This is a genomic window from Acinetobacter portensis (assembly GCF_009372215.1).
GTDB classification, from domain to species: Bacteria; Pseudomonadota; Gammaproteobacteria; order Pseudomonadales; family Moraxellaceae; genus Acinetobacter; species Acinetobacter portensis.
This window is the reverse complement of the sequence record NZ_LWRV01000049.1, coordinates 1-57,671: the sequence shown is the minus strand read 5'-3', so window position 1 is coordinate 57,671 and position 57,671 is coordinate 1. Positions and strand designations below refer to the sequence as shown.

Here is a 57,671-nt window from a genome sequence, read left to right as displayed (position 1 = left end):
GCGAGTGCAACGTGCCATTGAACTGCAAAATCAAAAACAATCTTAATCTCCCAAATTTTAGGTCTTTTTATGCTGAATAAAGTGATGTTCTTTTTACCAACGCTTGGTGGTGGTGGGGCAGAGCGTACGGTCATTCAACTTGCCAACAGTTTTGTTGAACAAGGCTTAAACATTGATTTAGCTGTCTGTAATATTCATGGTGAAAAGGGTAAGTTACTGCCTGAAGTGAACTCTAAAATTCAGCTGATCAATTTTGATTGTGGACGTGTTGCAAATGCCATATTTCCATTAATAAATCAGCTAAAAAAACAGCAATATGATTGTGTCGTTGCGACTCAAACCCATACCAATATTATTTGCGCCTTTGCTAAAAAATTAGCAGGTGTAAAAACCAAGATGATTTTTCGTGAAGTATCTACACCTTCAAAAAATATGAAAAATGAAGGATTGTCGAAATTCATCTTAAAAAGCTTAGTCAATTTTACGTATCCAATGGCAGATCAAATTGTTTGTGTGTCGAACGGTGTGCAAGAAGATTTTCGTGAATATTACAGCTATAAAAAACAAAATCTCATCACTATTTATAACCCTGTTATTGATGATGCTTATTTTGAAAAATTAAAAGCACCGACATCACATCGCTTTTTCGAAGCAGACAATCAAGCAAACACGAAAGTGGTGATGGCAGTTGGTCGTTTAACTGAAGCGAAAAACTTTAGTTTTCTTATTCAATCATTTGCAAAACTACATCAAGCACATTCTGAAACTCGATTGCTTATTTTAGGTGAGGGTGAGTTACGAGCTGAACTTGAACAATTAATTCAAGATTTAAACTTGGTAGATATGGTTGATTTAGCAGGATTCGATCCAAATCCTTATGCTTATTTTAAGTATGCAGATCTTTTTGTTTTAAGCTCAAATTGGGAAGGTTTGCCGGGTGTTTTAATTCAAGCATTGGCATCAAAAATTAAAGTGGTGAGTACAAATTGCCCAAGTGGTCCAATGGAAATTTTAGTGAACTCTAAGTTTGGCTTATTGGTCGAATGTAATGATGAAACTGCGATGACATCTGCTATGAAAAAGGCTTTATTTGAAGATTATGTGGATTATAGTGATGCTGAGTTTGAACAACATTGCAGTCAATTTCACAAGAAAAATGTGCTTAAAAGCTATTTGAAGATGATGGAGCGTTCATCTTGAACAAGCAAAAATTTGTTCATGTGATTACCAATTTTGCAGGCGTGGGCGGTGCAGAAATGATGTTGTCACGCCTTATTCAGCAAACACAGCAAGAATGTGAACATATCATTATCTCTTTAATGAAAACATCTGAAGTTTATGCAGATGCTTTGGCAATGTGTTCATCTCACTATGCTTTGGGTTGGAATGGTTTAAATAGCTTTTCGGTACTGCGTAAATTGCGAGAATTACTAGAAACATTAGCACCTCAAACCGTGCAATGTTGGATGTATCACGGCAATGTGTTGACTTCTCTTGCGACATTAAAGATGAAGAATAAACCTCAAATATTTTGGGGAATTCATCATTCATTAGCATCTCCAAAAGATGAATCGATCAGCACTAAAGTGGCTTTGGCATTCAGTAAGTTTTTGTCGAAAAAGCCCGAAGGTATTATTTATTGTGCGCATTCGTCTTTAGAACAGCATCAAAAATTTGGTTTTAAAAATAACAATTCAACTGTGATTGCCAATGGTGTGGTACTAGAAAAATATCAGCCTAATCTAAAAATTCATGAGCCTATTGTGATTGGTTTTGCAGGGCGTTATCACCCTGCGAAAGGCTATTTATATTTATTTGAAACGATTGCAAAACTAAAAGATCAGCCGATTATTTTTAAAATTGCAGGTGCAGGGGCAAATTTAGAAAACCCCGAAATCAAACAGTATTTTGAACAGTACAACTTAGATGAAAAGCAAGTTCAATTGCTCGATCAAGTACCAGATATGCCTGAGTTTTATCGGTCAATTGATGCCTTTTTAATGACATCAATTACAGAAGGTTTTCCGAATGTTTTAGTTGAAGCAATGGCTTCAGGTTTGCCTTGTATCAGTACAGATGTTGGTGATGCAAAATATATTGTGAATGAATATGGTTGGATTGTTCCACCGCGCAATGCTGAGGCTTTGGCACAGGCGATTTTGGCTTATGTAAATTCATCTATTGAAGATAAGCAACAATTAAAACACTCGACACGTTTACGCGTAGAACAAAATTTTGGTATTGAACGTGTGAGCCAACAATATTTGGCAATGTGGAGACAACACAGATGAAGTTTTTAATGATCAGCAGTTTTCTGCCATCTGTATTGAATTTCCGTGGCAAATTATTGGAAGCTATTCATACTAAGGGCTTTGAAATTCATATTTGCGCACCAGATTTAAATGAATTTTCAGATGAATTAAATCAATTACAAAATTTGGGCTATCACGTTCATTCTGTACCTATGCAACGTACAGGAACAAACCCTATTCAGGACTTGAAAACCTTATTGGCTTTGGTTGCATTGATGCGTCAAATTCAGCCTGATTACGTGTTGTCTTATACGATTAAGCCTGTCATTTATGGCACTTTAGCCGCTTGGATTGCAGGTGTTCCGAACAAATTCGCGCTTATTACAGGTTTGGGTTATGCCTTTCAAAATGTAGAATCGGGCAAACGAAGCATCTTCCAGAAATTAGTACACGGTTTGTATGCGCAAGCTTTAAAACATGCCAATAAAGTATTTTTCCAAAATCCTGACGATTTGAAACTATTTCGAGATATGCATTTACTCGATGCGAAAAAACCTGCGGTTGTGGTGAATGGCTCAGGTGTAAATGTTCAAGATTTTGATGTCATGCCATTACCTGAAAATAACGAAGGTGAAGCAAAGGCATCATTTTTACTGATTGCACGTTTGTTGGGTGATAAAGGCGTACGTGAATATGCACAAGCTGCAGGTATCGTGAAAGAAAAAAATCCTGAAGCTGAATTCCACTTGGTGGGTTGGATTGACGACAATCCATCTGCGATTTCTCAGGCAGAATTAGATGCTTGGGTGGCAGATAAAACCGTGAATTATTGGGGTAAACTCAGTGATGTACGTCCTGCAATTCAAGCAAGTTCGATTTATGTTTTGCCATCTTACAGAGAAGGTACGCCACGTACTGTATTGGAAGCAATGGCAATGGGACGTGCCATTATTACAACAGATGCACCGGGTTGTCGTGAAACGGTCATCAATGGACAAAATGGTTATTTGGTTGCGGTAAAATCGGTAGATGACTTGGTTCAAACCATGCAGTATTTCATTGAAGACCCTAAACTCATTCGCTATATGGGACAGCGTTCACGTGAAATTGCATTAAACAAATATGATGTACATCAAGTGAATAAACATATGATGACAGAGATGGGAATGTTGCCATGATCAAACGATTATTCGATATTTTGATTGCATCAAGCGCATTGATTTTATTGTCACCTGTGTATTTTATTGTTGCTCGCAAGGTGAAAAAGAACTTAGGTTCGCCTGTACTATTTCGTCAAGTGCGTCCGGGTTTGCATGGTAAACCTTTCGAAATGATTAAGTTTAGAACCATGAAAGATGCCGTTGACGCATCGGGTAATCCATTGCCTGATAGCGAAAGATTAACGCCATTTGGGAAAATGCTTCGTGCAACAAGTTTGGATGAAATGCCTGAACTTTGGAACGTGATTAAAGGCGACATGAGTATAGTTGGGCCACGTCCTTTACTCGTGGAATATTTGCCTTTATATAATGAAGAGCAAGCCAAACGTCATAACGTGCGTCCCGGCATTACAGGCTATGCGCAAGTAAATGGACGCAATACTATTTCTTGGGAAAAGAAATTTGAGCTAGATACATGGTATGTTGAACATCAGTCACTTTGGCTTGATTTTAAAATTATGCTAAAAACAGTCAAAAAAGTACTCGCAAAAGATGATATTAGTGCCGAAGGTGAAGTCACCATGACAAAATTCACGGGCACTGTGGAACATAAAAATGACTAAGCTATATGCGGTTTATGGTGTCTCAGGATGCGGGCGTAGCTTGATGCCCGTAGCACGTCAACAACTGTCACGTGAACAAGATGTTTCAGAAAATCAGACATCAGAAATTGTATTTATTGATGATGCACTGACTGAAATTGCAATGGTGAATGGCCATCGAGCAATGAACTATACACAATTTTTACAAGAAGATGTATCACAAAAATCCGTACTCATTGCCATTGCCAATAGTCAAGTTCGTGAAAAATTGGCAAATCAATTAGTGCAAGATCATATTTCACTATGGTCAGTATATGCAGATAATGTTGTTCTAATGGATGATGCTCAAATAGCAGAAGGTTGTGCCATTAGTCCCTTTGTGAGCATTACCTCAAATATTAAAATTGGAAAATGTTTCCATGCCAATTTATACAGTTATGTTGAACATGATTGTGTTATTGGTGATTTCGTTACGTTTGCACCAGACGTAAAATGTAACGGCAATATTCATATTGAAGATCATGCTTATATAGGTGCAGGCGCCGTGATTAAACAAGGCACTCCAGATCGCCCTTTAGTGATTGGCAAAGGTGCTATTGTGGGTATGGGTGCTGTTGTGACTAAAAGCGTACCTGCAGGTGTGACTGTTGTGGGTAATCCAGCTCGAATTATCGAGCCGAAATAAATTTCAAACTAGGAAAAATCCATGTTAAATACTGCATTTGAGCCGTGGCCAAGCTTTACGCAAGCTGAAGCAGACGCGGTATCAAAAGTTCTATTGTCGAATAAAGTGAATTATTGGACAGGTCAAGAATGTCGTGAATTTGAAAAAGAATTTGCACAATTTGCAGGGACAAAATACGCAGTAGCCGTAGCGAATGGTACGGTGTCATTGGATGTTGCACTAAAAGCTCTAAACATTGGTGCAGGTGATGATGTGATCGTCACATCACGTACATTCTTAGCATCGGCAAGTTCAATTGTGACAGCAGGGGCAAATCCAGTTTTTGCCGATGTTGAACTTGATTCACAAAATATTTCACGTCGTACTATTGAAGAGGTTCTTACACCAAATACAAAGGCTATTATTTGTGTGCATTTGGCAGGTTGGATGTGTGATATGGATCCAATCATGCAATTGGCTGAAAAAAAAGGCATATATGTAATTGAAGATTGTGCCCAAGCGCATGGTGCGATGTACAAAGGTAAACCAGCAGGTTCAATTGGTCATATTGGTGCGTGGTCTTTCTGCCAAGATAAGATTATGACCACAGGTGGTGAAGGCGGTATGGTCACCACCAATGATGAGAATCTTTGGAAAAAAATGTGGTCGTATAAAGACCATGGTAAAAACTACGACAGCATTTATAACAAACAACATCCACCAGGTTTCCGTTGGTTGCATGATAACTTTGGTACCAACTGGCGCATGATGGAAATGCAAGCGGTGATAGGTCGTTTACAGCTGATCGAGATGCCTGATTGGACTGAAAAACGTAATGCCAATATGGCACGTATTCAATCTGTATTTGAAAATAGTCCGTATTTTACAGTTGCAAAACCATCTTCAGATTATGTACACGCAGCCTATAAATGTTATGTTCAAGTGAATATAGGTGCTTTGCCTGAAGCTTGGTCGCGTGATCGCATTATGGCGGAAATTAATGCTTTAGGCGTGCCTTGTTTTAGTGGTTCTTGTTCTGAAGTGTATTTAGAAAAAGCATTTGATGGTACACATTGGCGTCCTGAAAAAGCTTTAGAAAATGCAAAAGCATTAGGTGGAACAAGCTTAATGTTCTTGGTACATCCAACTTTGTCGGAACAAAGCATTCAAAAAACGCTAGATGCGATTCAGCAGGTACTTGCTCAACTCTAAATCAACTCGCCAAATGATGAACTCAGGTATAATCATTTGGCGTATAACATTTAAAATATTGTTTTCATTCGAATGAACATTTTAATGAGAACAACACATGCTTGGATCGAATCTTACTCTGTGAAATCAATCATTTTGTCATTATCTACAGCGCCTCGTATTGTGAAGCAAAGCTTCTTGGTGTTGATGGATTTTCTAATTTTCCCCGTACTTATTTGGCTGTGTTATGCCATTCGTTTGGTGAATTTAGGCGTAGAAGCTGTACCAAATATTCCATTTGGTCCACTTTGGGTGGCTGCGATTGCAAGTTTAATTTTGGTCGCATGTGGCGTTTATAAATTTATTGTTCGTACTTTTAACGAAGCATTAATTGTAAAACTAGCGCTTGCAACATCAGTGACTGTTTTTGCTTTGTATTTGCTAGCATATTTAACGCCTGCATTTATTCCAATGTCTATTCCACTCATGTTTGGTTTCATGATGTTTGCATGGATTTGGTTTAGTCGTGGGGTGATTCGTTTTGTCGTACGTTCACAATTTTTGTCGGATGTACTGCGTAAACGTGTTGCGATTTATGGTGCAGGTTTTGCAGGTCAGCAAATAGCGGCACTGTTAAATAAATCGGATGAACATTTACCTGTATTTTTTATTGATGATAATGCATCTTTATCGGGGCAAATGATTGGGCGTTTAAAAGTACATAATGCCAAACACGCTTTAAAAATATTAAAAAAAGATACGGTTGATGAAATCTTAATTGCATTACCTTCAGTTGGACGTGAACGTAAAAGCGAAATTATTAAATTCTTAGAACCTACACATTTAAAAATTACAGAATTACCAAGTTTAACTCGCCTTGTAGATGGTGAAGTTCGCATCTCAGATATCCAAGAAGTTGATATTATCGATTTACTTGGGCGCGATCCAATTCCACCCATTCCTGAATTACTCGCCAAGAATATCCATAATAAAGTGGTGATGGTGACGGGTGCAGGTGGTTCAATTGGTTCTGAATTGTGTCGTCAAATCATTAAAAATCAACCGAAATTGTTGATTGTGTATGAAATGACAGAGTTTGCTTTATATCAAATAGATAAAGAATTACGTTTAATTTCACAAGATAAAGTCGTTCCAATTTTAGGAACCGTATTAGACCAAATGAAACTTGAGCGTGTGATTCAGCAATATCAAGTTCAAACGGTGTATCACGCAGCAGCTTATAAACATGTACCGCTTGTTGAATGTAACCCCATTGCAGGCTTGAAAAATAATGCAGTGGGTACAGCATATAGCTTAAATGCCGCAGTTAAACAAAGTGTTGAAACATTTGTTTTAATTTCGACAGATAAAGCCGTTCGCCCGACCAATGTGATGGGAGCTTCAAAGCGTTTAGCTGAGTTGTATTGTCAGGCAATGGCAGAAGCGCAAAATCAAACGCAAATTAGCATTGTACGTTTTGGTAATGTTTTAGGTTCATCAGGTTCAGTTGTACCATTATTTAGACAGCAAATTGCCAAAGGTGGTCCTATTACGGTGACACATCCTGAAGTGACACGCTATTTTATGACCATTCCTGAAGCATCTCAGTTGGTGATTCAAGCGGGTGCAATGGGCAAGGGCGGTGATGTATTCTTGCTTGATATGGGACAACCTGTTCGCATTCAAGATTTAGCTCGTCAAATGATTTCACTCAGTGGTTTAAAAGTAAAAGATCAAGCATCGGAAGATGGGGATATTGAAATTAAGTATACCGGTTTGCGTCCAGGCGAAAAGTTATATGAAGAGCTATTGATTGACCAAGAAAACACGGAAACAACAGAGCATAGCCGTATTTTAAGATCTTATGAAAAGCATTATCCTTTAGAAGATATTCTTAAAACGTTCGATCACATCAACGAATTAACAGCAGTTGAAGAAGATGTGAATTGGGTACTCAGCCAATTAGAACATTATGTAGATGGCTATCAACGTGGCGATCGGATTCAGGTAAACTAATTACAGCACTAAATTTGAGTTAAATTATGAGTATTAAAAAAGCAATTCTTCCAGTTGCAGGTTTAGGGACACGTTTTTTACCTGCAAGTAAATCAATTCCAAAAGAGATGGTTACAGTTGTTGACCGTCCTGCAATTGAATATGTTGTTCGTGAGGCTGTTGCTGCGGGTATTGAACAAATTATTCTAGTAACTCATTCTTCAAAAGCATCAATTGAAAATTATTTTGACCGTAATTTTGAACTTGAAACGACATTAGAAAATAAAAAGAAATTTGATCTTCTGAAAGAAATTACTGAAATTTTACCGCCACATGTCAGCGTGATTAGCGTACGTCAGCCACAACCTTTAGGTTTAGGACATGCTGTTTTATGTGCAAAAGCAGTTGTTGGTGATGAAGATTTTGCAGTATTACTTCCAGATGTATTGGTGAAAGATCCATCAGAAACTAACGATTTAAGTTTGATGATTCAACGCTTTAACAACACTCAATCTGCACAGATTATGGTTGAAGCTGTGCCAGATCATCTTGTAGATCAATACGGTATTGTTGATGTTGCATCGACGCCTGCAGAGGGTCATAGTATTCAAATGCAAGGCATTGTAGAAAAGCCAGCTATTGATGCTGCACCATCGAATCTTTCTGTAGTTGGTCGTTATATTTTACCTGCAAAAATTATGCAGTTATTAGAAAACACCCCTAAAGGTGCGGGCAACGAAATTCAATTGACTGATGCTATTGCCATGCTTCAGGACACAGATACCGTTGAAGCTTATCGTATGAAAGGTCAAACATTTGACTGTGGTAGTAAGCTGGGTTACTTAAAAGCGGTATTGCATTATGGTCTAGATCATCCAAAATTGGGTGATGCATTTAAAGATTTGATTAAAGAACTCGAATTATAAAATTAGGAATTTATATGAAAGTTGCAGTATTTGGACAAACCTTATATTCAGGTGTATTGGCAGCTTTGTTGGCAGAATGTGGACATCAAGTTTTTTGGTGCGAACTTCTTAAAAAACCAACATTAGAACAAGCCTATACTCAAGATGAAGCTGTGAAGCAACTGTTAGATAAACAGCAAAAAAATGGTTTTTTAACATACTGCAACTTTAAAGATATTCCTTTAGACACAGATGCTTATTTCTTTAGTTTTAATCCGACTGAAGAAGCACAAGGCATTGAGATTTTAAAAGAATTAAAACAACGAACCATTATTCATCCAAAATTGATGATCAATGCATCGACCTTAGGTTTACACGGTACAGAAAAATTTGAAAATATTTTATCTGAAGATGATTGGGTGTATTTACCTGACATCATTCAGGAAGGAAATGCATTACAAAGTTTAGTTCAAACCAAGCAACTTATTGTCGGAAGCTCGTCCGAATCTAGTCAAATTAAAATTAAAGAATTACTTCGCCCACTGTTTCCACGTGAACAGCAATATTTGTTTATGCCTGTATTGGATGCTGAATTCACGAAACTGAGTGTTTCAGGAATGTTGGCAACGCGCATTAGTTATATCAACGATTTAGCTGTTGTTGCGGAAAAGTTAGGGATTGATATTGAACATGTGCGTCAGGGTATGGCGGCTGATAGTAGAATTGGCGCATCATATTTATATCCAGGGGCAGGTTTTGGTGGTGAAAACTTCTCTCACGATATTTTAACGCTTTCCAATACGGTTTCTGATACAGGAACAAAAAGCCAATTGCTCTCGCAAGTTTGGGATATTAACGAACAGCAGAAAGAGATTTTATTTCGCAAACTGTGGAATTATTACCATGGTAATTTAGCAGGTAAAACTGTGGCAATTTGGGGTGCTGCGTTTAAAGAAAATACCGCACGTATTCAACAGTCACCTATTCATGCCATGTTGAAAGCACTCTGGGCGCAAGGTGTAACGGTTAAATTGCATGATCCTCAAGCGCTTGCTGAAATAGAAAAAGAATATGGACACCGAGCAGATTTGATTTACTGCACAGACCAATATGAAGCTGTCAAAGATGCACACGCCTTATGTTTATTGACAGCGTGGAAGCAATATTGGAGCCCAAATTATGTTGAACTATTAAAAACAATGAACCATCCGCTTATTTTAGATGGTCGCAATATTTATGACCCGAGTTATGTCAAAGCTCAAGGGTTTGCTTATATGGGGGTAGGGCGATAATGGTTGCAAAGGTTCATCCTTATCCTATAGAGGATTTAGGTTCAGTGATCGTGCAGTTAAATTCGTTGAAAGATGAATTTGAAAATAAGCATCTGACTGAATTATTCGCAGAAGATCAGCAAAGATTTCAAAATTTCTCAGTGGCTCTCGATCCTATCGTCTATGATTTTAGTAAGCATCGTGTTGATCAAAAGGTGATTAAAAATTTAGTTCAATGGGCGCATGCACAAGAACTTTCACCATGGATCAAACGCTTATTTTCATGTGAAGAAATTAATTACACAGAACAACGTGCAGCGATGCATTGGGCTTTGCGTTTACCTAAAAATGATCAACAACATCCAAAAGTTGCAGAACATGTACATGCACAATTAGAACGTATGTTTAGCCTCGTGAATAAAATTCATGATGGTCAATATCGTGGTGCAACAGGTGAAGTCATTCAAGATGTGGTGAATATTGGTGTTGGTGGTTCAGACTTAGGTCCTTTAATGGTGAGTCATGCTTTATCGGACTTTAAAAAGAGTACGCAAAAGCCTTTAAATACACACTTTGTTTCAACCATTGATGGTAGTCAACTTTCAGATTTATTGCACAAATTACGTCCTGAAACGACACTTTTTATTATTTCATCGAAGTCGTTTGGCACAATTGATACTTTATCTAATGCGCAAACCGTTCGCCTTTGGCTAGAAAAAGCGCTTGGGCAAGATCAGCATATTCTAAAACATCATTTTATTGGTGTTTCGACCAAACCTGAGAAAATGACCGCTTGGGGAATTGCACCCGAAAATCAATTTCTACTTTGGGATTGGGTAGGTGGTCGTTATTCATTATGGTCATGTATTGGTTTGCCTGTTGCTTTAACCATTGGTGTAGATGGCTTTAAACAATTTTTAGCTGGCGCACATGCAATAGATCAACACTTTCAAACTGCACCATTTGAGAAAAATATTCCTGTGCTTATGGGCTTATTGGGTGCTTGGAATAATAATTTCTTAGACATTCAAACCCATGCAGTATTGCCTTACGATGGTCGTTTGAAATACTTTGCATCGTATTTACAGCAATTAGAAATGGAATCGAATGGTAAGTCGATTCAGCGTAATGGTGAAAAGGTCGATTGGGATACCTGCCCAATTGTTTGGGGGGAGGTTGGTCCAAACGCTCAACATGCCTTTTATCAATTGTTACATCAGGGTACGCAGTCGGTGAGTAGTGACTTTATTGCGCCTGTACATCGTTATAACGCTAAGCAATTCACCTATGTCGATAATGCAGATGCGCTGATAGAACAACATCATTTGGCTTTATCAAATTGTTTGGCGCAATCGCGTTTACTTGCTTTTGGTAATCAAGCTTTAGATCAAAATGAAGTTTCAGATTTACCAGAATATAAAAAATATGAGGGTAATCAGCCAAGTACCACAATCTTGATGCAAGAGCTAAATCCTTACAGTTTAGGTATGTTGATCGCCATGTATGAACATAAAGTGTTTGTACAATCTGTACTTTGGAATATCAATCCATTTGATCAGTGGGGCGTTGAAAAAGGCAAAGAAATTGCCAATCAATTGCTTCCTATTTTAAATGGTGAGCAAACAGATTTATCAGTATTAGATGCTTCTACACAGGGATTAATTCATATTTTAATGGGAAAGGATCATGTCTAAAATTTTAGTGACAGGTGGTGCAGGCTATATTGGTTCGCATACTTGTGTCGAATTACTGAATGCAGGACATAAAGTTGTCGTACTCGATAACTTATCGAACAGTTCTGAAGAGTCTTTAAATCGTGTTCAGACATTGACATCTAAAACACTCGATTTTGTAGAAGGCGATATTTTAGATGATGCAATTTTAGATCAAATTTTTAAAACACATCAAATAGATGCCGTCATCCACTTTGCAGGTTTGAAGGCTGTAGGTGAAAGTCAGCAAGAACCGTTAAAGTACTTTGAAAATAACATTTCAGGCTCGATTAGCTTAGTAAAAGCCATGGAACGTGCTGAAGTATTTAAATTGGTTTTTAGCTCATCTGCTACGGTTTATGATGAAGCAAATGTTTCACCACTCAATGAAGATATGCCAACGGGTATGCCAACGAATAACTATGGTTATACCAAACTTATTGTTGAGCAATTATTGCAAAAACTATCTATTGCAGATGAGCGTTGGTCAGTTGCATTATTACGTTATTTCAACCCTGTTGGTGCGCATAAAAGTGGCTTAATGGGTGAAGATCCGCAAGGTATTCCAAATAACTTAATGCCTTATGTCACTCAAGTGGCGGTTGGTCGTCGTGAAAAATTATCAATATTTGGTAATGATTACGATACTGTAGATGGTACAGGCGTGCGTGATTATATCCATGTGGTCGATTTAGCCAATGCGCATTTATGTGCTTTGAATAATCGCTTAAATACTCAAGGTTGCCGTGCTTGGAATATTGGTACAGGCAATGGTTGTTCAGTGCTTGAAATTGCACAAACTTTTGAAAAAGTGAATGGTATTCATATTCCTTTTGAATTTGCACCACGCCGTGAAGGCGATGTTGCAACATCTTTTGCAGATAATGCTCGTGCTGTGAAAGAGTTAGGTTGGACACCAAAATTTGCTTTGGAAGATATGCTTGTCGATAGTTGGAATTGGCAAAAGCAAAATCCGAATGGATATCGTTAAATTTGAAATATAAAAAAGAGCCTTAAGGCTCTTTTTTATTGGATAGATCAATCTAAAAATTAAGCTTGAATCAATTGTGTCAGCTCATCAACATAAGCTTGTATCGGTTTCGGGTTTTTATCTTTACGGCTTTCAATATTTAAACGTAAAAGGGGTTCGGTATTTGAAGCACGAACATTTAAACGCCAAGCACCAAAATCTAAACTTACGCCATCAGTCTTATCAATAGATGGATTTTGATCTGCAAAGTGATCGAAAATCTTTTGAATAGTCACTTGAGTATCTGTAACTTTAAAGTTGATTTCACCTGAACAAGGGAATTTTTCAATCATTTCTTCAACAAGAGAAGATAGTGGCTTTTGAGTTTCAGATAAAACAGAAGCTGCGAGTAACCAAGGGATCATACCGCTATCGCAGTAAGCGAAGTCACGGAAATAATGATGAGCACTCATTTCTCCGCCATACACTGCATTGTGTTCACGCATTTTTTCTTTAATAAATGAATGCCCCGATTTTGATTGAATCGCTTCACCTTTATATTGCTCAACAACATCAAAAGTATTCCAAACAAGGCGAGGGTCATGCACAATTTTTTCGCCTGATTGTTTCAATAAAAATGCTTGAGCCAATAAGCCGACAATATAATAGCCTTCAATGAATTGACCTTTTTCATCGAATAAGAAGCAGCGATCAAAGTCACCATCCCAAGCAATCCCCATATCCGCTTTATGTGCAAGTACTACATCACGAGTGCTATCGCGGTTTTCAACTAAAATTGGGTTAGGAATACCATTTGGGAAAGTGCCATCAGCTTCGTGGTGAATTTTAATAAATTCAACAGGAATATTAAGTGCTTTGAATTTATCTTCAATGGCATCAATAACATGACCTGCTGCGCCATTGCCTGCATTCACAACCAACTTTAATGGGCTGATTTTTGCAGGGGCAATGTACGTCATCAGATGTTCGATGAATTCGGGCAAAATATTATATTTTTTAGATGTGCCTTTTTCAGCAACATCTTTAAATTCGCCCGATTCTGCAAGAAGTTGGATTTCTTTTAAACCAGTATCGGCACTAATTGGACGTGCATTATCACGCACCAATTTCATACCGTTATAATCCATTGGATTGTGACTTGCGGTGATTTCAATACCACCTTGTACATCTAAATGGAAAGCACCGAAATAGACTTCTTCTGTGCCTGTCATACCTAAATCTAAAACATCAACACCAGCATCATTTAAGCCTTTAATGGTTGCTTGTTTTAAATCTTCACTTGTTAAGCGGACATCGCAACCAACCACAACCGTTTTGGGGTGATAGATTTGACCATAAGCACGACCAATTTTATAGGCGATTTCTTCATTGAGTTCTGTGCCAAGCTTGCCACGAATATCATAGGCTTTAAAGCAAGTAAGTTTAGTCATTTTCATTTCCAAGTGATGTGAAAAAAGGCTGGAATTTCCAGCCTTTTGATTCAATGATTATTCTACAGTGACAGACTTCGCTAAGTTACGTGGCTGATCGACATCTGTACCACGCAATACAGCAACATGATAAGACAGCAATTGAACAGGAACACTATAAACAATAGGCGCAAGAATGGCATTTACGCTTGGTACATAAACCACATGCTGACGATCTTTAGCTTTAATACCGCTATTTTCATCGGCAAAGACGAACAGTTCACCGCCACGTGCTTGAACTTCTTCCATATTCGATTTGAGTTTGTCGAGCATGTCATCTTGAGGTGCAAGAATAACAACAGGCATGTCGTTATCTACAAGTGCAAGTGGACCATGTTTAAGTTCACCTGCTGCATAACCTTCAGCATGAATATATGAAATTTCTTTGAGTTTTAAAGCACCTTCCAGCGCAATAGGGAAGTGCGTACCACGACCTAAGAATAGGCAATGTTGCTTCTCAACAAAGAGTTCAGATAAGCGTAAAATTTCTTTATCATTTTGCAATGTATCTAAAATAACTTTTGGTGTATGCCAAAGCTCAGCCACAATTTCAGCAATTTGAGTATCAGAAATGGTTTGTTTAATTTGACCAATTTTCAACACTAAAAGCATTAAAGCCGCAAGCTGAGTAGTAAATGCTTTGGTTGATGCAACACCAATTTCAGGGCCTGCAAGCGTCAATAAACTATGATTTGTTTCACGAACCATTGAAGATGTTGCGACGTTGCAAATCGTCATCGTTGTGATGTTTAAGCTTTTTGCAGCTGCACGTTTTTGCGTATCACGAAGTGCTGCTAAAGTATCGGCAGTTTCACCTGATTGAGAGATACATACATAAAGCGTATTGTTTACAATCACAGGTGAGCGATAGCGGAATTCACTTGCAATTTCAACTTGGCAAGGTAGATCAATCAGTTGCTCGAACCAATATTTTGCAATCATGCCTGCATGGTAGCTTGTACCACATGCAATAATTTGAACTTGTTGAATATTGGCAAAATCTTGAATAGCAGAAGCTAAGAAATCTTCACGTAGTGCATTGCCATTTAAAGCTTGAGAAATCGTTTGTTTAATGGCTTCAGGTTGCTCATAAATTTCTTTGAGCATGTAATGCTTATATTCGCCTTTAGATGCATTACTTACGGTCGCATCAAGCTCTTTTACAGGGCGATCAATCAATTGACCATCTATAAAAACTTCAATGCTATTACGGGTTAAACGTGCAATATCACCTTCTTCAAGGTAAATAAAACGGTTGGTAATTGGAAGAAGCGCCAATTGATCCGAACTAATAAAGTTCTCACCAATACCCACACCAATCACAAGCGGAGAACCTTCACGAACCGTAATTAACTCATCAGGATGATCTGTATGAACGATACCAAGCGCATAAGCACCTTTAAGTTGAGGTACAACTTGGCGTGTTGCTTCTAATAAACTTGGTGTTGTTTTGAGTGCATCATTGATTAAATGAGCAACAACTTCAGTATCTGTTTGTGACGTAAATACATAACCTAAAGCTTCTAAATCATCTTTAAGTTCTTGGTAATTTTCGATAATACCGTTATGGACAACTGCAACATTGCCTGAAATATGAGGATGGGCATTTTCTTCAGTTGGTTTACCATGGGTTGCCCAACGTGTGTGTGCAATACCAAGTGAACCCGATACTTGTGATGCTAAAACGGCTTGTTCAAGATTTGCCACTTTACCAACACGACGTTCACGTAGAACTTGCCCTTGATTAATTAAAGCTAAACCTGCTGAATCGTAGCCACGGTATTCTAAGCGCTTTAAACCTTCAATGAGGATATTACTAATATTACGTTCTGCAACGCCACCGACAATACCACACATAGTGAATTCCTCTTATTTCTTAATTTTTTGTGGACGTTGATAATTTTCTTTCGCAAATTGCTTAGAACGTTCTACCGCCAAGCTATTTTCTGCAACATCACGGGTGATGGTAGAGCCTGCGCCAATAGTTGCACCATTGCCAATGTGAACAGGGGCAACAAGCGAGCTGTTTGAGCCGATAAAGGCATGATCACCAATAATAGTTTTAAACTTATTTGCACCATCATAGTTACAAGTAATTGTACCTGCGCCAATGTTTGAACCTGCGCCAACTTCGGCATCGCCAAGGTATGTAAAGTGATTTGCTTTAGAGCCTAAGCCAATACTTGAATTTTTCACTTCAACGAAGTTACCAATATGAACTTCGGCAGCAAGTTTTGCGCCTGGACGTAAACGTGCAAATGGACCAATTTGTGCATCTTCGCCGACAACAGCATTATCGAACACGCTATAAGGCTGAACTTTTGTACCTGCAGCAATTTTTGTGTTTTTAATCACACAGCCTGCACCAATTTCTACATTGTTGCCAAGCTCGCAGTCACCTTCAATAATCACATTAATATCAATGCGAACATCTTGACCTACAGTCAGTGAACCACGTAAGTCAAAGCGTGAAGGGTCAATTAGATGAACACCTTGTTGCATGAGTTTTTTTGCTTGGAATGTTTGGAATTCACGTTCTAAAGCAGCAAGTTGAACACGATCATTTACGCCTTCAACTTCAAATGGCATTTGTGGTTCAACAGAAGAAACTTCTAAACCATCGGAAATGGCCATCGCAACGATATCAGTCAGGTAATATTCGCCTTGCGCATTGTTGTTGCTTAGTTTTGGCAACCATTCATGTAATTTGGCATTGCTTACACAGTAAATACCTGTGTTAATTTCTTTAATTTGACGTTGCAGATCATTGGCATCTTTATGCTCAACAATAGCTTGAATTTTATTATTTTCACGTACGATACGACCATAACCACTCGCATCGGCAAGAGTCAGTGTTACAAGCCCAATACCTGTTTCACGTGAAACAGTAAGAAGGTTTTCAAGTGTTTCTTGAGTAATACAAGGTACATCGCCTGAAAGAATGAGGGAAACACCATCTTTTGGTAGTACAGGTAAAGTCACTTTAACTGCATGACCTGTACCGAGTTGTTCCGTTTGCTCAACCCATTGCACATTTTCTTGAGCAAAAGCCTGTTGAACTAAGTCGCCACCATGACCATAAATAGTAATGATATTTTTCGCATCTAATTTTTTTGCAGTTTCAATGACATGACCAAGTAAAGGGCGTCCTGCGAGTGGCTGCAATACTTTAGGCAAGCTCGAACGCATTCGAGTTCCTTTACCTGCAGCAAGAATAATCACAGAAGTTGACATAATACACCTTGAAAATTTGGCTTAAGCCATTGAAATATAGAGGTACACAAGAATACAAATTGCAGCCCATAGACCAGCAATAATATCGTCGAACATTATACCGAAACCACCACCCACTTGGCGATCAATAACACGTATGGGCCATGGTTTCCAAATATCAAATAAGCGGAAAAGTGCGAAACCAATTAATACCCATAACCAACTCATTTGTCCAAAATAAATAAGCGGTAAAAATGTAATCGATTGTCCTGCAAATTCATCCCAAACAATACGACCATCATCATGAACATTCATGACTTTTGCTGTTTGTCCGCAAATATAGATACCAATTAAAGACATCACTAGCATGGCTAAAATGGAGTTAAAAAAACCAATTGCAAGCCAAATAGGAACAAATAACAAAGCAAAAGCAGATCCGAAAGTCCCTGGTGCTTTTGGAGCTAAGCCTGAGCCAAAACCTACGCCACAGAAGACGATAATACGGTTTGCCCAACTCATTTCTTTGAAGTTGATTGCAGGTTTATGCAAAATGTTGATATCCATTAAATTTTAGTAGTTGGTTTTGACCATTTTGAACAAAGTGTAATTCTTTATTTTCTGTAATTTGTCCAATTGTACTGATGTTTATATCTAATTGTTGTTGCAGAAGTTTAGCATGATTCTGTGGGCTGATTGTAAAGCACAATTCATAATCATCACCACCTGCAAGTGCATATTGCCATTGTTGTTCTAAAGGCAATTCGTTTAATGCGCTATCAATAGGCAATTGATTTAGTTCAATTTTAGCCCCAACATTAGATGCTTTTAAGATGTGTCCAAGATCTTGAGCAAGACCATCTGAAACATCAATCATACTATTTGCTAAACCTTTAAGATTTTGTCCTAAGGCACAGCGTGGTGTTGGGTAATCTAAACGTTTTTTAAGTGGATGATCGCGATGATTTAAGCCAAAAGCAGCATCGCCAACTTGACCACTCACACAAATATAGTCACCCACTTGCGCGCCAGAACGCAGAACACCCTGACCGATATCAACCCAGCCAAGTGCTGTAACTGAAATTGTTAAATGAGGACTTTGAGTGGTATCACCACCAATTAAACTCACGCCAAATTGATCGCAACAATCGTATAAACCCTGACTAAAAGCTTTTAGCCAGTCATGATCAATTTGGGGTAGGCTCAATGCGAGTAAGATGCTGTGTGGTTTTGCACCCATTGCAGCAATATCGGATAAGTTTACTGCGACAGATTTCCAACCAATAGCATGTGGATCTGTATCTAGAGGGAAATGTCTTCTTGCAACGAGGGTATCGGCACAAATGACCAACTGTTGCTGGGGAGGAGGGGTGAGCAAGGCTGAGTCATCACCCACACCTAAATCGACAGACGAAGAAGCCTTTCGATTAAAATAAGTGTCAATGATGGAAAACTCAGCCATACAACAAAACTACTTCAAATTAATTAGAAGATTGTTGCTTTTCTGCTGCACGTAAAGTAGTTGCTAAACGGTCTAATACACCATTGATGTATTTATGACTGTCTGCACCACCAAAGTGTTTAGCAAGCTCAATTGCTTCATCTAAAAGAACACGATATGGAATTTCAAGATGTTCTTTCAATTCATATGCGCCAAGACGAAGGGTCGCACGCTCAACGCCATCTAATGCGTTAAGTTCACGATCCAATACTGGAATTAAGAGCGCATCCAATGCTTCATGATTGGCAACCACTTGAGTTAACAATTCATGATAATAGCTAAGATCCACTTTGTGCATTGCATTTTCAACACGTGTACGTGCTTCAATTTCATGCACTGGATTGTGGCTCATTTGCCATTCATAAATTCCTTGTACAGCAAAGCGACGTGCTTTACGTTTTGCTGCATAAGTAGCTTGAAGTGTTTGCGACATAGCGTTAAATAGCCTTTAACAAGTTAACCATTTCAATCGCAGTAAGGGCAGCTTCGCCACCTTTATTACCTGCTTTTGTACCAGAGCGTTCAATCGCTTGTTCAATACTATCCGTAGTGAGTACACCATTAATTACTGGTAAGCCTGTGTCTAGACCAACAACGCCTAAACCTTTGGCACATTCACCAGCAACAAAATCGAAGTGAGGCGTGCTACCACGAATCACTGCGCCTAATGCAATGATTGCATCGAAACCATTTGAAGCTGCAAGTTTTTTTGCAACTACAGGAAGTTCCCAAGCACCAGGGGCATGAACAACAGTGATATTATCCTCTGATACGCCATGACGTTTCAATGTATCAATTGCACCTTCTAACAGATGTTCTACAACAAAACTGTTAAAACGACCAACTAAAATCGCGTAACGACCTTCGCTAGCGAGATGTAACATACCTTCAATACGGCGAATAGCCATAACAACCTCGATTATTTTTTAAGATGTTTGTTGTGCAGTGATGTATTCCACCACTTCTAAATTAAAACCTGATAATGCATTAAAACGTAAAGGTGAGCTTAAAAGCTTCATTTTTTCTACACCTAAATCACGTAAAATTTGTGCACCAACACCAATCGTTTGATATTGCTGTGAAAGTGCAGAATTCGATTTTACATTTTTAGGTGTAGTTAAAGCATCAAGAGCAGGACCTAAGTCTTGTAAATGACGTTGACCAATCCAAACTAAAACACCACGATCGCTCTTCGAAATTTCTTTTAAAGCACGGTCTAGGTTCCAAGCAGGTTCACCATCTTGCTTATTAATTTTGAGCAAGTCACGTGCAGGGTTGAAACCATGAACACGAACGGTTGTTACACCTTCTTTGGGTTCACCTTTTACTAAAGCTAGATGAATATCTGGATTACCTAGTTCGCGGTAACGGAATAATTCAAAAGTGCCATATTCAGTATCAAGTGTTTGTTGGTCGATACGTTCTACCGTTTGCTCGTTGGTCATACGGTAATGAATAAGATCGGCAATTGTACCAATTTTTAAACCATGTTTCTCTGCAAAAACTTCAAGATCTGGACGACGCGCCATCGTGCCATCTTCATTAATGATTTCACAAATAACAGATGCTGGTTCTAAACCCGCTAAACGTGATAAATCACATCCTGCTTCCGTATGACCTGCACGGTGTAAAACACCACCAGGTTGTGCCATTAATGGGAAGATGTGACCTGGTTGAACAATGTCAGCAGGTTTTGCATGTGCAGCAACAGCTGTTTGAATTGTATGTGCACGCTCTGCAGGCGAAATTCCTGTTGAAATACCTTGCGCAGCTTCAATTGAAAGCGTGAAGTTTGTACCGTGTTGAGCACCATTTGCATCGACCATTAGTGGTAAATTTAACTGTTGGCAACGCTCTTTACTTAATGTTAGACATACTAAACCGCGTGCATGTGTAATCATGAAGTTGATATCTTCTGGACGAACGTGTGTAGCAGCAATGACTAAATCACCTTCATTTTCACGATCTTCGTCATCCATTAGGATAACCATTTTTCCTGCACGGATGTCTGCTACAAGCTCTTCAACTGTATTGAGCGGCATCAACCTTCACCTTTTTGTTAGTCATTAACGACATTTAATTCATTAAATGGTTGCATAGTTTAACGCTTTTTAACGTGTTTTGCCTATGCTTCTGGTTTTTACTTACTGGTTCATTGTTATACACAGTATAGAAAACATAGGGAAGAAGACTTAGTTTGAAAAAAGGATGATTGTGAGGAAAGTTTAGGCACTTGAATAATATTATTAAAAAATTAAAAGGAATAGCTACTACTAATTATAAGTTATTGCAAGTTTGTTTTTATTCTAATTGTGACTTATTTATTGAAATTTCATTTAAATGTGATCTATTTTTTGATTGGAAATCAAAAAACAACAAATAGTAAACAATTTCTAACATCATTTTTAAGTCTATATAATTAATGTGTAATCCAATCATGAAAGCCCGTGTTCGAATGTAATTGTTTAGAAGATTTTTTGATTGAAATATAACTTATATATCGTCGAAAAATTATGAACAATTCACAAGAAATTATAAATATGCAGAAGTTGCCAAGGTTAAAGCCTAGATCTAGTACACGCGTAATGAGTGCATCTATCCGTGCTTTATTTTTGCGCGAATTACAAACAAGATTTGGTCAATATCGCTTGGGATACTTATGGGTTTTTCTGGAGCCACTATTCACAATAGGGGTGATGGTATTTTTGTTTGGTGCAATCATGCAAAGAATTTTACCAGGCATAGATTACGTTGTTTTTTTGATTAATGGGATTATTCCATTTTTCATGTTTAGAACGGGTGTTACTCAAGCAATGAGTGCTGTTCGTTCTAACCAAGGACTTTTTAGTTATAAGCCTGTTAGGCCAATAGATGCAATGTTGGCACGAAATATTTTAGAACTACTTCTTAAATTTATTGCGTATATTTCATTTAGTTTTAGCTTTCTTTGGTTTGGGTACGACATCAATTTTAGTGAGATTCCTGAGCTTCTCGCTTATTGGGTCATCTTATTTGTTTTTATGGTTGCATTTAGTCTGATCTTTATGGTTTTGACTGATTTTTCAAAAGAAATACCCCAACCTTGGCAAGAGTCACCGACATAAAATACACTAAATAACATAATTGGTATTTTAATAAACTCTATATATAACAGTTATATAGAGTTTTTATTTTGTGTGGTGTAATTTAAGGTAGGGTGGGGTACTTTGATTTTTGGTCACTAATTTATTGTGATAATCAACAATAATAACCAACATACATATGCTTAATCTAAAGGTGTTTTACTGACTGGTATAATTTTATAATGAGAGGGGTGTTGCCTGGGGCTACGGTTTCTGTTTTGCCTTTTGGCGTAAGACGTACAAATATAAGCTTTCTACTTTTTCACGTGCCCATGGTGTGGTACGCAAGAATCGCAATGATGATTTAACACTTGGGTCTATGCAAAAACATCTAATTTCAATTTTACGACTTAAACCTTCAAAGCCACCGTAGTAATCCAATAATTCATCCAAAATGTCAGCAAGTTTTTTGCCGTGTAAAGGGTCATTGGAGGTGTTCATAATAGATCAATCGTATTTTGGGTGGCCATTATTATAACCTGGGCTAGTTGGAAAACTAGAGAGTTGGAATGTAAGTAATGATGGACTGAATAGCCACCAAAATTCTGGAGCACACCCAGCCATCGGGTGATGCATCATATATATGACTTGGTAATCCCATTCTATGGTAATAAATAAATCATTGCCGAGTAATTAAAATGATGACCATCTCCAATGACCCTTGGCACTTTCCACGTACCGAACTGGCGAAACAAATTTTAGGCATGTTTGAGACTGGACTAGCTAGTTCTCTGACTTTTTTTGCCCCACGCCGGATGGGAAAAACTGAATTTTTACGAAAAGATATTACGCCCCTAGCAGAACAGCTTGGATGGCGCGTTTTTTATTTCAGTTTTTTAGATGCAGGCCTGCATAGTGAAGGGCAGTTTGTAAAAGCTCTTGATGAGTTTTCAAAACAAAATGGCTTAATGGGGAAAGCCACACATTGGATTAAAAATATTGGTTCTTTAAGTACAGAGGTGGCAGAGGTAAAAGCTGAAGTGACACTTCTACAAGGACAAGTGAATTCCAGTATTTTGTCTAGCATTACTAAACTGGCTCAGCAGGGGAAACCTATTTTACTGTTACTTGATGAGATTCAGGCTTTAGCTAGTTCAAAATATAAAACCACGATTGCCAGTTTACGTACCGCTTTAGATATGCATAAAGAAACAATAAAGGTGATTTTTACTGGTTCAAGTCGAGAAGGCCTGAGACAAATGTTTTCTGTGAGTAGTGCTCCATTTTTTCATTATGGACAGAATTTACCTTTTCTAAATCTAACAAAAGCATTTACAGATTATCTGGCAGATGTATTTAATCAGACAACAGGACGTAGTTTGAATAAAGAAATTTTATGGCACGCTTTTTTAGATATGAAGCAAAGTCCTCAACTAGCAAGATCATTAGTGGAGCGTTTAGCCTTAAACCCAATGCTGGCTATAGATTTTGCCAAGGAACAGCTTATAGCCGATACAATGGGGCATCGTGACTTTTCGGGATTATGGGGAGAGTTTAAGTTATTAGAACAGCTAATTTTAAAAGCCATAGCGGAATCACAAGTTGAACTTTATAGTAGTCAATTTAGACAACATCTGGCTGATTCCATTGGTGTAGATAACATTGCGGTATCAAGTATTCAATCGGCCCTACGTTCTTTATCAAAAAAACAAATTATTTTTAAACCAGAAAATGGTACTTATGAAATCGAGGATGCTCTTTTTAAAGAAATGGATTATGGATGAAGCATAATTTTGAAAACTCACTTGGATAAAAATAATACTTTACTACTATAATAAGTATATAATAGGCAAAACTGCCCATACTTTACTATTTAAATAGAATTATGAATGATTTTTGCTCTGTCCAAATATTTCTGAATAATCAATGGATCGATTGTGCCACTATTGAAGTAATAGGTGAAAAAGCTAAAGGTTGGAAAGCTAGCTGCGGAACATATTATTCAATGGATTATGCAATTGAACATATGGGGTTACGAGATGGTCATGCTGTTTCAAACCATTATCCGATTAATTTAGAAAGCAATATTGAGCCTACGTGGCCAGCTTTTCTAATTGATCTATTACCTCAAGGATATGGTCGAAAAGAACTATTAAAAAAACTTGGTCGCCCTGAGTATGAAGAAGAGTCGGCAGATTGGTCATTGCTTAAAGTAGGAGCGAGCAACCCTATTGGTAACTTAAGAATAAAAGAAGCTCATGAATGGCTTTTAACTCAACAGTCAGATCAGTTAGTACAAGGATTTTCAATACAGGAAATTATCGAACGTAGTGAAGAGTTTCTTGAGTCATTATCATCTTTTGGACTATTTATCTCTGGATCATCGGGTGTTCAAGGTGAGTGGCCAAAACTATTACTCACACAAGGTCATGATGAGTTATTTTATCTTGATCATACGTTACCTGATGAAATGGCTAAACAGCACTGGTTGGTTAAATTTAGCCGAGGAACGGATCAACGTCTAAACAAAATTTTGAATCAAGAACCCTTATATATGCAAATAGCAGCATATTTAGGATTGCGAGTGTTTAGACCTCTAGAATTACATGGAAGAACTTTATTTATTCCACGTTTTGATCGGCAAGTGGTTGATAACCGTGTTGAAAGAATAGCCCAAGAAAGTTTAGCTTCTTTTAGTGGAAAAGCGGGCTTCGGAGTAAAAATGTCTCATAACGAAGTCTGCAAAATTATCATGAATTATTGTACGGATCCAGAAACAGAAATTCTTGAATATGTAAAAAGAGATTTAGCCAATATCGCTTTAGGAAATAAAGATAATCATACCCGTAATACGGCATTTCAAAGGCTTAACAATGGCGATATTCAATTAACGCCTTTATTTGATTTTGCCCCTATGTGGCTACATCCTGATGGAATCGCGAGATCTACTCGATGGGAAAAAGACGATAACAATTGGGCTTCAATTGCTCATCAAATTGTAGAATGCAGTTCTTTAACCATAGAACAAATAAAATCTGTATTTTCTGAACAATTACCTTTGTATCAAGGGCTTTTAACCCATATGAAATCTATCGGGATAGATGATGAAATTCTAGAAAATTGTGCATATCGCATTGAAGGTATTTGCGCACAATTAAAGGAGATTTGTTATGGATAAACGTTTTATTCCACTCTCTCAAATAGAGCAAATTAGAAAAAGACAATATGTCTTAGAAATGATTCAGCTTAATCCAGACTGGCCGATATATGTCATTGCAAAATTCATTAGAACAGAGCTGCATCTGACATTACATGAAATGTCCAAGATCACTAAAATTTCGCTTCAAACTTTACAGAAGCTCGAGCGATCAGATGCAAATCCAACCTTAGAAACAATGCTAAAACTTTTAACCCCATTTGGTTTAAAATTAACTGTCGTGAAGAAATGAGAACTTTCTATCAGGATATTTTCGACCTCAATGATCTGTTTAACTTCTCTGATTTGATTGTCTTTACTCACAATATTCCTATTGAGTGAGTCGAATCTGTGCTCAGGTTGAGCAGTTCGGCTACTGTTCTGAAATGACAGCGTTGTCCGTTATAATTGTATAAACATTTTTAGTGTCTGGTAATCATGTCCTCATTGATCAATTTTCTATCTCGCTTTAGTACCGCAACTATTCAGCGCAGTCTGAGCTATGCTAAACACATTGATAGGGAAACGATTGAGTTCTTTGAGGAAAGCGGCGATGTCACGATGTATGCTCAAATTGAGGGTACAGACTATTACGATACCGCCATTACCTATAATCCTAAAAAGGACCGTTTAATCGATGACGATTGTACTTGTCCCGTTAGATATAACTGTAAACATGCTGCTGCTTTAGCACGGTTATTCTTTCAAGAATATCGCCAAGAATTTCAGCAGCGTTCTGCTGAATCTCAATCACCACGGTCAATAGCAAAACGCCAACAGGGATATGATCAGGCGCAACGCTGGTTGCATGACTTTAAACGGCAGTTAGAACAGACGGACCCCGAGCACCTTCCCAAACAAACACTTATTTAATTTACCTGTTAAATCAGTCTGTCAGCTCAAAAAAATTGACCCTTGTTGTGCAGAAGGCCAGACGCAATAAAAATGGCTCGATTGCCGGTGAAAGTGATTATACGCAATATGAAAATATAACCAGAAAGCATCTGACTTTACCTGAACAAAAACGACAATTATTTAATCAGGTTTATTATTACGCCAAAATAAACTGAACCGTACCGGGTTTGTCGGAGACCAAACTTTCTGAGATGAGACGCATTGCTTCTCAAGACGTAGCGAAGCGTAGTGATCCGATGAAAAAAGTAAAATATACCCCCTGAAATCAGATAGAGCGGTTCAATTAGAACTAAACCCAACTATCGCAACACTGAGCTCTGGGGAATCTCGTCGTTTCTTAATTGCGTCGTAATGATGATTATCAAGATAAAATCAAAATATACAGATTTTTGTGTAAATCCTGAGTAGAATTCGACTTTTATTTTTTCTCCAGTAAAAAAGGCATGGCTTCTCACTATGTTGCTTTGCAAGGACGTTTTATGCTCGCGCTAGATATACAACATGTTCGAATGAAACAACACGCCACTGATAAGGCACAAGCGTTGCAATGTCTAGTCGATATCTTAGTCGAAGACCAATTGGTTACCCCTGATTATATTTATGGCTTGACCGCGCGCGAACAACAAAGTGCAACATATTTAGGGCAAGGAATTGCCATTCCGCATGGGACGCCTCAGTCTCGCCAATGTATTTTAAAAACTGGTATTCGTCTGGCGCACTTTCCTGAAGGAGTTGTTTGGGACGGTGAAAATAAAATTTATTTAGCAGTAGTGATTGCTGCGAAATCAGATGAGCATTTGCAAGTCTTACAAATTTTGACGCGGGCTTTAATTAATGATGTCGCTGATCAAGTGAAACAGGCTCAATCCGCAGAGCAAATTATTGCATTATTACAAGCCCAACCCGCATCTTTGGCATTGCATGAAAATTTAATCGCCACCCAAGTTCCCGCACTTGATGTAGAAGATTTAATTTGGCAGGCAACACAGCTGCTGAAAAAGCAAAAAATGGTGGAGTGTGGTTTTCTGTCGGGTTTAAAGCTAAACAGCATGATTCATTTAGGGGAGGGGGTCTGGTCGATCACTTCTAACCAGCATGTTTTGAGCCCAGCTGTAAGTTTGGTAAAAGCGGAACAGGTTTTAAGCCATCAGCAGGAAATGCTCAAGACTTTGGTGTGTATTGCCAGTAATGAGCAACTGGATATGCAACGGTTTCAACGGTTAATGGATATTTTGTTTGATACTGAACAAGTTCTTACCCTCAACCAAGAGCAAGATAGTCACCAGTTGGCGCAGTTAATTGGTGCTGAACTGATTCCTGATTGGCCATCTCGTCGTATTGTCTTAGCTAATGCTCATGGTCTACATGCGCGTCCTGCGACACATTTGGTCAATATGACCAAGAAATTTGCAGGGGATATTCTCATTGCTGTAGATGATGGGGCATACGTTTCGGCAAAAAGTTTAACCAAATTATTAGCCATGGGATGCCGTCGTGGTCAAACTCTGACTTTTATTGCACAACCTGATACCGATGCTGTAGCAGGCTTAGAACAGATTATTGATGCAGTTCAACAGGGCTTAGGAGAAGATGTTGAACCTGTTGATCTTGTATCTCATCAGCACAGCAGTAGTGACCCAGTCGTAAATACTTTGGAATTAATGCCTTTTGAATCACATGGCGATACGGGTAGCTGCGGTATTGCGGCATCAACTGGCCTTGCTTTTGGTCCTGCTCATGTGGTGAAGCCACGTGAATTTAGTTATGAACGTCGCGGACAGAGTTTTAAAGCTGAGAATGAAAAGCTTGAAATTGCGCTTCATCAGGTGAAAAATAGCTTACGTCAATTCATTGCACATACTGAATCTACTGCCATTAAGCAGATATTCATGGCACATTTGGAAATGCTGGATGATCCAGACCTCCTCCAAAGTGTACAACGCGGTTTAAAACAGGGGTTGTCTGCTGCTGCAGCTTGGCATGATCATATTGAAGTGGCTGCTACCGCACAGGCTGCACTTAGCGATCGTTTACTGGCAGAGCGTGCGGCTGATTTAAGGGATATTGGTGAGCGTGTTTTGGCTGCTTTGTGCGGTGTGGCCGATGTCACAGAACCCGAGCAACCTTATATTTTAATTATGCATGATGTTGGTCCGAGTGATGTAGCGCGTCTGAATAAAGATCGTGTTGCAGGCATTTTGACCGCGGTTGGTGGAGCGAGTGCTCATAGTGCTATTGTGGCACGTGCTTTGGCTATTCCAGCAGTCGTAGGTGCGGGTGTAGCTGTTTTAAATATTGAGAACCATGCCACAGTGCTAATTAATGGGGATACTGGTGAGTATGTGGTCTCACCCGAGCAAAGTCAGATTGATCATGCCATTGCAGAGCGCCAACGCCAGCGTGAGTTACGAGAACAAGCGGAACAGCATTGTTTAGAACCTGCCATCACACTGGATCAACATCAAGTTGAAATCGCAGCCAATATTGGCAAAGTGGGCGCTACGATACAGGCTGTGGCCGATGGGGCAGAAGCAATTGGTTTGCTACGCACAGAATTGGTCTTTATGTCACACAGCAGTGCGCCTGATGAGGCTACACAGGAAGCCGATTATCGGGTGGTGTTAGATGCTTTGGCGGGTCGTCCATTGGTGGTACGTACACTTGATGTGGGCGGGGACAAACCTTTGCCGTATTTGCCTATTGAAAAGGAAGAAAATCCATTCTTGGGCTTACGTGGTATTCGTCTGACTTTACGTAAGCCAGAGTTGTTACGTCAGCAATTGGTTGCTTTACTTAAAGCAGCGGATAATCGCCCATTAAGAATTATGTTTCCGATGATTGGGCGGGTTGAAGAATGGCGAGCAGCAAAAGCAATTTTGGATGAGGTTCGCATACAGCATCCATGTGAAAACTTACAAGTCGGTATTATGATTGAGGTTCCTGCGGCAGCATTGTTGGCTCCAATCCTTGCTCAAGAAGTTGATTTTTTTAGTATTGGAACCAATGACTTGACTCAATATACTCTGGCGATTGACCGTGGTCATCCGCTGTTGTCTGCTGAAGCTGATGGCTTACATCCGAGTATTTTGCTATTGATTGATCAAACTGTTCGGGCAGCACATCAGCATGGTAAATGGGTGGGCATTTGTGGTGAATTGGCTGCTGATCCCAAAGCTGTGCCTGTATTGATAGGCTTGGGCGTGGATGAGTTGAGTATGTCGAGTACCAGTATTCCATTGGTGAAGGCGCAAATTCGTGGTTTGAACTATATAAATTGCCAACAGGTCGCACAGCAAGCCTTAAGTTGTGACAGTGCGTCTGCCGTACGTGCATTGGTGGAGTAATTACGAATGGCTAAGATATTAAGCATTACTCTGAATCCTGCAATTGACCTCACCGTGCAATTGGATCAACTAAAAGTTGGCGAGGTCAATCGTCAGTTAACGGCCCAAAGCCATGCAGCAGGTAAAGGCTTAAACGTGGCACAGGTCCTTAAGGATTTGGGACATGAACTGATTGTGAGTGGCTTTTTGGGGCAAGAAAACCGTCAAATTTTTGACAATCATATCCAGCAAGAGCAATTTGATAACCAATTTATTTATGTTGCAGGTGAAACACGACAAAACATTAAAGTTGCAGAAGCTTCTGGTCAGATGACTGACATCAATGGCAAGGGCTTTTTTGTAGATAGCTCAGCAAAAAAACAACTATATGAACGTTTATCTCAACTGATTTTAGAGGTTGATGTGATTGTGATTGCTGGCAGTTTGCCACAAGGGTTTTCTGCAGAAGAGCTTTCGACACTGATTCTATGGTTACAGTCTGCGGGTAAAAAAGTCGCAGTAGATACCAGTGGTGTTGCGTTGAAAGCAGCAATTGCTGCCCATCCTTGGTTGATTAAGCCTAATACAGATGAGTTGACGGAAACTTACCATTTGCCAGCAGAAACGTTTGCAGAACAGCAGCATCTTTTTGCCAGTTTAAATAGTCAGATCGAACATATTGTAGTCTCGATGGGTGAAAACGGGGTGAACTGGCTTCACCGCACGCACCCCCTACATGCTACTGCACCGAAGGTCACCGTCCAAAGTACGGTGGGTGCGGGAGATTCCTTGCTGGCAGGTATGATTCATGGCTTGTTGAGTTCAACTTCCCCAGAAAAAACATTGAAAACAGCAACCGCAATTGCGAGCAATGCTGTGACCCAAATTGGGTTTGCCCTTCCAGACTTTGCTGTTATTGAAGATTTGAAATTGCAAATCTCAGTCCAATCATTGAGTTAATACGATGCAAGAGATAAAACATATTTTATTTGTGCCACATAGTCCCGAGCAGCCGATTAATGCAGTGATTTTGTCCAAAAAACTGTCCAAAGCAGCGACAGCACTTGGTATTTCCAATCATGTGGCGACATCAGTCGAGCATCTCGATTTATCAAATGTTATTGATACTGTTGTTTTTGTAGGACAGAAGTCGGCAGAAGCGGATCAACTGCGTGACAAGGTTGTGAAAGTCATTGGTTTGAATAACGCACAACACGATGCGATCATGCTTTTGCAACAAGTTCTTGAGCATTCAGATGCTTTAGATGAAACTATTGCAGCCAATGAAGGGGTTACACGGTTTGTCGCCATTACAGCATGTCCAACTGGTGTTGCGCATACGTTTATGGCGGCCGAAGCCTTACAACAAGGTGCAGTAAAGCACGGGTATCAGATTGATGTTGAAACCCAAGGATCGGTTGGGGCTAAAAATGTTTTATCGGTAGAAAGTATTGCCAAAGCAGATGTCGTGATCTTAGCAACGGATATTGAGGTCAATACAGATCGCTTTGTAGGCAAACGTGTATACCGCTGTAGTACAGGATTTGCCCTTAAGCAAACGGATAAGACTTTTGCAAATGCAATTGCTGAAGCCAAAGTGCTTGAAACGGGTAAGCAAACAGCCACTAAGACTGAAAATGAAAACAAAGAAAAAACTGGAATTTATAAACACCTTTTAACAGGGGTGTCTTTCATGCTGCCGATGGTTGTGGCGGGCGGTTTGATCATTGCCATCTCGTTTATGTTTGGCCTCAATCCTGTTGAAGGAAGCTTTGCCGCATCCTTAAAGCAAATAGGTGCTGCAGCATTTACTCTTATGGTACCTATGCTGGCAGGTTACATTGCTTATTCTATTGCGGATCGTCCGGGTTTAACTCCAGGTTTGATTGGCGGTTTACTTGCTACACAATTAGAGGCAGGCTTTCTCGGTGGATTAGTTGCAGGTTTTATTGCAGGTTATATTGCGTTATTTTTATCGAAACAGCTTAAACTCCCAAGTAGCCTAGAAGCATTAAAACCAATTTTGATTATTCCACTATTGGCCAGTTTAGCTGTTGGTTTAATCATGATTTATGTGGTTGGACAGCCTGTTGCACAATTGTTTGAATTACTCACATACTTCCTTGCCAATATGGGGACGACCAATGCCATGATCATGGGGGTTATCCTTGGGAGTATGATGTGTATTGATGTTGGGGGACCAATAAATAAAGCGGCTTATGCCTTTACGGTGGGCTTACTTACGTCACAAACATACGGACCGATGGCGATTACCATGGCTGCGGGTATGGTACCACCGTTGGGTATGGCAATTGCAACTTTTCTGGCAAAGCATAAATTTGCCAAACCTGAGCAAGATGCAGGGAAGGCTGCTGTAGTTCTGGGCCTATGTTTCATTTCGGAAGGGGCTATTCCGTTTGCTGCTAAAGACCCGATTCGAGTGCTTCCATGCGCGATCGCAGGTGGTGCTGTAACTGGGGCTTTGGTTGCATTATTTAAATGTGAACTAGTCACTCCTCATGGCGGTGTAATGGTACTGATCATTCCGAATGCGATGAATTATCCATTAAAATATTTATTGGCGATTGCGATTGGAAGTGTGGTGACTGGTGTAGCTTATGCCGTGATAAAACAACGGTTAGAATAAGCCCTCTATAGAGGCTTTGTGAAAGCTATTTAGTGCAATAAATGAATATTATGCTCAATCCTATTTTGGATCAGTTGGAGTCTCTGCTTGAATTTGTCCAGGTAATAGGTCATGAGCGATATTGCTGAATCGGATTGCAACCTTACAAATCGAGCCAATAATTTCATCGACTTCTTGGACACAAAGTTCCGCTTCCTGAGTACCAAGTTTCACAAGAGCTTGTCGAGGAATATTCAATGCCTCACCCATGATATCCATTTGATGTGCAGGAAAGTTCTAAACCTTTACTGATCGCTTCTGCACTGTATTCAAAGGCGATTAATGGCCGACCTGTGATTGCGGTTGAGGAGACCAATGTACCCCAAAGCCAATATTCACCCCATCCATTGTAGTAAACATTAAGTTTTTGAGCATGGATTTATTTCCTTTTAATACATTGGCGAGCAATACTGTTCTGAAATGACAGCTTTGTCCGTTATAATTGTATAAACATTTTTGGTTTCTGGTAATTATGTCCTCATTGATCAATTTTCTATCTCGCTTTAGTACTGCAACTCTTCAGCGCAGTCTGAGCTATGCTAAACACATTGATAGGGAAACAATTGAGTTTTTTGAGGAAAATGAAGATGTCACGATGTATGCTCAAATTGAAGGGACAGATTATTACGATACCGCGATTACCTATAATCTTAAAAAAGACCGTTTAATTGATGACGACTGCACTTGTCCGGTTGGATATAACTGTAAACATGCTGCTGCTTTAGCGCGGTTATTCTTTCAGGAATATCGCCAGGAATTTCAGCAGCGTTATGCTGACTCTCAATCCCCGCAGGGAATCGCAAAACGCCTACGGGGGGATGATCAGGCACAGCGCTGGTTGAATGATTTTAAACGGTATTTACAACAGACTGAACCAGAGCAATCTGTCAAAACAAACAATTATTTAATTTACCTGCTAGATCAGTCTGTCAGCTTAAAGAAATTGACAGTTGATGTTCAGAAGGCCAGACGCAATAAAAACGGCTCAATTGCGGGGGAAAGTTATTATACCCAATATGAAAATATCACCAGAAAGCATCTGACTTTACCTGAACAAAAACGACAATTATTTAACCAGATTTATTATTATGCCAAAATAAACAGTGACGAACGATTTTATCAAAGCAATCTTGATATCTCCGGAATTTTATTGGAGCATTTCAAATCTTTTATTCAAAGTGGCGATGTGTACTGGCAAAAAAAGAGCCATACTGCACTTCAATGGTCAGAACAAGGCTATCACATCGAACTGATCTGGCAACAAGGTGTAAACAAACAGACAGAGCATTTAAACATTGAATTGGTCAATGGTGATATTCGACTCGATTTGAAATCAAATCCACATATTCAGATTCTCGCGAGTCATCCACCATGTTATGTGGATATTCAACAGAACACGGTGGGCCAGTTATATGGTGAATATACGGCAAATCTTCTGTACCATTTTTTACAGATGCCTGATCTTCCATCTATGCTCTTGCCAGAGTTTGAGAAACTGACTCATCAATATTCAGACGTGAAAAATCTGCCTCAGCCCGAGTCTATTCAGCATATTGATGTCCTTGAGGGTAGTCCCCAGCCAATTTTACGCTTCGGTGTTTTAGATAAATTTGATTGGAAATGGGAAGAGTCTGTTTGTGCTGAAATTGAATTCTCCTATGCAGGCGGAAGAATAAAAGCAGGTACATCAGGCGACAGTTTTATTGGTGAGCAGCATGACAAAATGGTACGACAGCTTCGGGACTTAGTTCAGGAACAACAGTCAATCCAACGTTTACAGCTATTGGTCGAATCACTGAAGTGGGTGAAAGATCTTAGTTATGACCATCAATTAAAACTGAATAAACAACGTCTTGATTCTATGGTTTTTGCTTTCTATGGAGATTGGATCAAACAGCTGATGCCCATCAATCAAATTGAGTTGATGGGCTGGCAGATAGAGCATCTGAATAACAGCCCCTTTAATCTGCAATATGTTGAAAATTTAAATATTTCTATCACTGAATCTGAAGGTCAGCAGGACTGGTTCAATATCGGGGCGACGGTTCAAGACAGTGCAGGCAATTCTTATAATTTGCTTGATGCGCTCGTAGCTTTGGTGCGAGTAAATCCTGATTTACTTGATCCGCGGACTTTTATTCATCTGCATGACAGTCAAATTTTCACCGTGAAAACTGCAGTTGATCAACCTGATTTGGCTCTATCCGCTAGGGATATTAAGCCGGTATTGTTGCATCTGCAGAGCATTTTACAGCAAGAAGAGCGCAGTATTGATCGCTATGATGCGAGTCAATTATTAGAATTGCAGCATAATCTTGGGATGACATGGCAGGTCAGTGATCGCCTGCAGCAATTTGTACAGAAATTCAAACAAGGCTACCAGCAACAACTGCCGACACCACAAGGTTTTCAGGGGGAGTTGCGTCCATACCAGCAGCAGGGCTTAGGCTGGTTACAGTTTTTAAGGGAAACCCAGCATGGCGGGATTCTGGCAGATGATATGGGCTTAGGGAAAACAGCACAAACTTTAGCCCATTTACTCATGGAAAAGCAGGCTGGATATTTGCAGGACAGTCCCGCCTTAATTGTTGCACCCACATCGCTGATGCATAACTGGTTCAAAGAAGCGGAGAAATTTACCCCTGAGCTCAAGGTATTGCTGCTACAGGGGCCCGATCGCCATCAGTATTTTGAGCAGATTCCGCACTATGATATTGTGTTAACCACCTATCCGCTTCTGGCGAGAGATGAAGAGCAACTAAAGCAATATGAATATCATCAACTCATTTTGGATGAGGCGCAAAATATCAAAAATCCGCGTGCCAAAGCTGCACAGGTAGTACGGCAATTAAAAGCGCGACATCGTCTATGTCTAACCGGTACACCTATGGAAAATCATTTGGGTGAGCTGTGGGCACTATTTTATTTCCTGATGCCAGGATTTTTATATTCACAAGAAATTTTTAATAAAAAGTACCGTCATCCGATTGAAAAACGCGGTGATCAGCAGTTAAGGCAAAAGTTGGTCAACCGGATTAAGCCCTTCATTTTACGTCGCTTGAAAACTGACGTAGCCAAAGAGTTGCCAGAAAAAACCACGATTGAAGTCAATATTGATATGAATGACCAGCAATCCAAGTTATATGAGGCTGTTCGTGCCACGATGCAGGAAAATATTCAGAAAATTGTGGCAGAAAAAGGCTTTAAACGTAGTCAAATTCAAATTTTAGATGCCTTACTGAAGCTACGTCAGGTGTGCTGCCATCCTAGCTTACTAAAGCTGGATTCAGTGAAAACCGGGCAGGCACACTCTGCCAAACTTGAACAGTTGATGGATATGGTCGTTCCAATGGTGGAGGAGGGGCGAAAAATTCTGATCTTCTCTCAGTTTACCTCAATGTTGGAACTGATTGAGCAACAGCTCCATCACGCAGAAATTGGCTATGTGAAGCTGACTGGAAAGACCAAAAAGCGAGATGAAGTCATTACAGCATTTCAGTCTGGACAAGTGCCAGTATTTTTAATCAGTCTGAAAGCAGGAGGGGTCGGTCTGAATCTAACTGCCGCAGATACGGTCATTCACTATGATCCATGGTGGAACCCTGCTGCTGAAGATCAAGCTTCAGATCGTGCATGGCGGATTGGACAGGACAAGCCAGTATTTGTGTATAAGCTGATTACCAATAAAAGCATAGAAGAAAAAATTCTTGCCTTACAGCAAAATAAAGCAGAACTGGCACAGTCTATTCTAAGTACCGATCATGAGGGCGAAGCGAAACTGACGGAAAATGACGTGATGAACTTGTTTGAGAAATTTTAGTTTGGTTTCAGATTACCCTAATCATCTGTAAGTATCTGAAAGTCTGGATGCAATTTTTTCCAATGTTCTCTTAATTTTTCTTTATGAGCGGAAATCATAGGTAAGTCTAGTAATAGCGCTGGCCATAATGATCGAGCATTATCCATAATATCGTGAAGTTGCTTCTCGATGATACGCCATGGAACGCCGACTTTTTCTGCCCATTGCTTAAAATGCTTCATCTCAGCTAGATACCAATCTTTATTTTTGGCAAGATTTAATGCGAAATGATGCTCATTTTCAATATATACACTAGTCATTAATATATCGTATGCGGGAGATAATCTGGGTGCACTTTTATCATGATAAATCATACTCCAGTTTTTTAAGTGCGCATCTCCATTGGCGAGTAAAATATTGACGAGTAAGCGGCTGGCAAATTGCTGAATATCAATAATTTTGTTATCTGAAAATTGATAAATGATCTTTCCTATCTGCTCATAATTTGTGGTGCTGTATTTCTGATATGGATATGCGCCGAAGATCTGAGCAAAATCTTCGATGTGAATAAGCTCTGTAGTATCAGCAGTACTCTGTCTATCAAATCTTTTGATTGCGAAAGCATATTGCTCTTGGGGTAAATTTAATGGTGGGAGGTCTTGTAAAAGGGCCATATCCACCAAGCGAATCTCAGGGACATCTATTCCGACCGTTTTGGCAAGGGTCATCATAGAATATTCATTTAGCGGAACAAAAGCATGTCTGGAAGAAGGAGTTTTGATAATCCAGTCCCCGAGTAGAGTCGTTTCCGTTGCCTGTGCTAGTGTAAAACGCCCATCTTTGGCTTTCATGGAAAACTTCATTTGGACGCCGGCCAAGGAAAACTTATTATCTGTTCGAATCTCTTGCTTTAAAATTTGATCTGGATTCGAGATCTGCAGTTTGAATTTTATTTCATCTGGAATTTCTTCTGGATCTAATGGAGTCGCAATGAGTGCTCCAGGTAAATCATGACCTAAATCTGCCAATAACTGAAATTCATTGTCTATATGTACTTTGAGGCTTTGTGCAATCAGTTCACGTAATGCCCCTTCTGGTAGCAAGTTTGATAGCAAGGGGTGTAAGCGCTGATGTGTAACATAGGTCTTTTCTAAAATTTTATCCGCTTGAGGATACAAGGGGGAAGTCAGCAGGCTCAAGGTCGGACGTTGCTGATCAAAGCGGAAAGAATCTGTAAAAACCAGAATATTTTTTCCGCTCTGAAATCCTGCCAAGTATCCAACGACAGCGTGATGTAATGTTAATTTCAGGACGGCAACAGTATTCATGGTTCCTCTCCTCCGAGAAGACCCTTCCATGGGTTAGTCATTAAGTCATCCTGATCTTCAATAGTGACTTTAATTTCATCATTCAATAATTGTCTAATCAAATGAACCTTATCATCAGGGATGAGCATCAGTTGAGCATTTAATCCTGCCGCGATAATTTCTAAGGTCTCTAATCGAGGGTTACCCTGACTTTCCAGCTTTTGGTATTGCTGTCTTGAAATGCCTGTACGGGATTGCATATCAACTTGCTTTAAGCCCAATTGGGTTCGTCTTTTTTTGATTTGCTGAAGTAAAGACTTATTCATTGTAGATACATTTATTGCTTTTAGGTCATATAAGAAACATATTAGTTTCTTTTTCTTTGAAAAGCAATTTATGAATTTATCATTTCGATCTGTAAAATAGCCCTACTTGTATGAGAAATGGGTGTTCAAGTTGTTGTTGATTTTGCATTGTTGGACGTAAATACCAAATGATAGAGCTTGTAAATAATTTCATTCATCATCTTCCGAAAATATTGCTTCAATTTCATCCCATTGGGGCAAGTTAAATTTTTTTTATTCACTTCGAATTGTAAACCCACGCCATCAAGCACACGTTCAAATATGTCAAATGAACCTGTAAAACGGCCATTCTCTATCTCTGAAATTGTTGTTTTATTGACTTTAGTCTTTTCTGAAAGACTTTTCTGTGTATAGCCTAATCTTTTTCTTGCCAAACGTATTTTTTTACCTATTTCACCTCTTGTAGCCATTTTTGCTCCCGAAACTTTGTTAGCCATATAGCAAACTTTTAACTAATTATGGTGAATGTTCGCTATATAGCAAACTTTTTATAATGGTTCTTGAATAGCTATTGAATTTATAAGGAGGATTTGCCTCGCATCAGGTTAATAAAATCCAATATATAGCAGCAGTTCGCAATTAATTGACGGAATTAGGCCAGACATATACATCTTGAGAAGAAGAGGGGATTCTTATACCTCGCATTTGAATTATTGGAGAGGACTATCACTTTCAAATTTTTCTGTAATACTTTGCTTATCTTAAAGTTTAGCCCGAAGACCTTCCACCAATTGTAAAACAGAGGCCAATCCCTGAGGGTTCTGAATCTGTTCTATTGGAATACCACTCAACAATTTATTGGGTGATTTTATAAAATGCTGCATCCAGGCTGTATCCCCACCTGTCAGAGCATCTAGTGATGTGGTAATACGGATTAAAGTGAGGGCGATTTCTCCCTGTTTTGAAGTGGGATCTAATTCAAGAGAGGTTAAATTTTTCACTGAATCTATATTCAGTATTAAGGCTAGTTGATCGTGTGCAAGACCAAGTCGTTCAGCAGCAGCTAAAATTGCCTTAGCTAATATCATTTTCTGTTTTGCAGTTTTTTCTGATGTTGTACGCATGACCGATCCCTGTTTCAGACGCTGCTAATTCATAGAGTTTATACTATTTAATTATCGTTGATCAGACATCCAATTTTTACTAAAGATATATTAAATTTGGCTTTAGATAAGGAAGCAACGGTTAAATTATTTAACAGCATGTAGTTATTTTTAGACCTTCAGCTTTAAGTTCAAGAGATCGAGGTCTGCCAATACAGGCTAAATGTAAACAGAATTTAAACGCGGCCAGTGCTTTAGTATCTTTTGTTGAGTAAAGCTGGAGACGAACATAATCTTCTTGAGTCGTAGGATGCTCTGTTGTGCTCGATTTAGCCAGCTTCAGTAATAAAGGCTGTTTCTTTTTATCTAACAATTGTACCAAGTCTTGTCCAAGCAAATGCCAAAATTGATTGGGAAACAGGTCTTTTACCTTGGAATAAAATGATTCCAATTGATCGATTTTATTCCATCGATAATGAATGCCGGTATGCGAAACCGTAACACGACTTAAAAATGTCTCAAGCCCCGCTTTTATTTGATCTGGCTTTTTTTCAAAGATATTTTGAATATTTTCAAAGAAATAGTTCCTTGCTGTGCGCTCTTCAACGGTATCAATCATGGCGGGTTTCAAAGGTTTATCCAGATGATTTGTGTTGTTGAGATCAAATAACCTTGGGTTGTTTTTTTGAGACTTGAGTTGGCCCAGTTGTTTGGCATTTTCATACCAATAGTTAACCAGTTCGACAGGTAAACTCATTTCTTGTGATACCCGATCTGGATCATGATGAATTTCCATTAAATTTAGGCACTTAAAAAACCATGCAAATGAAACTTTAGATTCTTTTGTTCCTGCGAAATATTTAAAAAAATCATGAGGCTGTGAGTTAAATGAAACCTCATCTAGAATGTCTTCTACGTTACTTTTTAACCAGTCAGTTTGATCGTTGAGTAACTGCTGACTTAAATGAACAGCATGCTTTTCGAAATTGAATGGAGCAGAATCTTTTACTGTGTTTAAAAATTTGAAAGAAGGTAGGTAGCCCATCATCTTTTTTGCCAGTTGAGTATCGATGTCTGGGTTATATTTCAGTATTTTATGCCCAGCAATCAGGTAGCTTAGATGAATATAACTTTTAAAAGTTTCTGTAGGGTCAATGTGACCCAGTAAATGGGCAATCATAAACCAATGATTTTGACCATGTGTATGACGGAGTAACTCTGTCCGAATGGACTGATATTGTTCTTCAGTATAATCCGTCAGATTCTTAACTAGGGGAGCGTAATCGCAGTTGAGCAGAACGGATAAGTGATTGGCAGCCGTGTGTCGAAATGAGTGAAAAGAATAATCATGAGTTTTAAAAAGCTCGTTCATAATCATTCTAAAAGGTGTTGTCACCGTATGTTTGTTCAGCTTGCTATTTTCATTCCAATTACGGAATAGGTATAAGTTTTCCTGATTTAGTAGTCGTTGCTCGACTACATGATTATGAAATAGTTGATATTCATCGGTTTTTAATAAGCAATACACAGGGACTTTGCGTTCAGCACTATCTGTTTTAAGTTGATGTAAGTTTCCTTTCTTTTTTGAGCCGTATGGCTGAATCCATACTGATAGACAGCTCAAGCCCTCGATATCCCGCACACGTAAGCCTAGAATTTCATTAATACGCATACCAGTACGGTAAGCTAAGATATAGATGATTTTTAATGTCTTATAAGTGTTTTCTTGACTATTAGCACCTGAAAATAAGGTATCTAACTTGTTCATGAAAGCTTGATAAGTCAAAGGGCCAATAATACGGGCTCTAGGCCTATTTTGTATGGCAATTGACTCTAATTCGAGAGATTCAGCTTCGAAAACTGTTTGTTGAAAGCTATGGAAGCGCTTCAACATCCTGACGGTCTGACCACTGGATTTTTTAAAGTTAAGCTCGCCTGCCTCATCTGCAAGTCGGGTGTTTGTAATGATCTGTTGGTAGATATTAGTGATTATTGTATTAGGATCATCTTCGCTATCTAGATATTGTAAAGAATGGGTTAGCCAAGGCTCGGCAATACGGGAATAATAAGTGTAAATCGAACCGTCTTTTAAACGCTTATTCTGCTGAAACGATTTTTGAAATTGGTTTACGCAAAAATTAAAACGTTCAGCCAGTGGCTGAATCTGTTCTAATTCTGGTTTATAAAGGCTGATGAGCCATAAGGCGACACGTTTACTGTACTCATTAAATTTATTAGTATTTTCAATGCAATATTTAATGATTAATGCATCGATGCTTTGATCAGTTTGTGTGGTACGAATCAATTGTAAAAGGTCTTTGTGAATCTTTATAACATCATCCAATGCTTGCTGAATGTCATCATTGGAGTAGGATTGACCCACAATAGATGGTGATTTTTCTACATTTGAATCAGTAAGAGTGTCCTGCTGATATTTAAATTTTGGATGAAGAAATCTTTCAAATTCTATTTCTGATAAGCCACAGGTTGCAGTATTTTCAATGAGACATTGTGAGAGAGCGGGATCAATGTCAACTTTCGGGAATTGCATCCAGTTGAAGCTGGCGTAGTCGCGTAATAATTTATAAGTTTTGAGATTAAATGGTAACTTAATCTTATTAAAAATAAGCTGTAGATAATCTTCTACATTCTGGTTTACTGTACGAATATTTCTGCTATTAAAATGAATTAACCATAAGCGGGTAATTTGATCAGGAATAAAATTACGCGATTTACGAATGGTTTTTTCATCAATAAATAGATCTCCATAAGAGGGAGAGAGCGGTTCTAAAAATATAATGTTCAGATCTTCGATATTTCTGATTTTTGCCGGATCTTTTAAGTGTTCAAGCAAAGCTTCTAAAGAGGATTTTTGATTTAAGCCTGAGTAAAGCAGGGCAGAAATAACAATATTTCCAATGATTTCATCATCAGAAAATGTCTTGCTATCTTTCGCTAGAATCCAGTAGTCCCAAAGCTTATCAAGAACTTCATCAACCTGATGTCCCTTCTCGATCCAGTCCATTGTAAAAACCGGCTGATCACGCTGCATCTCAAATATCAGATTTGGTAGGGGCAAAGTCTCACGACGATTTAAATTGATTTGCTTGATATATGACCGAAAAAATTCATGCGCATATTTTTTCCAGGCCAAGCTTGGAGCTTTGCGTTTAATAAACTCATAAATTGCTGGATAGAAGGATTCAAGATGCTCTTTTTGTTCCAAATCTTGTTCTTGGAAATATTTAATTAGCTCCTGTTCTACATCTGCTCGAAGCTGTTTTTCCTGATCGAGTCGGTCTTGTTTTCTACGTGCTTCGGCATATAGTGTTCGAGTTTGCTTAGTACGTTTATTGAGTGAGGACATCTAGTTCAATACCGGTAATATTAAAATGATCTTTCATTTGTTCAAGAATATGAGTAATGCTTGAATATTGTGAAATAGATAAGCTGGAATAAGGATGAGCAGCTTCTTGCTGCATCGGTTCATGACCGAATAAAGCTAAAATTTCAATTTCGCTAATTTTATTGCTGAGAAACGCACGGGCAGTATGCCGGTGCCAGTTTTCATGCTCCAAACCTAACTCAGGATTAAATTTTTTTATAATCGATGGCCTTAAGGGGTGCCATTGACCATCCTGAAAGATATTTAACAGTGGGAGTTTGCTTTCTAAAATTTGTTGAATATGTTGTGGAATTTCTGGCTGACTAGGAGCAATTTGAGTTTTAAAATAATGTAAAAAATCTATGAATTTCTGGAGTTCTTGTACAACAAAATGACCCAGTGGAATTAAACGTCCATAGCCTTGACGCCCCCCCACCTCTTTATCAGAAACCATGCATATTTTTCTTTTCAGGTTAAAGCTTTTTAAAAAACCTGGAAATTCAGCGACGGGTCGTGCAGCAGTAAAGAGCAACAAGAAATGCCACATCCACAGATTGTAATGATTGAAAATTGCTATCCAGTCGTCTTCTTTTTGTGAAATTATTCTGAATTTGAGTGTGGCAAAGATATTTTGAATCACATTTGAAGTAGGTGCTTTGCGGCTACCAAAGTTTTTTTCTGCAGCATATTCGATGCTCTGGTAATCATTGGCTAATGACTCACACAGCTCTTTTAAAATTGAGACATATTCAGTCTGTAAAGTCAGGGTATTTTGATGACAATAAGAAGTAGAAGAAGACTTGTTGGCATCAATACCGGTGAGAAGGTCAGCAAGCTGTTTATTTCCAGTGCGTTGCAAAATAGTCCGATGTAAAAGAGAGCTAATTCTTATCAATGATAATTTTGGAATATAAAGTTTAGTTCTCAGCTGTTTCAAATGTTGCTGAAGGTCCTCTTCCGTAACGCTGTGACCATCTCGTAGCGAAGCAATAAATGAATTTGGAATTGGGATATCCAGATAGACTGTTTGGTTGAGCAAACCATCTGGATAAGCAAAATCCTTATTTTCAAAAATTGAAAATTTACTTCTCAGGTAATATTGCCCATTGCTTTGCTTGATCTGTTGGCGAGCATTTAAATTTTTAGCACGTTTATTTTGTAGACGTAACCACTCTTGGATTTTATTTCCGGTCAGAAATGACAGCATCAGGATCAAGGATGCCTTCTTTTTTTTGGTTTCTTTATCCTTGTCTTTAGAGTCTTCTTTAATTTCAACAATGTAATTTTTATATAGTTCAGTAATTAGGGCACTTATACTTGTGGTATTAGGAAAGAGACTGCTGTATGGCAGCAAATGTTCTTTTCGTTGAATATGCTTGGCAACCAGAGGCAGCACGTAGCTCTGGCTGGATTCTGAATATGCAGCAAGGGGGGTAACGATGGTTGGGTCTACAAGTATTTGACGTGTATCTTGGTCATCTAATTGTTTTTCTATATTGAGAGCTTTAGATTTTTGCCCTTTTTTAATTTCTGAACTTTCTACAATCAGCTGATCTTCGTCTAAAAAATCATGTTGCAGTTGCGTCTCGATGCTGGCTTTGGCAATTTTTGCCTTATTTTCCAAAACATAATTAAAGGTGATGCGGATCACTTTTAGCAGGTTTTGCATGAAATCATTAGACGGCTCTTTATCACTATTTTTATCAATGACATCATTCAGATACTGAACGAATTTCGCTAAAGAAAGTTTAGGGTTTTGAAGATGCTTCTCCCAAAGAAGCATATATTCAGGAGTATTTTCATATGTTTTATGAGTGTTCAAAACCCGATTGGCTGTACGGAAGCGTTGGAATAAACGTTTTACAGTATTGAAATGTTCAGTGTGGTCATCTTCAAAAAGTTCAGGTTTAATGTCTGGAAGTGCAATTAAATAGATTGCTGCTTTTAAGACCAGGATATTCCAGATTAACGCATTTTCTTCTGACTCTGCTAATTGTGCAATTGAGTTCACATACCAAGTGACTGGTGTTGCGCTAACAGTATGTTTTCGAGAGGAGACCAAGGCAGCTGGTCTAGCAACAACAGAATTGGTTTCTAGATCAAAATCTAATAGATCGAGATTCAGCCCTTCCAGACATTGATCATTTGGGTGTGAAGTCAGTAAATCAGCAACATATTGAATATGTTCGGTACGTTGGAGTTGTTCATCACCAAAGAGTTTTTCCAGTGTCTGTTTTAATGATACCCGCGGAATATCAGCAGCATTTTGACGGCTTGAGTTAGATTCTGACATTATGCTTTCCATAGCTGATCTGGCGTGAGAACGAAGTCCACATTGTTTAAAAGCTGTTGAACAACTTCACTGGTTTGTTGCAGTTGATCAAGCACACTCTGTCTTTTTAGATTTATAATTTTATTGCGATAATTCAGCTGATTTCGTGTATATGACAGCATTTTTGCAAGCAGATCCAAGCTTATAGTACAGTGGGGCTTGAAAGAGTTTTCCTTGTTTAAAGCCAGGATAACTTCAGATGAAATATAAGTATTGATCAGCGATTGCATTTTTTTAGGGTTCATTCGATCCAGATCATGATGATAAGAGGACAGAAATTTCATGAATTCCAAACTTGCCTCTTTTTTTAATAGCTCAATTTTTTCCTCATCTTGAGGAAAAAAATGGATGAGTAAGTTGATATTCTTAGGTGTGTTCTTAGACCAATATAAGTGCCACTGACAGCCATTCGCGATGGTATAGCCAGATCTATTTGGATCTTTCCAGACGCGGATATCAGGGTAAGAAGTCAATATTGATAGATCGGCTTTTAAGGATTTGAAAGCCTCTTGATAGCAAAGATAAATTCCAGAAAAATCAGGATGTATACTGATTTGGATTTTATTAAAATTTTTACACAACAATTTTTTAGGTGTGCCAAATTTTTCATTGAAATCAAAAGCTGTTTCCATAGTCCGCTATAAGTGTAAAAAATAATCACGTGAATATTCTTATAATTTTTTGAAATATTAAACAAGATTGATTTACCCCATATTTTGTGTCTATTTACAATTCATATACAATATATTGTGGTTTTTTATATTTTTAAGAACTGGGTCACAACTTATAGCAATGCTATTTATTTTAAAACTTAGAGGTTCTTAATATGGAAATTAAACAAATGAAACAGGTAGAAGTCGTTACAGATGTTGTATGTGATGTATGCAACCAATCAACGAAATTGGAGTTTGGAACTTTATCCGCACATTGGGGCTATGGTTCCAGGCATGATGGGGAGAAATATGAGTTGCAGTTATGTGAAAAATGTTTCGTCTATGCCCTGGCGACATTAAAAAAAGTGAACCGTACCGGGTTTGTCGGAGACTTTTTATTTAAGTTAGGCCACCTGACCTAACGGATTAATTTTATCATAGTACATTGCTTCAAAATCAAAAGGTGGCACATAACCTAGTGCACTATGTACACGCTCTTTATTGAACCAATCTACCCAATTTAATGTCGCAAGTTGTACATCCGCTAAACCTTGCCAATCTGCTTTTAAATATTCAATCACCTCTGTTTTGTATAAGCCATTCACTGTTTCAGCCAAAGCATTATCGTATGAATCACCGGTCGTACCGACTGATGCTCGTAAATTTGCTGCTTCTAAACGATTGGTATAGCGAATGGAAAGATATTGAACCCCTCTGTCACTATGGTGAATCACGTTCTTTGGCATGTCTCGAGCATGTAACGCTTGCTCAAGTGCATCGAGCACCATATCTGTATTCATCCGTGTCGATACTTTCCATCCAACAATTGCTCGTGAGAACACATCAATAATAAATGCAGTATAAACCCAGCCTGAATTTGTTTGAATATACGTGAAGTCAGCGACCCATAGCTGGTCAGGATGATCAGCACTAAAATTGCGTTTCACCAAGTCATCTGCTCGTTTTTGATCCTCTCGGCTACGGGTGGTTTGTTTATTCTTACCACGCCAAACACCTTGTATACCTAGCTTTTTCATCAATCGAGCAACTGTACAGCGCGCAATAATATAGCCTTCACGTTTCAACTTTTGCCAGACTTTACGTACACCATATCGACCTGAACTTTCTTTCCAACTTCGTTTGATTTGCTCAGCATGATGCACATCATGTAGATCTCGTTTCGCTCGATGTTCTGGATTTTCACAGAGATCTAAAGTCCGGTAATAGGTTGAAGGTGCGATAGGTAAAATTCTACAAATCGCCTCGACTCCGTACAGCTCTTTATTATGATGGATAAAATCCACCATTATTTGTGTGGGCGGTCGAGCTCCGCCTGGGCGAAAAAAGCAGCTGCTTTACGTAGAATTTCGTTAGCACGTTGCAGTTCTTTATTTTCACGTTCGAGTTGTTTAATCCGTTCTTGATCTGAAAGTTGCTGTACTTTAACTGGATTTTGTTGATCGAGATGTTTTAAATACCAAACACATAGTGTTTCAGGAGTACAACCCTTGCGCAGTATACTGCTCAGGGAGCAATTGCTGTGATTGCAGCCCAATTCGATGGATAATCTTTTTCGGATTCAATCACAAGTTGAACCGCTCTATCTCTGATTTCAGGGGTATATTTTACTTTTTTCATCGGGGCATTCTCTCAGGAAAGTTGGTCTCCGACAAACCCGGTACGGTTCAAGCAGTAAATTAAGCAGATTTTATACTTGAGTTGTATCTTAAATTTGGGTAGCAAGATGGAAATTCAATTTGTAAATATTTGTGTAATAAATTAATTACAATATGAAATATTAACCCTCCCTGACTGTTAAAATGAAAAATTTGGATTAACTGGTATAAGGTATTAAAGTATCTGAATTTTATAATTATTTATTAGTTTGTAATTATATTATTAAAAATAAATGTAGTAATTAATTAAATAGGTTTATCCATTAATTCTGATTAATAATATGCTTTCTAAAGATTAAAGATAAGACTATGATATCGTCCACCTTTAACTATATAATTCACTTACAAAAGCCTATATGGACTTGCCATCACAATCAAAACTTAAAAAGTTACCTCGACTTAAGCCACGTGGCGGGCTAAGTGTAATGCGTGCTGCAATTCGGGCACTATTGTTACGTGAGTTACAAACTCGGTTTGGCCAATACCGGTTAGGGTATGTATGGGTTCTTTTAGAACCTTTATTGACGATTGGGATATTACTCTTTTTGTTCGGTACAATAATGCAAAGAACATTGCCAGGAATAGAGTATGAAATTTTCCTGTTAAATGGCATTTTGCCTTTTTTTATGTTTCGCTCAGGTGTAACTCAAGCACTAAATGCAACTCAAGCGAATAAAGGTTTATTTAGCTATCGCCCGGTTAAGCCTATAGATGCGTTACTAGCAAGAAATTTTTTAGAATTTTTGCTTAAATTTATTGCCTATATATTCTTCTCTTTAGTCTTTTTATGGCTTAGCTATGCGATTAGCTTTGAACATATTCCCGAATTGCTTTTTTATTGGGGACTTTTATTTGTTTTTATGGTGGCATTTAGTTTGATCTTTATGGTCATTGGAGATTTTTCTCAAGAAATAAGTAAATTTCTTTCTGTTGCCTTTTTAATTCTTTATCTTCTTTCCGGTATTATTTATTCAATACATATGGTTCCGGTACAGTATCGGGAGTATTTATTGTGGAATCCTTTAATTCATATTATTGAATTAATGAGACATGCAGTTGCTCCAAATTATGAATTGGTATCGGGGATTAATTTAACCTATTTCATTCTTTGGATTATTGGAACCATGTTTATAGGTTTAGTGCTTTATAAGCGTTTTGAGCGTCGTATGGTGAAGTCCAAATGATTGAATTAAAAGAATTGACCAAATCATTTGTCACACCGAAAGGCCGTCATTATGTATTCAAAGATTTAAATGCCATCTTGCCTGAAAATAAAAGTGTTGCATTACTGGGGAAGAATGGAGCCGGTAAAAGTACCTTATTAAGAATTATTGGTGGAATTGATTTTGCAGATACAGGCCAAGTGATTACCAATAAATCAATTTCTTGGCCAGTTGCATTGTCGGGTGGCTTTCAAGGCAGTTTAACTGCTCGTCAAAACGTACGCTTTGTTGCACGTTTATATGTTGATACTGAAGAGCAAGTAGACTATGTCGTACGTTTCGTTGAAGAGTTTGCTGAAATTGGAAAATATTATGATATGCCAATAAAGAGCTATTCAAGTGGTATGCGTAGTCGAATAGGTTTTGGTCTAAGTATGGCCTTTAACTTTGACTATTATTTATTAGATGAAGCAGGTGCAGTCGGTGATGCATCATTTCGTAAAAAAAGTCAAAATCTCCTGAATGAGTTAAAAAAAAGTTCGAACCTCATTATGGTTTCACATGATTTAAAAGATTTAACACAAAATTGCGATGTTGCTTTCTTGGTTCGTGATGGTAAAGCAGAGTATTTTGAAGATGTGCAAGAAGCAGTAGAGGTATATAAAGCTTATGCAAAGTAAAATAAACAAGCGCTTATTCATTGCATATAGCAGCTTTGTACTTATTCCACTGTTAGTAATTATTCTCTATTTAACATTATTTGCTAAAGACCGATATGAATCATCTTCAGTACTTTTAGTTAAACAAGTCAGTGATTCGACACTTCCTGATACTAATGGTTTAACTGCTTTATTGGGGGTGCCCAATACAAGTACGGAAGATTCACATATTCTAAAAGAATATATTATTTCGCGTGATATGGTTGAAAAACTAGATCATAGTTTGAATCTTCGTAAAGAATTTAATGTCGCTAAAGACCCTATATTTGCTTTAAAGAAAGATGCAACGATTGAAGAACTGGTCGAATATTTTAACAAGGTGGTTAAAATCGATTTGGACGAAAAAACCATGATGTTGCAGGTTTCTTCTCAGGGTTTTAGCCCAGAATTTTCTTTAAAACTGAATCAGGCACTTTTAAAACAAAGTGATGCGTTTATTAACGATATCTCTCAAAATATTGCCATGGAACAACAGAAGTTTGCAGAAAAACAGCTAGTAGATTCAACTATTCAGTTAAAGCAGGCAAGGGATACATTGCTCGACTATCAAAATAAAAACGAAATTTTTGATCCTGAATTACAAGCCAAAGCGGTAGCCACCTTGATTTCAGGTTTACAGTCCAATTTAGCCCAATTAAAAACTGAAGAAAGAACTTTACTGACTTATTTGACCCAGGAAGCACCTCAAGTGATTGCTTTGCAGAGTCAGATTAAATCTGTTGAAAAGCAAATTGAAGCTGAAAGTGCCAAATTGACCTCACCAAGCAATGCGAAATTAAACAAAAACGTTGCCGATTTTGAAGAGCTTAAAGCCCAAGTGAGTTTTGCAACAGATCTTTATAAATTGTCTTTAACCTCACTTGAGAAGGCACGACTGGAAGCCTCTCGCAAGTTAAAAAAATTGGTGGTCATTTCAACACCCCGTTTAGCACAAGATGCCTTATATCCGCGCAAAATTTATCTCAGCATTACTTCATTTATTTTACTCAATATTTTGTTTGGTATTGGCATGTTAATTCATTCTATTGTTCGTGAGCACAGGGAATAAGTTGTGAAAAAATATTTATTACTTTCAATTATACCTATGATGAGTGCTTCGGTAAGCCATGCATTTGATAGCAATAACATGTTGCCGCAGGAATTGGCAGGAAATATAGCTACATCTAATCAAAATGTGCCGCAAAGTGCTGATCAATCGATATTGCCGAGTCAATCGATTGTGGATTTGTCACCCAGCAGTTCAATGAAATATCAGACCAACAATAAAATGTTTGGTTCACAACTGTTTAAAGGTGCATTTGCTACCTCTGCAGGTTCTACCTTTAACAGCAGTTATAAAATTAACCCGGGTGACAATATTAACTTGCGCTTTTGGGGCGCATACCAATTTGCTGGTAGTCAAACAGTTGATCCACAGGGAAATATTTTTATTCCCAATATTGGGCCGGTAAAAGTTTCCGGGGTCAGCAATGGGCAGCTCCAGTCTTTAATTGAGTCGCAGGTACGCCGAGTATATGTGGCGAATGTGGGAGTCTATGCATCATTAGAACAAGCGCAACCGGTTAAAGTTCTGGTGACTGGATTTGTCAATCAGCCGGGTAATTATGGCGGTTTAGCCAATGATACGGCACTTGCTTATTTGGACCGGGCGGGCGGGGTAGATCCTGAGCGTGGCAGTTACGTCAATATTCAGATTATGCGGAATGGAAAACTTCTACAGAACCTAGACCTATATGAATTTCTGGTTCAGGGTAAAATTCGACCTTTTTCATTTCGTGATGGCGATGTCATTGTAGTGGGAGCAAGAACGCATACCTTTAACATTTCTGGTGAAGTGTACAATGCTTATGACTTTGAGTTTGACCGACCTGAAGTTACCGTTGCACAAGCTTTATCGGTAGCAAAGCTTAAGCCGGGGGCAACCAATGTCAGCATTATGCGTCGCCAAGGCACGGAATATAGAAGTGAATATTACTCTTTAGCACAAGCACAAAATGTCTATATCCAAGATGGTGACGTTTTAACTGTCACCGCAGACCGTTATGCAGGCACGATACAGGTGAGAGTGGAAGGGGCACATAATGGGGCACACGCCATAGTGTTACCTTATGGGGCAAAGTTGTCAGACGTATTAACTCAACTGAATCCGAATAGTCTGGCTGAAGTCGAAGCATTACAGTTATTCCGCCCATCGGTCGCTAAACGACAAAAAGAAATGCTGGATATTTCTTTAAATAAATTGGAAGAAGCGACCTTTAATGCCCGTTCTAGTACTCAAGAAGAAGCAAATTTACGCGTTAAAGATGCTGAACTGGTTAAACAGTTTCTTGCTAAGGCCAGACAGGTAAAACCCACAGGGCAAGTGGTCCTCAATCCGGATACTTTTGCAGATTTAATTCTGGAACAAGGGGATATTTTACGTATTCCTGAGCGAACTTCGGTGGTGATGGTTCATGGGGAAGTCGCTTTTCCAAACGGGGTAGAATTCCAGAAAAACCAGACGGCGAAAGACTATATAGAAAAAGTGGGTGGATTTAGCCAAAAATCTAACAAGTCTAAAGTTATTGTCATGAGCCAAAATGGTAAAGCTGAACTGGTACGCAAAGGACAAAAAATTCAGCAAGGGGATGAAATTTTAGTTTTACCGAAAGCGCAGACCAAGAGTATTGAATTAACGCGTGGTATTACCCAAATTTTATATCAACTGGCTGTAGCAGCTAAAGTAGCTTTAAATTTGTAATTAAGAAATTTAAGACTTTAAAAAATCAATTTTATGAACTTATCTACATTATTAAAATGTAGGTAAGGGCCTAACTAAAACTTGAAATTCTTTAAGAATAAATGAGATAAATTATGTTAAAAGTTTTATTAGTTTTTGGTACACGTCCAGAAGCGATTAAAATGGCTCCTTTAGTACATGCATTACAAGCAGATCATTTAATCGATGCTCGTGTTTGTGTGACTGCCCAGCACCGTCAAATGTTAGACTCAGTCATGACTCTGTTTAATATCGAGGCAGATTATGATTTAAATATCATGAAGCCTAACCAAACATTAATTGAGCTAACGACACGTATGCAGTTAGGCTTGACAGAAGTATATCAAGAGTTTAAACCCAATTTGGTGTTAGTACATGGGGATACAAGTACAACACTGAGTGCTGCATTGGCAGCATTTTATCAAAAAATTGATATTGGGCATGTAGAGGCTGGCCTTCGAACTTATAATTTATATTCACCTTGGCCAGAAGAAGCTAACCGTCAGTTAACAGGTACACTAGCGAAGTTTCATTTTGCTCCAACTGCAACGGCTGCTCAATATTTACAACAAGAAAATAAACAGTCAGAAAAAATTCATATTACCGGCAACACTGTTATTGACGCATTATTCTTTATTAAAAATAAGCTAGATGAAAGTACACATCTAAATTTAGAAATGCAAGAAAAATTTAGTATGTTAGATTTAAAGAAAAAATGGATATTAATTACTGGACATCGTCGTGAAAACTTTGGTGAAGGTTTTGAAAATATCTGTAAGGCGTTAAAAAAGCTTGCTTTAAAATACTCTGATATTGAGTTTATTTACCCTGTACATATGAATCCAAATGTGATGAAACCTGTATATGACTATTTGGATGGTATTGAAAATATCAAACTTATTGAACCACAGGAATATTTACCTTTCATATGGTTAATGCAGCATAGTCATCTCATTTTAACTGACTCAGGTGGTATACAGGAAGAAGCACCTTCTCTAGGAATTCCCGTATTGGTAATGCGTGATACAACAGAGCGTCCTGAAGCGGTTGAAGCGGGTACAGTAAAGCTAATAGGCGCTTTAGAAGAGTCTATTGTTCATCATGTTTCTGAACTGTTAGATAATGAATCATTACATGATCAAATGAGCCAAGCCCATAATCCATATGGTGATGGTCAATCATGCCAACGGATTGTGAATATTATTAAACAGTCTTATGGCTTAAATGTAACTTTGGAACAATCAAAAGTTAAAGAATCTTTAGTCGATTAATAAAAGTATTTTGTTTCAAATATCAGAGTGAAAAGTAAGTTCTTATGTCAATTAATAAAATATCTGTTAGTGGTTTAGGCTATATCGGTTTACCAACAGCAACTATGTTTGCTCATTATGGTGCACATGTCATTGGATTAGATGTTAATCAACACGCGATTGAAACGATTAACCAAGGTAAAATTCATATTGTAGAACCCGGTTTAGAAGAAATTGTAAAAAAAGTTGTTGAATCGGGTCATTTAAAAGCTTCTTTAATTGCGGAACCTGCTGATGCATTTTTAATTGCAGTACCGACACCGTTTAAAGGTGAAGATTACACACCAGATCTTTCCTATATTGAAGCAGCAGTGAAAACTATTGCACCAGTATTGGAAAAAGGCAATGTGGTGATTTTGGAATCCACTTCACCCGTAGGTGCGACAGAGCAAATGGTAGAGTGGTTATCTACATTACGTACAGATTTAACATTCCCACGCACTGAACATGATACCGATTGCGATGTGTATGTTGCATATTGTCCTGAACGTGTACTTCCAGGCCAAGTCATTCGTGAACTGGTTGAAAATGACCGTACCATTGGGGGAATTACACCTGAGTCTGCTAAAAAAGCTGCAGAAGTGTATGCGATTTTTGTGAAAGGCGAGTTGGTAATTACCAATGCACGCACGGCAGAAATGACTAAACTCACTGAAAATGCTTTTCGTGATGTAAATATTGCATTTGCAAATGAACTTTCTTTAATTGGCGATCGCTTAGACATTAATGTTTGGGAACTGATTGAACTCGCAAATCGCCACCCACGTGTCAATATTTTGAGTCCAGGTGCAGGGGTAGGCGGGCACTGTATTGCAGTTGATCCTTGGTTTATTGTAAATAAAACACCGGATTTAGCTCAAATGGTAGGTACAGCACGTCGAGTGAATGACAATAAACCAAAATGGGTTGTAGAAAAAATTGAACAAGAAATTGAAAAGCTAGGTGATCTAGGTCGTAAGCCGAAAGTAGCTTTATTTGGTTTAGCATTTAAACCAAATATTGATGATTTACGCGAAAGCCCAGCGGTTGAAATTGCTCAAAATATGGGTAAAAACTCTAATATTGATCTACTTTTAGTTGAGCCTAATATTCAAGTTCTTCCCAACAAAATTACTCAAGGAACTTTATGTTCTTTAGAACACGCATCAAAGGAAGCGGATGTTATCGCGGTATTGGTTAAACATAAAGAGTTCATTCAATTAAAAAATAATTTTATGAGTTTTGTGGGGTAATATTATGAAAAAGCCAATTTCACCGAGAAGACAGAAAAAAGTTGCTGACTCTAATGACTTAAATTTAAATTCATTAGATTGTATACCTGAAAGTGCAGTGTCTGCTATAAGTGAAGCTAATTTAAATAAAGAGCAATATATTCAAGATTTGAAAAATAATGTTGATAGCATTGTACAGGTGAGTCAGGGATTAAAAACTGAAATTACTTATTTATATCAAGAAATTATTGATTTAAAAAAAATAGTTATGGATTTAAATCCCTTAATTAATCAAAATGATATAAATACATCAACGCTAATGAAGCAAGTCTCAGATGATGTTATTCAAAGCCGGACTGCAATTGTAGATACATTCAAGCAAGAAATAAGTCAATTGCTCCAGAATTTGAATAAATTGGGTGATAAAAAAGACTCGAATACATCACTGATGATTAAACAAATTTCAGATGAGATGAGCCAAAATTGGGCTACAAGTTCAGACTTATTTAAACAAGAAATAAGTAAATTGGTCATTAATTTAAATCAGATTATTGATCAAAAGGATTCAAATACATTAGCCTTGATTAAACAGGTCTCTAATGAAATAAGCGAAAATAGAGCTAAAATTTCAGAATTATTGAAGAAAGAGATTGGCAAATTAGTCATAGATTTACATCATTTAGTCGATAAAAAAGACTTAAATACATCTGCATTGATCAAACAAGTTACAGATGAACTTACTCAACATAAAATACAGATTTCGAATTTATTTAGGCAAGAAATAAATAAATTTACTACTAGTTTTACAGATGATAAGCAAGAGCGTGATTTAGAGAGAACAATTTCTTTCCAGATCGGTAAGACACTTATAGAAAGTAAGAAAAGTATTGAAACTCTAGTTAATCTACCAAATAAAATTTTGCAGTTAAAAAATGAGGCAAAATCTAGGACTCAGAAACTTAAAAACATAAATATAACAGAGACCAAAAATGTAGAAATGAAAACTGCTCTACCTTTACCTTCTAATACAGTGAAAAGTGTAAAGGAAGATCGAAGTGCTTTAGAAAATAAGAATACTGTAAAAGAAATAAACATTTCTGAAATTTACCCACAAATTTCTTATGACTTCATTAAAAAACATTGGCCGAGTACAAGTAGTAAAGCTCGTTTTATATCCATTTTTGATGAAATTTCTGAAAATTCATGGTGCAATGAATTTAAATTATATCCTTTGAATAAAAATAATTATCCTAGCCAAATTCAGAATTCTACATCTAATGCACTATTTGTTGAAAGTTGCTGGAAAGGTAATGGTAGTACATGGGAATATGCATTTACTTCACCTGGGTTAAAGCATGCAAATGCGCAAAAGCTTTTAGATGCTTTGAGTATTGCCAAGCAAAGAAGTTTACCTATTATCTTCTGGAATAAAGAAGATCCAATGCATTATGATAAGTTTTTGCCGATTGCTGAAAAATGTGACATTATTTTCACCACAGATTCTAATCGTGTACCGGATTATAAACGTGATTTGCCTGGGAAAAAAGTTTACCCATTAGTTTTTGCTGCGAATCCTTTTATTTGTAATCCTATTAATAGAAATCGTTATGAACAAGAAACGATTTGTTTTGCAGGATCTTATTATTCTGTAGGACATGATGATCGTAAAATTCAGATGGATCAGTTGCTCCCTGCTTTATTGGAATTTAATGGGGCAATTTATGATCGCATGTCAAAATTAGACAATGAACGTTATTTCTTTCCTGAACAATATAGACATTTAATTAGAGATGCTGTCGATTTTAAAACAATGTCAGTATTGTATAAACGATTTAAGATTTTCTTAAACGTCAATACAATTACAGACTCACCAACCATGATGTCGCGTCGTGTTTATGAGTTGTTAGCATGTGGAACACCTGTTATCTCGACACCTTCTTTGGCTTTAGAAACACAATTCCCAGGGATTGTACAAATTGCAAAAAATGCTGAAGAAGCAGTAAAAATTGCTAAAGATTTGCTACAAGATGAATGGAAGTATAAGCATTTGGCACATCGCGGTTATCGAGAAGTAATGCAAAAGCATACGTATAATAGTCGTGTAAAAGAAATTTTGTCATCAATTGATATTAATTATGATGATTCTCCTGCAAAAGTTTCTATTTTAATGGCAACAATGCGTGAAAATTATATTGACCGCATTTTAGAAAATTTAGGTCGACAAAATTATTCAAACTTAGAATTATTCCTGATTACACAAGGTTTCTCAAAAGCAGGTGTTCAAAAGCTCAGTGAGGGTATTGAAAAAATTTCTAATATTAAGCATTTTAAAATTTTAGAAATAAATGAAACACTCAGCTTGGGCGAGCGCTTAAATAAAGCAGCATCTTTTGCAACTGGTGAATACTTAGCAAAAATGGATGATGATGATTTCTATTTTGACAATTACCTGACAGATATGGTTTTACCATTTAAGTATGGTAATTTTGGGTTAGTTGGTAAAAAGGAAATCTTTGTTTATTTGGAAGGCTCAAATAAAACCGTTATTCGCTACGCTAATCAATCTCACCGGATCACTGATTTTGTTGCGGGTCCTACACTGGTTATTAAGAGGAAAATTTTTGACCAAGTGGGTGGATTTAATGCACTTAATCGTGGTGAGGATTCCACTTTAATTGAAAAAATTAAAGAGTTGAAGTTACCTGTATATTCTTCTGATGCGTTTAACTTTATCCAATGGCGTAGTAAAGATAGTCAAAATCATACTTGGCAAGTAGGTGATGAATTGTTCTTGAAAGATGCAGAAGTATTTGAAGGTTTTGATACAAGCAAAGTTGTAGTTTAATATTACTTTACTTAAACCAAAATTTCCTAATTATATTCATGAATTAAATGTATTGTATAAAAAGGATAAATTATAATATTTATCCTTTTGGAGTTAAATGTAAATGCCTAATATTCTACCAACTTTTTCATTTAAAAATAAAGTTAGAGAAGCTCTCTATATAAGACGTGATAATTTGAAAAGTAAATTCTCTGATCAAATTTTTGGCTTAGATATAAAATCTGTAGCCTATCCTTTTGTAGAGAAACTTGGAGTAAAAACTCCTTATATATTTTTTAAAAATATGCCTTTAGAAAAAATAAAAAATGAAAATATTAATGATTCATTTGTGCTTAAGCCAGAACAGGCGCATAGTTCATTAGGTGTGTATTTATGCCATTATGATAGAAATAGTGATACATATGAAGAGTTATTAACTACTAAGAAAATGACTAAAAAGGAAATCTTCGAAGAAGCCGAAAAAATTATGTTGGAAAAGAAAATTTCTAATAAATGGATAATTGAACAATTAGTATATCCTGAGGATGGTCAGCTTTATGCGATTGATGATTGGAAGTTTTACTGTTTTTATGGAAAGGTAGGTTTAATTTTGCAAAAACATAAGAGCTTGGATGGAGAAATAAGCTATAAATTATATGATTGCGATATTGTCGAAGCTACAAAAACAGGGAAGTATATTGGTAAAATAGATAATACTCTTCCTATTTCTAAAAATATGCAAGAAATGATAGAAGTAGCCAAATTATTATCATCAAAAATTCCCCTTCCCTTTATCAGAGTGGATTTATTTAGCTCATCTGAGGGTGTGGTATTTGGTGAATTTACACCATTTCCAGGTGGTTTTTCTATGTTTTGGAAAACGTGGGATGCTGTATTAGGAAAAATGTGGGTAGATGCAGAAGCAAGATTAGACAGAGATATTAAAACTGGAAAATTTCAGGAATTATATTCACAAATATAAATATTTGAGACCAGTATTGGGTGGTGTTTCAAAAAGTAT

The 57,671-nt window shown here is 37.9% G+C and carries 43 protein-coding genes, 5 pseudogenes and 1 other annotated feature (1 of these 49 running past the window's edge); of the genes and pseudogenes, 30 read left to right on the top strand and 18 right to left on the bottom strand.

Features of this window, described 5'->3' with window-relative positions:
- The 12 genes from A6M14_RS05335 to galE form a co-directional block, all read left to right on the top strand.
- Positions 1-46 carry the final stretch of an acyltransferase gene (locus A6M14_RS05335; protein WP_152873970.1) on the top strand. Its footprint begins 500 nt before the window's first position, so 46 of the gene's 546 nt are visible here — the last part of the coding sequence; its start codon lies beyond the left edge, outside the window; its stop codon occupies positions 44-46.
- Positions 47-69: 23 nt separating this feature from the next.
- Positions 70-1,200, top strand: coding sequence for a glycosyltransferase (locus tag A6M14_RS05330; protein ID WP_152873969.1), 1,131 nt, complete (start codon positions 70-72; stop codon positions 1,198-1,200).
- Positions 1,197-2,291, top strand: a complete 1,095-nt coding sequence (locus tag A6M14_RS05325; RefSeq protein ID WP_152873968.1) for a glycosyltransferase — start codon at positions 1,197-1,199, stop codon at positions 2,289-2,291. Before A6M14_RS05330 ends, A6M14_RS05325 begins: the two co-directional genes overlap by 4 nt.
- The gene (locus tag A6M14_RS05320; RefSeq protein ID WP_152873967.1) at positions 2,288-3,430 is read left to right on the top strand and encodes a glycosyltransferase family 4 protein; all 1,143 of its coding nucleotides are present in this window, start codon (positions 2,288-2,290) and stop codon (positions 3,428-3,430) included. The genes A6M14_RS05325 and A6M14_RS05320 overlap by 4 nt, the downstream gene beginning before the upstream one ends.
- Positions 3,427-4,035, top strand: a complete 609-nt coding sequence (locus A6M14_RS05315; RefSeq protein WP_152873966.1) for a sugar transferase — start codon at positions 3,427-3,429, stop codon at positions 4,033-4,035. Before A6M14_RS05320 ends, A6M14_RS05315 begins: the two co-directional genes overlap by 4 nt.
- Positions 4,028-4,699, top strand: coding sequence for a NeuD/PglB/VioB family sugar acetyltransferase (locus A6M14_RS05310; protein WP_152873965.1), 672 nt, complete (start codon positions 4,028-4,030; stop codon positions 4,697-4,699). Before A6M14_RS05315 ends, A6M14_RS05310 begins: the two co-directional genes overlap by 8 nt.
- A gap of 21 nt (positions 4,700-4,720) precedes the next feature.
- Positions 4,721-5,890 carry a DegT/DnrJ/EryC1/StrS family aminotransferase gene (locus tag A6M14_RS05305; RefSeq protein WP_152873964.1) on the top strand — a complete coding sequence of 390 codons (1,170 nt, stop codon included), beginning with the start codon at positions 4,721-4,723 and terminating at the stop codon, positions 5,888-5,890.
- 120 nt (positions 5,891-6,010) lie between these two features.
- On the top strand, positions 6,011-7,885 hold the full coding sequence (locus A6M14_RS05300; RefSeq protein ID WP_188110859.1) for an SDR family NAD(P)-dependent oxidoreductase: 1,875 nt from the start codon (positions 6,011-6,013) through the stop codon (positions 7,883-7,885).
- A 26-nt stretch (positions 7,886-7,911) separates the two neighbouring features.
- On the top strand, positions 7,912-8,790 hold the full coding sequence (gene galU / locus A6M14_RS05295; RefSeq protein ID WP_152873962.1) for a UTP--glucose-1-phosphate uridylyltransferase GalU: 879 nt from the start codon (positions 7,912-7,914) through the stop codon (positions 8,788-8,790).
- A gap of 14 nt (positions 8,791-8,804) precedes the next feature.
- A complete protein-coding gene (locus A6M14_RS05290) occupies positions 8,805-10,061 on the top strand; it encodes a nucleotide sugar dehydrogenase (protein ID WP_152873961.1) in 1,257 nt (418 codons plus the stop codon).
- A complete protein-coding gene (gene pgi / locus A6M14_RS05285) occupies positions 10,061-11,734 on the top strand; it encodes a glucose-6-phosphate isomerase (RefSeq protein ID WP_152873960.1) in 1,674 nt (557 codons plus the stop codon). Before A6M14_RS05290 ends, pgi begins: the two co-directional genes overlap by 1 nt.
- On the top strand, positions 11,727-12,743 hold the full coding sequence (gene galE / locus A6M14_RS05280; RefSeq protein ID WP_152873959.1) for a UDP-glucose 4-epimerase GalE: 1,017 nt from the start codon (positions 11,727-11,729) through the stop codon (positions 12,741-12,743). The genes pgi and galE overlap by 8 nt, the downstream gene beginning before the upstream one ends.
- A 59-nt stretch (positions 12,744-12,802) precedes the next feature.
- Here galE and A6M14_RS05275 read toward each other — a convergent pair whose 3' ends face one another.
- The 8 genes from A6M14_RS05275 to ribBA are packed head-to-tail and all read right to left on the bottom strand — an operon-like array spanning position 12,803 to position 20,965.
- Positions 12,803-14,173, bottom strand: a complete 1,371-nt coding sequence (locus tag A6M14_RS05275) for a phosphohexomutase domain-containing protein (protein ID WP_152873958.1) — start codon at positions 14,171-14,173, stop codon at positions 12,803-12,805.
- Between the two features lie 57 nt (positions 14,174-14,230).
- A complete protein-coding gene (gene glmS, locus A6M14_RS05270; RefSeq protein WP_152873957.1) occupies positions 14,231-16,069 on the bottom strand; it encodes a glutamine--fructose-6-phosphate transaminase (isomerizing) in 1,839 nt (612 codons plus the stop codon).
- 12 nt (positions 16,070-16,081) lie between these two features.
- Positions 16,082-17,446, bottom strand: coding sequence for a bifunctional UDP-N-acetylglucosamine diphosphorylase/glucosamine-1-phosphate N-acetyltransferase GlmU (gene glmU / locus A6M14_RS05265; protein WP_152873956.1), 1,365 nt, complete (start codon positions 17,444-17,446; stop codon positions 16,082-16,084).
- A 21-nt stretch (positions 17,447-17,467) separates the two neighbouring features.
- Positions 17,468-17,989 (bottom strand): phosphatidylglycerophosphatase A family protein, encoded by a 522-nt coding sequence (locus A6M14_RS05260; protein ID WP_152873955.1) that lies wholly within the window; start codon positions 17,987-17,989, stop codon positions 17,468-17,470.
- Positions 17,967-18,884 carry a thiamine-phosphate kinase gene (gene thiL, locus A6M14_RS05255; protein WP_152873954.1) on the bottom strand — a complete coding sequence of 306 codons (918 nt, stop codon included), beginning with the start codon at positions 18,882-18,884 and terminating at the stop codon, positions 17,967-17,969. The genes A6M14_RS05260 and thiL overlap by 23 nt, the downstream gene beginning before the upstream one ends.
- A 19-nt stretch (positions 18,885-18,903) precedes the next feature.
- Positions 18,904-19,356 (bottom strand): transcription antitermination factor NusB, encoded by a 453-nt coding sequence (gene nusB / locus A6M14_RS05250; protein ID WP_152873953.1) that lies wholly within the window; start codon positions 19,354-19,356, stop codon positions 18,904-18,906.
- A gap of 4 nt (positions 19,357-19,360) precedes the next feature.
- Positions 19,361-19,831 carry a 6,7-dimethyl-8-ribityllumazine synthase gene (gene ribH / locus A6M14_RS05245; RefSeq protein ID WP_152873952.1) on the bottom strand — a complete coding sequence of 157 codons (471 nt, stop codon included), beginning with the start codon at positions 19,829-19,831 and terminating at the stop codon, positions 19,361-19,363.
- Between the two features lie 18 nt (positions 19,832-19,849).
- A complete protein-coding gene (ribBA, locus tag A6M14_RS05240; RefSeq protein WP_152873951.1) occupies positions 19,850-20,965 on the bottom strand; it encodes a bifunctional 3,4-dihydroxy-2-butanone-4-phosphate synthase/GTP cyclohydrolase II in 1,116 nt (371 codons plus the stop codon).
- Positions 20,966-21,436: 471 nt separating this feature from the next.
- Between ribBA and A6M14_RS05235 the strand changes: the two genes are divergently transcribed.
- A complete protein-coding gene (locus A6M14_RS05235) occupies positions 21,437-22,027 on the top strand; it encodes an ABC transporter permease (protein ID WP_241678043.1) in 591 nt (196 codons plus the stop codon).
- Between the two features lie 222 nt (positions 22,028-22,249).
- On the opposite strand, the gene A6M14_RS05230 is transcribed toward A6M14_RS05235, so the two are convergent.
- Complete coding sequence (locus A6M14_RS05230; RefSeq protein ID WP_002058193.1) at positions 22,250-22,486, bottom strand: VF530 family protein; 237 nt, start codon at positions 22,484-22,486, stop codon at positions 22,250-22,252.
- Positions 22,487-22,683: 197 nt separating this feature from the next.
- Here A6M14_RS05230 and A6M14_RS05225 point away from each other — a divergent pair.
- The 7 genes and pseudogenes from A6M14_RS05225 (at position 22,684) to A6M14_RS05195 (ending at position 32,066) form a co-directional block, all read left to right on the top strand.
- Positions 22,684-23,776, top strand: a pseudogene (locus tag A6M14_RS05225) (ATP-binding protein).
- A 94-nt stretch (positions 23,777-23,870) separates the two neighbouring features.
- Entirely contained in the window at positions 23,871-25,163 is a 1,293-nt protein-coding gene (locus tag A6M14_RS05220) for a type II toxin-antitoxin system HipA family toxin (protein WP_152873950.1), read from the top strand.
- Entirely contained in the window at positions 25,156-25,434 is a 279-nt protein-coding gene (locus A6M14_RS05215; RefSeq protein WP_152873949.1) for a helix-turn-helix domain-containing protein, read from the top strand. Before A6M14_RS05220 ends, A6M14_RS05215 begins: the two co-directional genes overlap by 8 nt.
- A 185-nt stretch (positions 25,435-25,619) precedes the next feature.
- Positions 25,620-26,248, top strand: a pseudogene (locus A6M14_RS05210) (SWIM zinc finger family protein); the annotation flags it as partial.
- A gap of 327 nt (positions 26,249-26,575) precedes the next feature.
- Positions 26,576-29,440 carry a phosphoenolpyruvate--protein phosphotransferase gene (ptsP, locus tag A6M14_RS05205; protein WP_152873980.1) on the top strand — a complete coding sequence of 955 codons (2,865 nt, stop codon included), beginning with the start codon at positions 26,576-26,578 and terminating at the stop codon, positions 29,438-29,440.
- A gap of 6 nt (positions 29,441-29,446) precedes the next feature.
- Positions 29,447-30,379 (top strand): 1-phosphofructokinase, encoded by a 933-nt coding sequence (gene pfkB, locus A6M14_RS05200; protein WP_152873948.1) that lies wholly within the window; start codon positions 29,447-29,449, stop codon positions 30,377-30,379.
- A gap of 4 nt (positions 30,380-30,383) precedes the next feature.
- Positions 30,384-32,066: a fructose-specific PTS transporter subunit EIIC gene (locus A6M14_RS05195; protein WP_152873947.1), complete on the top strand. Its 1,683-nt coding sequence runs from the start codon at positions 30,384-30,386 to the stop codon at positions 32,064-32,066.
- Between the two features lie 29 nt (positions 32,067-32,095).
- On the opposite strand, the pseudogene A6M14_RS05190 reads toward A6M14_RS05195, so the two are convergent.
- A pseudogene (locus A6M14_RS05190) lies at positions 32,096-32,330 on the bottom strand (hypothetical protein); the annotation flags it as partial.
- Positions 32,331-32,577: 247 nt separating this feature from the next.
- Between A6M14_RS05190 and A6M14_RS05180 the strand changes: the two are divergent.
- On the top strand, positions 32,578-35,925 hold the full coding sequence (locus A6M14_RS05180) for a DEAD/DEAH box helicase (RefSeq protein ID WP_152873946.1): 3,348 nt from the start codon (positions 32,578-32,580) through the stop codon (positions 35,923-35,925).
- Positions 35,926-35,942: 17 nt separating this feature from the next.
- Here the strand turns inward: A6M14_RS05180 and A6M14_RS05175 are convergent, their stop codons facing one another.
- The 7 genes and pseudogenes from A6M14_RS05175 to A6M14_RS05145 all read right to left on the bottom strand — a co-directional run bounded on the left by A6M14_RS05175 (position 35,943) and on the right by A6M14_RS05145 (position 44,968).
- Entirely contained in the window at positions 35,943-37,232 is a 1,290-nt protein-coding gene (locus A6M14_RS05175; protein WP_152873945.1) for a type II toxin-antitoxin system HipA family toxin, read from the bottom strand.
- Positions 37,229-37,537: a helix-turn-helix transcriptional regulator gene (locus A6M14_RS05170; RefSeq protein WP_004282130.1), complete on the bottom strand. Its 309-nt coding sequence runs from the start codon at positions 37,535-37,537 to the stop codon at positions 37,229-37,231. Before A6M14_RS05170 ends, A6M14_RS05175 begins: the two co-directional genes overlap by 4 nt.
- A 189-nt stretch (positions 37,538-37,726) precedes the next feature.
- Positions 37,727-37,986 (bottom strand): annotated as a pseudogene (locus A6M14_RS05165) (helix-turn-helix transcriptional regulator).
- A 291-nt stretch (positions 37,987-38,277) separates the two neighbouring features.
- Positions 38,278-38,640, bottom strand: a complete 363-nt coding sequence (locus tag A6M14_RS05160; protein WP_152873944.1) for an MbcA/ParS/Xre antitoxin family protein — start codon at positions 38,638-38,640, stop codon at positions 38,278-38,280.
- Between the two features lie 130 nt (positions 38,641-38,770).
- Positions 38,771-41,986: a tyrosine-type recombinase/integrase gene (locus A6M14_RS05155; protein WP_152873943.1), complete on the bottom strand. Its 3,216-nt coding sequence runs from the start codon at positions 41,984-41,986 to the stop codon at positions 38,771-38,773.
- Positions 41,970-44,297, bottom strand: a complete 2,328-nt coding sequence (locus tag A6M14_RS05150; protein ID WP_152873942.1) for a hypothetical protein — start codon at positions 44,295-44,297, stop codon at positions 41,970-41,972. Before A6M14_RS05150 ends, A6M14_RS05155 begins: the two co-directional genes overlap by 17 nt.
- A complete protein-coding gene (locus A6M14_RS05145; protein WP_152873941.1) occupies positions 44,297-44,968 on the bottom strand; it encodes a hypothetical protein in 672 nt (223 codons plus the stop codon). Before A6M14_RS05145 ends, A6M14_RS05150 begins: the two co-directional genes overlap by 1 nt.
- A 194-nt stretch (positions 44,969-45,162) precedes the next feature.
- Between A6M14_RS05145 and A6M14_RS05140 the strand changes: the two genes are divergently transcribed.
- The gene (locus A6M14_RS05140) at positions 45,163-45,411 is read left to right on the top strand and encodes a hypothetical protein (RefSeq protein ID WP_152873940.1); all 249 of its coding nucleotides are present in this window, start codon (positions 45,163-45,165) and stop codon (positions 45,409-45,411) included.
- Here the strand turns inward: A6M14_RS05140 and A6M14_RS05135 are convergent.
- Positions 45,394-46,627 (bottom strand): annotated as a pseudogene (locus tag A6M14_RS05135) (IS3 family transposase). The gene A6M14_RS05140 and the pseudogene A6M14_RS05135 sit on opposite strands and share 18 nt — an antisense overlap.
- Positions 46,222-46,338 (bottom strand) — a sequence feature (AL1L pseudoknot). (Overlaps the previous pseudogene by 117 nt.)
- A gap of 463 nt (positions 46,628-47,090) precedes the next feature.
- Between A6M14_RS05135 and A6M14_RS05125 the strand changes: the two are divergent.
- From A6M14_RS05125 to A6M14_RS05090, 8 genes are all read left to right on the top strand, one after another.
- A complete protein-coding gene (locus A6M14_RS05125) occupies positions 47,091-47,849 on the top strand; it encodes an ABC transporter permease (RefSeq protein WP_152873939.1) in 759 nt (252 codons plus the stop codon).
- Entirely contained in the window at positions 47,846-48,508 is a 663-nt protein-coding gene (locus tag A6M14_RS05120) for an ABC transporter ATP-binding protein (RefSeq protein WP_152873938.1), read from the top strand. Before A6M14_RS05125 ends, A6M14_RS05120 begins: the two co-directional genes overlap by 4 nt.
- Positions 48,498-49,595 (top strand): KpsE/RkpR family capsule polysaccharide export protein, encoded by a 1,098-nt coding sequence (locus A6M14_RS05115; RefSeq protein ID WP_152873937.1) that lies wholly within the window; start codon positions 48,498-48,500, stop codon positions 49,593-49,595. Before A6M14_RS05120 ends, A6M14_RS05115 begins: the two co-directional genes overlap by 11 nt.
- A 3-nt stretch (positions 49,596-49,598) precedes the next feature.
- Complete coding sequence (locus A6M14_RS05110; RefSeq protein ID WP_188110858.1) at positions 49,599-51,287, top strand: polysaccharide biosynthesis/export family protein; 1,689 nt, start codon at positions 49,599-49,601, stop codon at positions 51,285-51,287.
- Positions 51,288-51,400: 113 nt separating this feature from the next.
- A complete protein-coding gene (gene wecB / locus A6M14_RS05105; protein WP_152873936.1) occupies positions 51,401-52,576 on the top strand; it encodes a non-hydrolyzing UDP-N-acetylglucosamine 2-epimerase in 1,176 nt (391 codons plus the stop codon).
- A 44-nt stretch (positions 52,577-52,620) separates the two neighbouring features.
- Positions 52,621-53,847 carry a UDP-N-acetyl-D-mannosamine dehydrogenase gene (gene wecC / locus A6M14_RS05100; protein WP_152873935.1) on the top strand — a complete coding sequence of 409 codons (1,227 nt, stop codon included), beginning with the start codon at positions 52,621-52,623 and terminating at the stop codon, positions 53,845-53,847.
- Between the two features lie 4 nt (positions 53,848-53,851).
- Complete coding sequence (locus A6M14_RS05095) at positions 53,852-56,671, top strand: glycosyltransferase family protein (protein WP_152873934.1); 2,820 nt, start codon at positions 53,852-53,854, stop codon at positions 56,669-56,671.
- A gap of 103 nt (positions 56,672-56,774) precedes the next feature.
- Positions 56,775-57,632: an ATP-grasp fold amidoligase family protein gene (locus A6M14_RS05090; RefSeq protein ID WP_152873933.1), complete on the top strand. Its 858-nt coding sequence runs from the start codon at positions 56,775-56,777 to the stop codon at positions 57,630-57,632.
- The last annotated feature ends 39 nt before the right edge of the window (positions 57,633-57,671 follow it).

Coding starts and splice junctions, on each gene's coding strand:
- A6M14_RS05330 (WP_152873969.1), top strand. CDS start 70: ATGCTGAATAAAGTGATGTTCTTTTTACCAACGCTTGGTGGTGGTGGG.
- A6M14_RS05320 (WP_152873967.1), top strand. CDS start 2,288: ATGAAGTTTTTAATGATCAGCAGTTTTCTGCCATCTGTATTGAATTTC.
- A6M14_RS05315 (WP_152873966.1), top strand. CDS start 3,427: ATGATCAAACGATTATTCGATATTTTGATTGCATCAAGCGCATTGATT.
- A6M14_RS05310 (WP_152873965.1), top strand. CDS start 4,028: ATGACTAAGCTATATGCGGTTTATGGTGTCTCAGGATGCGGGCGTAGC.
- A6M14_RS05305 (WP_152873964.1), top strand. CDS start 4,721: ATGTTAAATACTGCATTTGAGCCGTGGCCAAGCTTTACGCAAGCTGAA.
- galU (WP_152873962.1), top strand. CDS start 7,912: ATGAGTATTAAAAAAGCAATTCTTCCAGTTGCAGGTTTAGGGACACGT.
- A6M14_RS05290 (WP_152873961.1), top strand. CDS start 8,805: ATGAAAGTTGCAGTATTTGGACAAACCTTATATTCAGGTGTATTGGCA.
- pgi (WP_152873960.1), top strand. CDS start 10,061: ATGGTTGCAAAGGTTCATCCTTATCCTATAGAGGATTTAGGTTCAGTG.
- galE (WP_152873959.1), top strand. CDS start 11,727: ATGTCTAAAATTTTAGTGACAGGTGGTGCAGGCTATATTGGTTCGCAT.
- A6M14_RS05275 (WP_152873958.1), bottom strand. CDS start 14,173: ATGACTAAACTTACTTGCTTTAAAGCCTATGATATTCGTGGCAAGCTT.
- glmS (WP_152873957.1), bottom strand. CDS start 16,069: ATGTGTGGTATTGTCGGTGGCGTTGCAGAACGTAATATTAGTAATATC.
- glmU (WP_152873956.1), bottom strand. CDS start 17,446: ATGTCAACTTCTGTGATTATTCTTGCTGCAGGTAAAGGAACTCGAATG.
- A6M14_RS05260 (WP_152873955.1), bottom strand. CDS start 17,989: ATGGATATCAACATTTTGCATAAACCTGCAATCAACTTCAAAGAAATG.
- thiL (WP_152873954.1), bottom strand. CDS start 18,884: ATGGCTGAGTTTTCCATCATTGACACTTATTTTAATCGAAAGGCTTCT.
- nusB (WP_152873953.1), bottom strand. CDS start 19,356: ATGTCGCAAACACTTCAAGCTACTTATGCAGCAAAACGTAAAGCACGT.
- ribH (WP_152873952.1), bottom strand. CDS start 19,831: ATGGCTATTCGCCGTATTGAAGGTATGTTACATCTCGCTAGCGAAGGT.
- ribBA (WP_152873951.1), bottom strand. CDS start 20,965: ATGCCGCTCAATACAGTTGAAGAGCTTGTAGCAGACATCCGTGCAGGA.
- A6M14_RS05235 (WP_241678043.1), top strand. CDS start 21,437: ATGAACAATTCACAAGAAATTATAAATATGCAGAAGTTGCCAAGGTTA.
- A6M14_RS05230 (WP_002058193.1), bottom strand. CDS start 22,486: ATGAACACCTCCAATGACCCTTTACACGGCAAAAAACTTGCTGACATT.
- A6M14_RS05220 (WP_152873950.1), top strand. CDS start 23,871: ATGAATGATTTTTGCTCTGTCCAAATATTTCTGAATAATCAATGGATC.
- A6M14_RS05215 (WP_152873949.1), top strand. CDS start 25,156: ATGGATAAACGTTTTATTCCACTCTCTCAAATAGAGCAAATTAGAAAA.
- ptsP (WP_152873980.1), top strand. CDS start 26,576: ATGCTCGCGCTAGATATACAACATGTTCGAATGAAACAACACGCCACT.
- pfkB (WP_152873948.1), top strand. CDS start 29,447: ATGGCTAAGATATTAAGCATTACTCTGAATCCTGCAATTGACCTCACC.
- A6M14_RS05195 (WP_152873947.1), top strand. CDS start 30,384: ATGCAAGAGATAAAACATATTTTATTTGTGCCACATAGTCCCGAGCAG.
- A6M14_RS05180 (WP_152873946.1), top strand. CDS start 32,578: ATGTCCTCATTGATCAATTTTCTATCTCGCTTTAGTACTGCAACTCTT.
- A6M14_RS05175 (WP_152873945.1), bottom strand. CDS start 37,232: ATGAATACTGTTGCCGTCCTGAAATTAACATTACATCACGCTGTCGTT.
- A6M14_RS05170 (WP_004282130.1), bottom strand. CDS start 37,537: ATGAATAAGTCTTTACTTCAGCAAATCAAAAAAAGACGAACCCAATTG.
- A6M14_RS05160 (WP_152873944.1), bottom strand. CDS start 38,640: ATGCGTACAACATCAGAAAAAACTGCAAAACAGAAAATGATATTAGCT.
- A6M14_RS05155 (WP_152873943.1), bottom strand. CDS start 41,986: ATGTCCTCACTCAATAAACGTACTAAGCAAACTCGAACACTATATGCC.
- A6M14_RS05150 (WP_152873942.1), bottom strand. CDS start 44,297: ATGTCAGAATCTAACTCAAGCCGTCAAAATGCTGCTGATATTCCGCGG.
- A6M14_RS05145 (WP_152873941.1), bottom strand. CDS start 44,968: ATGGAAACAGCTTTTGATTTCAATGAAAAATTTGGCACACCTAAAAAA.
- A6M14_RS05140 (WP_152873940.1), top strand. CDS start 45,163: ATGGAAATTAAACAAATGAAACAGGTAGAAGTCGTTACAGATGTTGTA.
- A6M14_RS05125 (WP_152873939.1), top strand. CDS start 47,091: ATGCGTGCTGCAATTCGGGCACTATTGTTACGTGAGTTACAAACTCGG.
- A6M14_RS05120 (WP_152873938.1), top strand. CDS start 47,846: ATGATTGAATTAAAAGAATTGACCAAATCATTTGTCACACCGAAAGGC.
- A6M14_RS05115 (WP_152873937.1), top strand. CDS start 48,498: ATGCAAAGTAAAATAAACAAGCGCTTATTCATTGCATATAGCAGCTTT.
- wecB (WP_152873936.1), top strand. CDS start 51,401: ATGTTAAAAGTTTTATTAGTTTTTGGTACACGTCCAGAAGCGATTAAA.
- wecC (WP_152873935.1), top strand. CDS start 52,621: ATGTCAATTAATAAAATATCTGTTAGTGGTTTAGGCTATATCGGTTTA.
- A6M14_RS05095 (WP_152873934.1), top strand. CDS start 53,852: ATGAAAAAGCCAATTTCACCGAGAAGACAGAAAAAAGTTGCTGACTCT.
- A6M14_RS05090 (WP_152873933.1), top strand. CDS start 56,775: ATGCCTAATATTCTACCAACTTTTTCATTTAAAAATAAAGTTAGAGAA.